The sequence below is a fragment of the Oerskovia jenensis genome (genome assembly GCF_016907235.1).
GTDB lineage: Bacteria > Actinomycetota > Actinomycetes > Actinomycetales > Cellulomonadaceae > Oerskovia > Oerskovia jenensis.
This window is the reverse complement of record NZ_JAFBBO010000001.1, coordinates 3486143-3543555: the sequence shown is the minus strand read 5'-3', so window position 1 is coordinate 3543555 and position 57413 is coordinate 3486143. Positions and strand designations below refer to the sequence as shown.

Sequence of the window (57413 nt, the reverse complement as noted above, 5' to 3'; positions counted from 1 at the left end):
GGTGGTCGGGTGCAGGGTCGGCAGGTGGGTCACGGCGCGTGCGGCGGCGAGCAGCGACCGGGTGTACGGGTCCTCGGGAGCCTCGAGGGCGCGAGCGACGCTCGTGGCCTCGACGACCTTCCCGTGCCGCATGACGACGAGGTCGCGCGTGACGCGGGCGACGACCGGCAGGTCGTGCGACACGAACACCAGGGCGGTCCCGGTGCGCTCGATGAGGTCGTCGAGCAGGTCGAGGATCTCGGCCTGGACGGTCACGTCGAGGGCCGTGGTGGGCTCGTCGGCGATGAGCACGTCGGGCTCGCACGCGAGCGCCATCGCGAGGCACGCGCGCTGGCGCTGTCCGCCCGAGAGCTGCCACGGGTAGGACCCGAGGATGCGCTCGGTGTCGTCGAGGCGCACCAGGCGGCACAGGTCGGCGGCGAGCTCGGCGGCCCGGGCACGCGAGACCTTGCGGTGCAGGCGCAGCGGCCCGGCGATCTGCCGACCGATCGTCATGAGCGGGTCGAGCGCCGTGAAGGGCTCCTGGAAGACCATGGCGATCCGCGCCCCGCGCACGCGGCGCAGGGCCTCCTCGCCGAGGCTCAGCAGGTCGGTCCCGTCGAGCAGGACCTGCCCGGTCGCGGTCATGCCGTCGGGCAGCAGCCCGAGGATCGCGGCCGCGGTGAGCGACTTGCCCGAGCCGGACTCGCCGATCACGCCCAGGCGCTCGCCGGGCGCGACGCGCCAGCTCACACGGTCGAGCAGCACCCGGCCCGACGACGTCCGCACCGTCAGGTCCCGCACCTCGAGCCCGGTGGTGCTCGTCGCGGGGCCGGCGGTGCTCGGCGTGGGAGGGGTCGTGCGGGTCATCGGTCGCCTCGCAGGCTCGGGTCGGTCCGTTCACGGATGCCGTCGCCCAGCAGGTTCAGGCCGAGGACGGTCCACGCGATGAGCAGCCCGGGCAGGATCGCCCCGAGCGGCTGGACCGCGACGGACTTCTGGGCGGCGCTGAGCAGCCGCCCCCAGGACAGGGCGGTCGGCGAGCCGAGCCCCAGGTAGGACAGCGACGCCTCGGCGAGGATCGCGCCGCCCGCGAGCAGCATGAGCTGGACCAGCAGGGTGGGGGCCACGTTGGGCAGCACGTGGCGCAGGATCGTCCCCCACCATCCGGTGCCCGACGCCGTCGCGGCCGTCACGTAGTCCTCGCGCAGCACGCGCGCGGCGTTGACCCGCGTGACGCGCGCGACCACCGCAGCCCCGGAGATGCCGATCGCCACGATCGCCGAGGTCAGCGACGCACCGCGGACCGTCACGATGAGCATGGCCAGCAGCAGGGTCGGGAACGCGATCATCAGGTCGATGACGTTGAGGAGCGCGACGTCGGCCCACCGCGTCGTCGCCGCCGCGACCACGCCGATCGCGAGGCCCAGCACGCCTGCGATGACGACCGAGGCGATCGCCACGGTCATCGCGACCGTGGCCCCGCCCATGAGCTGGCTCAGCAGGTCGCGTCCCAGGCGGTCGGTGCCCGCCCAGAACTGGGCGCTCGGTCCCTCGAGCCGTCCGCCCGTGCCGGCCGCCCCCGCGCTCACGTCGTACGGCGTCCAGAAGACCGCGACGACACCGACCACGGCGACCAACCCGACCATGACCAGACCCGCGACGAACGACGGGCTCACGCTCCGCCGTCGGGCCCGCTTGGGACCACCGCCCCCGGGGGACGGCGCGACCACGCCCTCCTCGCGCGCCGGGACGAGCCGCCCGGATCCTTCGGCGACGGGGATCTCCCCGCCCAGGTCGATGCTCATCGGGCTCCTCCGAGGGCAGAACCGGCGCGCAGCCGGGGGTCGATGCCGCGCTGGGCGAGGTCGACCAGGAAGTTCGTGACGAGGACGACGGCCGTCAGGCCCAGGACGAGGGCCTGCACGACCGGCAGGTCGCGCCCCGCGACAGACGACACCAGGAGCGTGCCGAGGCCCGGGAGCGCGAAGACGTTCTCCACGACCACGGCCCCCAGCAACGACGTCGCGAGCTCGATGCCGAGGATCGCGACGACCGGGACCGCGCCGTTGCGCAGACCGTGGCGCGCCAGGGCGTGCCACCGGCCGTAGCCGAGCGAGCGGGCCGTGCGGACGTAGTCCTGGTCCAGCACGTCGAGCGTCGCCGACCGCACATAGCGCACCATGACCGACGACATCGCGATGGCCACGGTCGCCACCGGCAGGACGAGCGACCGCACGGCCGCCGCGGGGTCCTCCCAGCCCTGGCGCGGGAACCCGCCGGGGGGCAGGACCCCCGCCTCGAGCGCGAACACCCACACCAGGATCACGCCGACCCAGAAGACCGGCACCGCGACGCCCAGCTGCGACACGGCCGAGACCGTGACCCCCACGACGCCGCGGCGCTTGACCGCCGCGACCACCCCGAGCGGCACCGACACGAGCACCGAGACCACGAAGGCCGCGAGGCTCAGCGGCAGCGTGATCGCGAGCTTGCTCGCGATCAGCTCCCCCACGGGCAGGCGCGAGACGAACGACGTCCCCGCACTGCCCGAGAACAGCCCCGCCACCCACTGCCCGTACTGCGTCCACAGGGGCTGGTCGGTGCCGAGGTCGGCACGCAGCTGGTCGAGCTGGTCGCTCGTGGTGCCCACGCCGAGCGACGTGCCCGCGCTGTCGCCCGGCAGGAAACGGAGGACGGCGAAGACCACGACGCTCGCGAGGACCAACGACAGCAGCAGCGTGCCGACGCGCGTCAGGAGGTAGCGGGACATGGGAGCTCGGTCAGCCTTCCCGCACGATGTCGGCGACGTAGAAGCTCTCCGTCACCTGGTTCACCGGGAAGCCCGTGATCTCGGCGCGCGCGACCCGGATCTGCGGGTCGAGGTACAGCCAGGCGCTCGCCGCCTCCTGCCCGATGGTCTCGTTGACCTGGGTCAGCAGGGCCGTCTGCTCGTCGGCCGTGGCCGCCTGGTCGGCGTCCGCGACCCACTGCTGGACGTCCTTGTTGTCGTAGCCCCAGTAGAAGTCGGGGTTCGCGTACCAGACGACGTCGCGCGGGTTCACGTGCCCCATGAGCGTGGTCTGGAAGTCGTGGTCCGTGTAGACCTTCTGGTACCAGGTCGCGTCGTCGATCGGGTGGAGCGTGAGCGTGACGCCCACGGCCTGCAGGTCCGCCTGGAGGAGCTGCGCGATGGTCTCGGACGGGTCGCCCGCGACGTAGTCGACCGCGATGCTCAGGCCGCTCACGCCGGCCTGCGCGAGCAGGTCCTTCGCGGCCTGCGGGTCGTAGGAGTGCACGTCGGCCTGGTCGACGAACCACGGGTCGGTCGGCGGGACCATCGAGCCGATGACCCGGCCGCGTCCGTCCCACACGGCGTCGAGGATCTTCTCGCGGTCGATCGCCGTGTACAGGGCCTGGCGGACGCGGACGTCGTCGAACGGCGCGACGCGGTCGTTGAAGGCCCAGATCTGCTTGGTCGTCGAGGTGCCCTCGGTGATGGTGAACTCGTCGTTGCCCTCGAACTGCACGAGCTGGTCCGGGGAGTCCTCGGCGATGACCAGGTCGAGGTCACCGGTCGCGAGCGCGTTGTTGAGCGCGGTCGTGTCCTGGAAGAAGCGGAACGTGACGCCCGAGTTCTTGGCGGGCTCACCCCAGTAGTCGTCGTTGCGCTCGATCGTGAGGTGGTCGCCCTGCGTCCACTCGACGAAACGGTACGGGCCCGTGCCGTTGTCGCTCGTCAGCTCGGTGTCGCCGTCCCGCACGATCGTGACGGACGCGAGGTAGAACGGCAGCGACTGGCTGCGGCGCGACAGGTCGAGCTGCACCGTGGCGTCGTCGGGGGCCGTGATCGCGGAGATGACCGACAGGTCGTTCTTGCGCGCGCTCTTGGACTCGGGTGCGATGGTCTGCGAGATGCTCCAGACGACGTCCTGCGCGCTCAGCGCGGACCCGTCGTGGAACGTGACGCCCGGCTGCAGGTGGAACGTGTAGACGAGGCCGTCCTCGGACACGTCCCAGTCCTTCGCGAGCGTCGGGACCACCTCGCCGTCGACGTCGACCGAGGTCAGGCCCTCGAAGACGTTGCGCGTCATGGTCTGCGAGACGCCCGAGCTGCCGCCGACGTTGCGGACCAGTCCGGTGGGCTCGTTGGTCGAGCCGATGACGATCTCGGCGTCAGCGCCTGCCGCGGCGCTGCTGCTCGCGCTGCCGGACCCACCCGAGCCGCACGCGGCGAGCAGGAGGGTCGTCGCCAGGACCGCGGCGGCTGCCTTGAAGGTTCTCATGGGGGTTCTTCCGTTCCAGGAGGTGCAGCGGGGCTGCACGGGGACCACCCCGCTCTCGCGACCTGGGTCGCGGGACGAGGTGGTGAGGGGTTCGTGGAGCGCGGTCCTCCGACGGATGGCGGGGGCCGGGTGGCGGAGACCGGGAGGGCTCGGGCGTCACGAGCGCGGCCGACGGTGCGGGGCGCTGCGATCCGCGCAGGGCGCGACTAGGCGTGCGACGGGAAAGCCCGGGGGAAGGATCAGACCTGTGCGTGAGGGGCGGTCACGTCGGGGAGCACCCGCGACGGACGCCGCCTGTCAGCGGCTGTTCAGAGACAGCGACAACAGCGGGCGGAGCTCGTCGAGCCGTGCCGTCCGGTGCTGTGGGTGCGCGTGGGCGCGTTCAGGTCGAAATACATGATGCGACAACTATCTCACCGACCGAGCGGTATGGATACGCACCGACGGTGTGGCGGTGGTCACGTCACCGCAGCCGCTGCTAGGGTCGCCAGGCCGAGCGTGAGCTCGCCCGGGTCGTCGATGGAGCACCAATGCTGCGTGTCACCGTGCCTGTCAGGGTCCTCGTCCGCCGCCTCGCGCTGGCGATCGCCGTCCTGGCCGTCCTGCACCTCCTCGCCAACTTCCTCGAGAAGGGCGCCGACCTCCACGGCGGCGTGATCGAGCCGCTCGTCCACTACTTCAGCATGGACGAGGAGGTCAACGTCCCCACCTGGTTCACCGTGGTCCTGCTGGCCTCGACGGGACTCGTGACGGGGGACCTGCTGCACGTCGAGCCCGTCCCGGCGCGACGGTGGGCCTGGGGGCTCATCGCGTTCGTGCTCCTGTACCTGTCGATCGACGAGATGACGAGCTTCCACGAGCACCTGGGCACCTCGCTCGAGGAGCACTTCCGGAGCATCGCGGACCTGCCGTTCAACGGCTGGATCGCGTTCTACGGCCCGCTCGCGCTCGTCGTGGCCGCGATCGTCGTCCCGCTCCTGTGGGGTCTCCCCCGGCGATTCCTGCGCCCCATGGCCCTGGCCGGGGTCCTCTACGTGATCGGCGCCGTGGGCTTCGAGGCGATCGCGGGGCTGCTCGAGGACCAGGGCTTCGACCGGGCGACGTTCGTCGGGCAGCTCGCGGTGCTGGGCGAGGAGAGCCTGGAGATGATCTCGGTGCTCGTGTTCCTCGTGGCCGTGGTGCGCTACCGCGACGCCCTCGACGGGGACGTCGCCGCCGTCGAGGGGCGCTCGTCCTCGGCGGGGACGCCCGACGACGGGACCACACTTCATCCTTGACCCCCTCCCTCCCGGGCGCCCACGATGCAAGAGCGGCCTCTCGACGGGGCCGCGCACCAGCGGCAGGGGACCTCGATGACGACTCCGGCGGGAACGGGCACCGCCCCGCGCCAGCTCCCCTCCCTGACGGCGATCCGCGCGGTCGCCGCCGCGGCGGTCCTGGTGTTCCACCTGGACTACTGGCAGGTGCTCGACATCCCCGGGGCGTACTACGGCAGCACCGGGGTCGCGCTGTTCTTCGTCCTCTCGGGCTTCATCCTGACGTGGACCGCCAACCCTGCGCTCCCCCGCAGCGGCTTCTACCTGCGCCGCGTCGCACGGATCTACCCCGACCACCTCGTGACGCTGGTCGCGGCTCTGGTCATCGCCCTGGTCCTGGGCAGCCCGCCCGTGACCGGGCGCATCATCGGCGCCAACGTCCTGCTGCTCCAGGCGTGGTCCCTGGACCCGACGGTCGTGTACGGGCTCAACGGCGTCGCGTGGTCGCTGTCGTGCGAGCTCGCGTTCTACCTCGCCTTCCCGTTCCTCCTGCCGCTGCTGCGGCGCTGGTCGGGTCGGACCCGGCTCGTCGTGACCCTCGTGGCGCTCGCGGTCCCGCTCGTCGCGACGGTCGTGGCCCCCACGACGTACCAGGTGCTCTACCACTTCCCTCTCGCCCGGTTCCCGGAGTTCGTGCTGGGCGTCGTCGCCGGCCTCGCGTTCGTCGAGGGCCACCGGTCACGGGTCCCGTGGGCGGGGGTGCTCGGGATCCTCGCCGCGGTGCTCGTCGTGGCCGAGCTCACGCACGCGACCGAGGCCGTGGCCCGGGTCGCGCTCGTCCTGCCGTTCGCGCTGTTCCTCATGCTCTGCGCCGAGCGCGACCTGCGGGGCCGGCGGTCGGTGCTGACGCACCGCGTCCTGATCGTCGCGGGCTCGGCCTCGTACGCGTTCTACCTGGTGCACGAGCTCGTGATCCGGCGCGTGCTCGACACGCCCCTGACGGGCGTGCTCGCCGCGGCCGTGATCACGGTCGCCGCCGCGCTCCTGGCGTACGCGCTCTACCGGTTCGTCGAGGAGCCTGCCCGCCACCTGATCGTGAACCGCTGGGGTCGGCGGCGCGCGCCACTCGGCATGCCCGAGGGCGCGACGCCGGGCGCAGCGGCACCTTCACCCGGCCCGACGGCGCCGCTCACCGACGCGCGCCCGTCGCCCGCGGTGGACCCCGTCTCGGCCCCCACCGCCGCACCGGACGTGACTACCGCTTCGACGTCCCCACCGTCGCCGCCGCGCTGACGTCTCCCGTGATGACCGCGTCGATGAGCTGGCGCGCCCAGGCGAGCACCTCCATGCCTCGCAGCGGGCGGCCTCCGATGCGCGCCGTCGTCGGGAAGGGGACGAGGAACGCGCGGATCGCGGGCTTGAGCATGGTGCCCGGGTAGAGGCGCTTGAGGCGCAGCTCGGCGGACTCCGGGAGGTCGACGGGCGCGAAGCGCACGAACTTGCCCTGCGCCGTGACGTCCGCGAGCCCTGCGCGGCGCGCATGGTTGCGGAAGTCCGCGACGGCGAACAGGGCCTCGACGACCTCCGGGAGCGCGCCGTAGCGGTCGACGAGCTCGGCCCGCACCTCGGCGAGCGCGGGCTCGTCCTGGGCCGCCGCGATCTTGCGGTACGCCTCGAGGCGCAGGCGCTCGTGCGCGATGTAGTCGTGCGGGATGTGCGCGTCCACGGGCAGCTCGATCGAGACCTCGGGGGCTTCCTCCTCGACCTCGCCCTTGAACGACGCTACGGCCTCCCCGACCATGCGCACGTACAGGTCGAACCCGACGCCCGCGATGTGCCCCGACTGCTCGCCGCCCAGCAGGTTGCCCGCGCCGCGGATCTCGAGGTCCTTCATGGCGATCTGCATGCCCGCGCCGAGGTCCGTGTTCGCGGCCATGGTCGCGAGGCGGTCGTGCGCGGTGTCGGTCAGCGGGCGCTCGGGCGGGTACAGGAAGTACGCGTACGCGCGCTCGCGCCCACGACCCACGCGGCCGCGGAGCTGGTGGAGCTGGGACAGGCCCAGCATGTCGGCGCGCTCCAGGATGAGGGTGTTGGCGTTGGAGATGTCGAGGCCGGTCTCGATGATCGTGGTGCAGACCAGGACGTCGAGCTCCTTCTCCCAGAACGCCGTGATCGTCTGGTCGAGCTGGGCCTCGCCCATCTTGCCGTGCGCGACGCCGATGCGGGCCTCGGGGACGAGCTCGCGCAGGCGCTGGGCCGTGCGGTCGATCGTCTCGACCTTGTTGTGCACGTAGAACACCTGGCCCTCGCGCAGCAGCTCGCGGCGGATCGACGCAGAGATCTGCTTCTCCTCGTACGCGCCCACGTACGTGAGCACGGGGTGGCGCTCCTCGGGCGGGGTCGCGAGTGTCGACATCTCGCGGATGCCCGTGACGGCCATCTCGAGCGTGCGCGGGATGGGGGTCGCGCTCATCGCGAGCACGTCGACGTTGGTCCGGAGCTGCTTGAGCGTCTCCTTGTGCTCGACGCCGAACCGCTGCTCCTCGTCGATGATGACCAGGCCCAGGTCCTTGAACTTGATCGACCCCGAGATGATGCGGTGCGTGCCGATCACGACGTCGACCGACCCGTCCTTGAGCCCCTCGACCGTCTCCTTGGACTCGGCCTCGGTCTGGAAGCGCGAGAGCGCCTTGACCGTCACGGGGAACGCAGAGTAGCGGTCCGCGAACGTCTGGAAGTGCTGCTGGACCAGGAGCGTCGTGGGCACGAGGACCGCGACCTGCTTGCCGTCCTGCACGGCCTTGAACGCCGCGCGGACCGCGATCTCGGTCTTGCCGTACCCGACGTCGCCGCACACGAGCCGGTCCATGGGGACCGGCTTCTCCATGTCGGCCTTGACCTCGTCGATCGTGACGAGCTGGTCGGGCGTCTCGACGTACGCGAACGCGTCCTCGAGCTCGCGCTGCCACGGGGTGTCGGGGCCGAACGCATGCCCCTGCGTGGCCATGCGCGCGCTGTAGAGGCGGATGAGCTCGCCCGCGATCTCCTTGACGTGCTTGCGCGCCTGGCTCTTGGTCTTGGCCCAGTCCGAGCCGCCCATCTTGTTCAGGCTGGGCGACTCGCCGCCCGTGTACTTGGTGACCTGGTCGAGCTGGTCGGACGGCACGAACAGGCGGTCGCCCGGCTGGCCGCGCTTGCTGCTCGCGTACTCGATCACGAGGTACTCGCGCGTCGCGGCGTTGCCGCCCGTGCCGAGCGTGCGCTGCACGAGCTCGACGAACTTCCCCACGCCGTGCTGCTCGTGCACCACGTAGTCGCCCGCGCGCAGCGCGAGGGGGTCGACGACGTTGCGCCGCCGCGAGGGCATCTTGCGCATGTCGCGCGTGCTCGACCCCTGGCGTCCCGTGAGGTCCGACTCGCTGAACACCGCGAGCTTCAGGTCGGGCGCGACGAAGCCCGGCCCCACGGGCGCGGGTGTCACGAGCACGACGCCGCCCTCGGGCTCGGTGTCGATCGACGCGACGAGGCGCGCTGCGGTGTCGACCGCGGAGAGCTGCTCGGTCATGCGTCGGGCGGGGCCGTGGCCCTCGGTCGTCAGGACCAGGCGCCAGCCGGCGTGCTGGAGCGAGCGCAGGTCGTCGAGCGCGCGCTCGACGTCCCCCCGGTAGGACTCGACGTTGCGCGCCGGCACGGTGAAGGTGGTCACGCCGTCCGTGCCCATGCCCGACGTCGGACCCTCGCCTCCCGGGAGCGCCTCGCCCGGGTGCGCTTCGCCGTCGGGCCCTGTGCCCTCATCCAGGCCGAACGGGCTGAGCGTCCACCACCCGAGGCCGCGACGCTCGGCGACGTCGTGGACGTCGGCGAACGTCTCGAACGACGCGGCCGAGAGGTTGATCGGGGTCGAGCCGCCTGCGGCCGCACCGGTCCAGGCGGCGGCGAGGAACTCCTCGGTCGTCGCGACGAGGTCGTGCGCGCGGCGGCGCACGCGCTCGGGGTCGTTGACGATCAGCAGGGCGTCGTCGGGGACGAGGTCCAGGACGGGCAGCATGCGGTCGACGAGGACCGGGGCGAGGGACTCCATGCCCTCCACGGCGATGCCGGCGGCGAGCTTGTCGAGCATGTCGGTCGCGCCGGGCAGCGTCTCGATCAGCTCCGCCGCGCGGGCGCGCACCGCGTCCGTCAGGAGGATCTCGCGGCACGGCGGCGCCCACACGCCGTGGTCCGCGATCTCGAGGCTGCGCTGGTCCGCGACCGCGAACCAGCGGATCTCGGTGACCTCGTCACCCCAGAACTCGACGCGCAGCGGGTGGTCCTCGGTCGGGGGGAAGACATCGAGGATGCCGCCGCGCACCGCGAACTCGCCGCGCCGCTCGACCATGTCCACGCGCTGGTAGGCCGCCGCGCTCAGGCGCTCGGCGACGTCCGTGAGGTCGGCCGTCTCGCCCGTGCTGAGCTCGACGGGCTCCAGGTCCCCCAGGCCCTCGACGACCGGCTGGAGCAGCGCGCGCACCGGCATGACGAGGACGCGTACCGGGCCCGACTGGCTGATCTCGCTGGTCGGGTGCGCGAGGCGGCGGAACACCGCGAGCCGCTTGGCGACCGTGTCGCTGCGCGGCGACAGACGCTCGTGCGGCAGCGTCTCCCACGCGGGCAGGACCGCGACCAGGTCACCCAGTTCGTCGGGCAGGTAGGCGCGCACGCTCGCGGCGAGCTCGTCGGCCTCACGACCCGTCGCGGTCACCACGACGAGGGGGCGGGAGCCCTGGGCAGGCTCTCCCTGCGCGGCCCCGGCGGCGTCCCCGGTCGCGGTCGCCCCCGCCATCGCGGCGAGCAACGGCGGACGCACGCCCACCGGCCCGACGACGTCGACCGCGCCCCGCAGGCGCACGTGCTCGACGACCGCGCGCGCGGTCGGGTCGGCCAGGAGGGCGGGCAGGATTCCGGTGAGGTTCATGAGTTCCTTCGAGTCACCGATCGGCAGGCGGGCGTCCACGGGCGCAGGCCCGGGCAGGTGTGGACGTCATTCGACGCGACCCGCAGCGAGGCGCGGGCGCGCCGGAACAGCACGAGCGGCCCGGACCGAGGTCAGACGGTCCGGGCTGAGGGTACGAGCACCAGGCTACGCCGAGGGGGTGACAGGGGGCGCGGTGGTTTCGCGGAGCGCGCACGCCCTGTGCGGTCGCTCCGACGGACGGGCGCCCGGCGCCGCTAGATCCGATCGAGCTCGAGGGTCTCTCGTCTCACCTGGCGGCGGAGCAGGCGCCAGGCGAGCATCCTCGCGAGATGGTCGCCCCTCGTGCCGTCGCTGACCTCCTCAGGCGAGCCCGCCGCGAGCACGAGCTCGCACGACGTGCACTTGTCGCCGGCGAAGGTCAGGACGAGTCGGCTCGGACCGCGCACTGCGGCCACCGCGGTCGCGAGTCGTGCGCGCAGCTCGTCCGGCTTGTCCTCCTCGACGTACGCGAACGTCGGCCCCAGGTAGGGACCGAATACCAGGACGAAGACCTCCCCGCCACGGTGCACCCGCACGCTCGCCGTCCGCTCGGGGTCTCGTGCGGACCACAGAGCGACGCGGAAACCGTCGGAGACGTCGTCAAAGCGCCACAGGATGTCGGGATGCTCCGCCATGATTCCTGGCACGAGCAAGACCAGTGCCGCGTCTGCTGGTTCTGTGTTCACGGCGACCATTGCAGCAGGTCCACCGGGGCCGCGACTACGCACTACGCCGCGAACCGGCGGCCTCAAGGACAAGGGAACTCCTCCCGAAGGTACTCTCGGTACTCGGCCATGCTCATGTTCTTCAGGTCGTCCACCCGGTAGACCCCTTCGGGCAGCCCGTGGACCTCGTCCAGATCATCCACCACAGTTGCCGCCGATCTCTTGGGTCCGCGAAATACGACATCGAACCACTCGAGACCGTCGTAGCTCCCCGTGACACTCGTCCAGTCCGACGGGCTCAGCGCCACTGAGCCGTCAAGGTCGACCACGATCCCCCCTCCCGTCCACGCCTCGGGCAGTGACAACTCTGCGTCGATCGGCGTGACGCTCGCCTCGGTAAAACCCTCTCCGGGGCAGTCCGGGATGATGACCCGGAGAACCCCGCCGTCGATCCGAACCCCGAGGGGAGCCGGGGACGGATGGGAAGCGGGCACGCAACTCGTCAAGACCGTCGAGGACGCGATCGCACCGAACACCAAGCGATTTGACAGCCTTTTCAACAGCACCAACACCCCCCCCGACTTCCGATCTGCATAGATCTCGAACGTCTTCGAGCACCGATTCCGCCCTGCTCTGAATCTTCTTGGCGGAACACCTAGCGGATCCGCCGAGCGGGGCACCGAATCCGCAAGCCTCACCCGACGGGTCAACAATGGCTCTGCACCGTCCCGTCCGGGAGACGCACATGAATGCACCCGTCGCCGGTTCGGTACTCCCCTGCGGCGACCGCCCGAACGATCTGGCGCAGTTCATCGTTGCCGACCCGGATGCTCACGTCAGAGATCAGCACGCGAGCAACCTCACCGCTGGTGACACGTAGAACGTCGATCATTCGCTCGTTCTGGGGGTCGTCGTCGAAGTTGATGGCCAGGGTCTCTTCCTCGCCCTTGACCGAGACCCACACCGACTCCACGCCAGGGAGGAGCGATAGTTCATCCGCAAAGTCCATGCGACTCCTCGCTTCTGCCTCGCTCTCCGTCGCTGCCACCGGCAGCCTACGGCCGCGCGAAGATGCCCAGCAGGTCTCTCCGTACAGAACGCGCTGCACGCAGCGTCGACACCGCCGATGGCGCCCCGCGGGCCGGCGCGGGCGGTGACGTTGCCACCGGGGACGGGGACGATCGACATGACAGCATGACGACTCCACTCACCCGAGCACGACCACTATCTCCGCAGCAGCATCGTCTCGGTAGACGCGCACGTGCGGGGGGCCGTCCTCCTCGACACTCACTCGAGCTCGAATGCTGTCCGAGGCATCCTCGAGCTCAACCACCCCGTAGCCGGCCTCGAAACGACCGTCGAAGACGAGCGACAGGCCGGCCGTCAAGCCGCGCGGAGCCTTCTCCTCGAAGACAAGCACCTTCACCAGCCCGTCGACGGCAACTCTCACAGGCACATACAGAGAGTCGTAGTCAAGGTGAGCAGCTTCCTCCAGCGGATCGAACGTCTCGTGAGCCGCTTCGCTGTCCAGGCTGGCTATCACGAGCAGCCCGTGCTCGAAGGCGGCTTCGAATGCCACCAGAAGCCTCTTTCGGCTGAACGAGGATCCTGAGTCTTTTCTTGGGTTCACCCACGTACCCTTCGTGTTCATCGGAACATGCGAGCCGGACAGATGGCTGCCTGGCCTCATCGGAGCCAGGAACGGATCACCGCCTCACGTCCCGGCTGGATCGGTCTTCTCTCCTCCAGGACACTCGGCCGAGCAAGAGTGTCGAGGCGAAGCTCTACCCCGTCAGCGTCGACAAGATAGATGTAGCTGAACTGCACGGGCAGCACGGGATGGAACTCCGTGCGCGTCATGACCTGACTCCCGGCGCCGAAGAACGTGCTCGACAGAACGTTTCGCACAAGGACTCCCTCCTCACGCCTCCAGGCCCCGGCGAGGCAGACGCGAAGGGTGAAGAGGATCCCGCCTGCCGCGATGATCGATCCGAGAATCACGTCATCAAGGCTGGGGGAAGGTTCTTCGAAGATGATGGCGGCAGCGACGAGGACCCACAGAAGGCCCCCCGTTACGCCGACGAGCGCAAGCCATCCGCGGACCACCGTCGCTGTGAACACCCGCCAGACCTCCTGTGATCCTCAAACGGTCATCGAGCCGTTCCACGAGGAACAGCATGTTCCGCGCTCCTAGAACGCGTAGCCGCCCTCTACGGGCAGGCCCCAACCTGGCTCACAGCATCCTCACAGCCCACGATGGTGGCATGAAGGTAGCACCGAGGTCCCCGAGGCATCCGACGCGCGACCCACGGCCGGCTGACACTTCACCCGTGCCCTCACGCACCCGCTCGTCGGCAGCACCAACGCGCCCCGGGTGCCCCTCAGCCCCGCAGCCCCCGCACCCACCTACGGGCCTGCCCCGCCGCCACGATCGCCGACAGCAGCACCCGCGACGGCCAGCTCCCCACGGCGCACGTGACCGAGACGAGGTCCACGCGGTCGGGGTAGAGCAGCGTCTCGTCGGGGTACCGGCGCGGGTCGATGCAGCTGTCGACCAGAACCGTCCCGGGCATCTCGGCGAGCAGGCGCATCCCGAGCAGCCGCCCCCACGCCCCGGGTGAGTGCGCCGACCAGGCCGGGTCGTAGGCGTCGGAGATCGAGAAGACCACACCGTCGCGTCGGACGCGCACCGCGAGGTACACGGGCGCCACGGGCGGGCCGACCCGCAGCACGTGCGCCTCACCGCGCTCGCGGTACGTCTCGACCAGTCCCGCGAACCACTCCGCAGCGCCGGGCACCACGCGCCGGGCCTCCCCTCCCTTGGCCCGGTCGCCCTTCCAGCCCGCGGCCTCCAGGTCGAGGAACTGGTCGACTATCCCCGGCTCTGCGGTCGCGTCGACGATCCGCAGCTCCTGCCCGAGATCCTCGACGAGGTGTCGCCGCCCGCGCCGGAGGTTCTTGCGCCGCGAGGCGGACAGCTGCGGACCGAGCACGTCGCCCGCCTCTTGGCCCGCCCCTGGCACCGGCGCCAGCACCTGCCCCGGCCCCGGCACGAACGCCCCGCGCGAGATCCGGTCCCACTCGCGCACCGGCATCCCGGCACGGGCGAAGGCGTCCAGCAGCAGCGTCGTCGTCTCCCCGGACGCCCTCAGCAACGGGAGGTCGACCGCCTGGCCGAGCGCTCGCCGTCGGGCATGGAGCGCCGCGACCAGCGACGCGACCGCCAGCCGCGGGCGGGCCGCGTCCACGAGCGGTGCGCGCAGCGCCGCGAACCGTTCGACGAACGGCCCGTCGAGGCTCGCGTGCCGCGCGGGCCACAACCGGTTCCGGCCCACCGTCTCGAACGGGAGGAACGCGAGCCAGCCCGACCCGTCGGCCACGACGAGCGCCCTGACCGCGCGTCCGCCCCCCATCCCGCGCGCGGCCGCGCCCAGGACGGCGGGCTCGAAGTAGGGGTTGGGTTCGAGCGAGGAGTCCGCGAGGCGCTGCCAGGCCGCGAGGTCGTCGGCGCCCAGGTCGGCCACGCGCACGATCCTGCTCGTCACACCAGTCCCCGTCGCCCGGGCCTTGCCCGGGGCACCCGCAAAGGTCGTCATCGGAAGCGCCGCACCACGCGCGCGGCGGCGCGCATGACCCGCATGGTCAGGCGTGCGACGACGCCCCCCGTGACGACGGTCGACGAGACCATCGTGAGCCGGTCGGGGAACAGGTCCGTCGCGTCCTTGTACAGCGAGGGGTTCATCGAGCTGTCGAACACCGCGACGTCCGAGTTCTCGTCGAGCCACGACAACGCCATCATGCGCCCGATCGCGCCCGGTCCGTACCGGGCCCACTCCTCGCTGTACACGTCGAAGTAGCCGAACGCCGTGGACCCCGTGCACACGATCACCGCCATGTGCAGCAGCACCCCTCCGGCGACGAGAGCGAACACGTGCGCCCGCCCGGTCTCGGCGAAGCCCGCGAGCATCTGCGTGAACCACTCCTGCCCGCCACGACGGCTCCTGAACCCCATGCCGCCGCGCGACGCGTCGCCCTTCCACCCCTGCTGCTCGAAGTCGAGGAACGCCTTCGCGATCTCGGGGTCGTCGCCCCGGTCCTCCAGGACCAGCGTCTCGCCCACCGCGCGCTCGAGGCGCCGGCGGCCGCGCGCGAGCGACTTGCCGCGAGGCATGCGCTCGGCCCAGCTCCCGGACTCCCCCTCGTCGAACCGGACCGCTCCGCGGGGGTCGCCACCCCACGTGTGCACGGGGACGCCTCGCTCCCGGCACACCTCTTCGAGCCGCAGGCCGACCCGCCCGTCCTGCACCAGCAGGTGCAGGTCGATCGCCTGCCCGAGCTCGCGGCGTCGCTCGTGGAACGCGTCGACCAGCGCGTCGACGGCCTCGTCGACGCGCGCACCGTCGACCAGCGGCGTGCCCAGCGGGCAGTACAGCGCCAGGAAGTCCGACCCGGTCGAGGCGTGCCGCCACGGCCAGTGCTTGTCGCCCGGGACCATCTCGAACGGGAGCGCGGCCCACCAGCCGCCGGGCTCGGCCCCGCTGACGTCCCCGTCGACGACCAGAAGCCGCAGCTCCGACCCACCGCTCAGCTCCCGCACTGCGGGCACCAGCATCTCGGGCTCGAAGTACGGGTTGGGCTCGGCGGAGCGGGCTGCGAGCGCCCGCCACGCCTCGATCTCCTGATCCGTCAGGTCGATGATGCTCAGCACACGGCTCCGTGCCATGAAGGACCCTCTGTCGTCCGGCGATCGCTTTCCCTGGACCTCGCGAGATCGGTGCCCGGGGCATCTGCAGTACGACGGTAGACACCGAACGACGCCGGGGCCACAGTGGGAGCACTGATTTCACCCGACCGGATTCCCCACAGCGCACCGTCGTCGTCCGACAGTGATCGCGGCTGCCCGCAGGCGCCTCCCAGGGGTCGCCCGACGCACTCCCAGGAAGGCTGCCCGTGACCACGGACGAGCTGCACGACGTCGGCACCCGCCTCGGGCGGTCGGCCCGTGTCCCGCTCCTGCTCGCCGGGGCGATCCTGCTGGGCGCGGTGTTCGCCGCGACGTACGTCGTGACCGTCCGCACGCTCGCGGGGCAGCAGCTCGACAACGGCGCGTTCGTGTCGTGGCAGCAGCTCAACCCGTTCCTCGGGTCGTTCGCGCAGGTCCTGCGACCGGCCCTGCCCGTGGCGCTCGGGGTCGTGTGCGCGGTCCTCGGGGTGCTCGCGCTGCGCGCCCGTCGGTGGCGCGCGGTCGTGCGGGCCGTGGCCGTCGTGGCCGTCACGATCCCGCTCGCCCGCTGGCTCCGCGACGGGGCGCTCGACCGGCCGGACCTCGCCGACCTCGCCTACCCCCAGAACACCCTGCCCTCGGGGCACGTCGCGGTGACGGCCGCGCTGTGCGTCGCGGTCCTGTTCCTGTGGCCGCGCCGCTCGGGGGCTCTCGTGGCGTGGGCCGTGGTCGTGAGCCTCGTGGCGTGCGTCGCCTCGCTGCTCGAGCACGCGCACCGCCCGAGCGACGTCGTCGCGTCCCTCGCGCTCGTGGGGGCGCTCACGTGCCTGGTGCTGGCGTGCACGCAGCGGGGTCGCGGCCTCCACGACGTAGCGGCGCAGGGACCGAGGTAGAGGGCTGCACCCTCGACCCCGGCCCGCAGGCCACTATCTCGGCGTCCGCCGGGCGGACCGCGATCTCAGGACGCGCTCGTAGACGTCGTCGTACCGGTCCACGACGGCCTCCCAGGTGTACCCCTCGACCTCGCGTCGGCCCGCGGCCCCGAGCGCGGCCGCGACGTCGGGCGCGTCGAGCAGCGACCTGATCGCCCCTGCGAGCGCCGCGGCGTCCCGAGGGTCGACGAGCAGGCCGTCGACGCCGTCGGTGAGGAGCGTGCGGGGCCCTCCGAGCACGGTGCCCACCACCGGGCGCCCGGCCCGCCAGGCTTCGAGCACGACGATCGACGCGGCCTCCTTGCGGCTCGGCACGACCACGACCGTGGCCGCCGCGAGCGCCTCGGCGACGGCGTCGGGCCCCAGCATCCCGGGGAAGGACACGCGCTCCTCGACCCCGAGCGCCCGTGCCCGACGCCGCAGCTCCGCGAGCTCCGACCCGTCGCCCACGATCGTGAGCCGGGCCCGGTCCTTGAGGTCCGACGCGGCGAAGGCTTCGAGCAGCAGGTCGAAGCCCTTGACGTGCTCGACGCGGCCGACCGCGAGGAGCACGGGAGGCCCGACGGCGTCGGGCGGGTCCGCGGGTGCGGTGCGGGAAGCCGGGGGCCGCGCCGGGTCCGTGGCCGGCGCCGAGAGCTCGACCCCGTTCGGCACGACGACGGCGCCCCCGTACCCGAAACGCTCGGACAGGTCGTCGGTGACGATGGTCGAGCAGCCCGTCACGGCGTCCGCGCGGGTGAGGGCCGTACCGAACCAGGTGCGCATCCACCAGGACGTGCCGAGCGCGTCGTGGTCGTCGGCGAACGTCTCGCCGTGCGAGCTGACGACGAGCGGCGTGCGGGTGACGCCCCCCAGGGCCGTGGCGTAGACGCCGTTGGGGCCGAAGCACTGCACGTGCAGGACGTCGGGGCGCAGCGAGCGGTACGCGCGGGACCAGCGCCAGGCAGCGGCGGGCCACCGCAGCGCGAAGGACAGGACGCCGCGAGCGCCGCGCGAGGGCTGGGGGGTCGGGAGGTAGCGGACCGTGACGCCGTCGAGCACGCGGGTCCCGAGGTGCTCGCCCTGGTCGACGGCCCACACCTCGACCGTCTCGCCGCGCGCGGCGAGCACGCGCGCGACGTGCTGGACGTGGGTCTCGACGCCGCCCGTGCGGGGCGCGTAGGAGCTGGTGACGAGCGCGGTGCGGGGACTCATTTCGCCCCCTGGAGACCGTGGTCGGGGCGCCGCGCGCCGCTAGAGTGGGGCACTTCCCGTGCCGCGAGAGAACGGACTCCCCGCATGCCGCAGCTGGTGATCGCGACCGTCGCGGTTGAGGTGCCCATGGGCGCGCAAGTTTATCAGGAGGAGGTCGCCACCCGGGCGGCCCGAGCCCTCTCCGCACCGTCCGGAGGCGCGGTTTCACCCACCGCGACACAGGCTCCCGCAGGGGCCGAGGACTGGACCGTGAAGCGCACCGTCGCCCGCTCCCTGCGCTCGCCCCTGCCCGGCACGCTGCGCCTCCCACTGTCCCGCCTCGGCACCGCCTCGCCCGCGCTGCGCCGGGCCGCAGGCCGGGTCGTCTACCCGCGCGGCGCCGTCGTGCACCGCGTCGGGCTCGAGCTGCCCCCGCACCCGACGCGTGACGTCGTGACCATCCAGGACGTCGTGTCCTGGCGGTTCGACGACGAGTCCCGGCCGGTGCGCGCGGCCGCCGAGGAGGCCCGCCGCGCGGCGGCGATCGTCACGGTCTCGGAGTTCAGCGCCGACGAGATCGCCGAGCTGCTCGGCGTCGAGCGCCCGCACGTCGCCTACAACGGGGTCGACGAGCGCTACTTCCGCACCGCGCCGCTCGACGTCGCGGCCCTCGACGCGCTGGGCATCACCGGGCCGTACGTGCTGCACGCGGGCGGCGCCTCGCGGCGCAAGAACCTGGAGAGCCTCGCCGCGGCGTGGCCGCTGATCCACAGCGCGCGCCCGGACCTCACGCTCGTCATGAGCGGTCCGCGGCACTGGCGGCGCGACGAGCTGTTCGGCGCGCTGGCCGGCACGCGCCTCGTGGGCCGCCTGCCCGACGACGTCATGCCGGGTCTGGTCGCGGGCGCGGCCGTCGTCGTGGTCCCCTCGCACTACGAGGGCTTCGGGCTGCCCGCGCTCGAGGGCATGGCCGCGGGGGTGCCCGTGGTCGCGGCGCGCACGAGCTCGCTGCCCGAGGTCGTGGGCGACGGCGGGCTGCTCGTGGACCCGACGCCCGACGAGATCGCCCAGGCGACCCTGTTCGCGCTCTCCGACGACCCGGAGGTCGCGGCCATGGTCGAGCGCGGCCGGGTCCGCTCGGCCGACTTCACGTGGGAGCGCAGCGCGGCGCAGCACGCGGCCGTGTGGCGGGCCGTGGCCGCGCGCTGACGCGGCTCAGGCCCCGGGCCCCCATGCCTGGAGCGCGCTCACGGTCGCGACGTACGCGCTCTCGGTGGTGAGCGGCAGGAACGACGGGTGCAGCCCGCCCACGACGCCCGAGTAGTTCGCCGCGAGCACGGGCACGCCCCGCTCGGTGGTCATGGGCACCGAGACGCGCACCGCGGTGACCTCGACCGGGTCGATCTCGAACACCGCGACCCGGTCGGAGAACTGGTCCTTCTGCTCGGCGACGTCCTGCCACGTGCCGTCGGGCAGCTGGACCGAGACCGTGTAGTCGCGCAGCCCCATGCTGCAGCAGCGGATCCCGGCCGTCGCGACACCGATACGGTCGATCGTCTGCGGCCCGTCGGTCGTCACGGTCACCGACGGGTTCTCGTCGACGACGTCGTCCGCGAGACGCCCGGATCGCCACGGGTCACGGACGTCGAACGTCCCGGACGTCACGACCTGGGCGTCGGCCTCCTCGTGGGTCGAGGTGGCCGTGACGGGCCGCCCGGCAAGGAGGTCGGGGCCGAACGGCCGGATGGCCTCGACCGCGAGCGCCTGGCCCGGCGCACCGACGAGGAAGACGGGCGCTCCCGTGACGGGGAGGTCGGCACCGTCCGGGCCGACCTCGATGCTCGTCTCGGCCCCGTACTGGTCGACCATCCGCAGGGTGCCCGGGCCGCCGTCGGCCGTGACGCGCAGCGTGGTCGACAGGTCGTCGCCCCAGACCGCGAGCAGCTGATCGCCCGCGGGCCCCTCGGCCGAGGCCGCGAACGTGCCGGGCGCGCCCGTCTCGACGAACGTCGGCGACCCGTAGGGCGCGAGCAGGGCCGAGGTCGCGGCGAACGCCGCCCCGGACGGCTTGACGTAGCTGCCGTACTGGACGAGCGACCACGAGTTGCCCGACTCCCCGAAGCCCCCCTCGGAGAAGAAGTACGTCCACTCGTCGATCCCCTCGGACCCGTACCAGAGCAGCTTGCGCGCGACGTCCGAGCCGCCCGCCCAGAAGTTCGCGACACCGTCGGACCACCAGCCCGACTCGGTGTCCCACACGGGCAGGTCCCCGCACGGGGCCACGGCCTCGCGCAGCGCGTCGAGGTCCTCGCCCGGCTGGGAGAAGCCCTGCTCCTCCCACGAGCGGTTGAGGCCCGTGTAGGGGTGGATGCCGACGACGTCCATCGAGGCGCACCCGCCGGCCGCGACGAGCGCGGCCCACCAGTCGGGCACGATGCCCAGGGTGTTCCCGCCGACGATCCGGACCCCCGGGAACGCGGCGCGCGCCCCGACCGCGAAGGGCGCACCGATCTTCTCCTCGTACTGCGCGCCGTCGTCGAAGCCCGTGTTGTTGGGCTCGTTCCACGGCTGCCAGGCCACGATCCCCGGTGCCTCCTGCGTGATCGCCGCGACGATCTCGCGCGACCAGCCCTCCCAGGTGCCCGCGTCGACCGCGGCCCGCTCGGCCTCACCGCCCGACCCGAGCTGGAGGGTCAGCGTGACGCCGCTGCTCTCCGCGAGCGCCGCGGCGGCCTGGAGCTCGGCGAACGGGTCGGTCTCGGCCCCTTCCTCGGGCTCGGGCATGCCGGCGCTCGGGAGCGAGTCCCAGACGAGCCCGTCGGGGCTCGGGGTGCCGGTCGGGTCGGGCACGATCGCCCCGAAGTCGAGCTGCCACCGGAAGCTGCCCACGCCGAGCTGGTCGGCGAGCTGCACCCCGCGCAGGACGGACGCCCCGCCCCAGTCGGCGCCGTCGGCCAGCCCGGCGAGGTCGAGTGGCGCACCGGGAGCACCGACCGTGTAGCGCAGGCACGTCCCCGAGACCGGGTCGCCGCTCTCGCGGTCGACCAGCGCCGCGTCGACCTCGTAGACGCCGGGCCGCGCGGCGGGCAGCGCCACGGGTACGTCCCCGCCGTCGGCGGGGAGGTCGACGACCTGCTCGTCGCCCACGACCGGGTCGACCACCCGCGGGTCGCCCCGCACCTGGAAGCGCAGCTCGTACCGGTCGGCCCAGCGCCCCCACGAGTCGTCGAGGCTCAGGCGGACCGCGGGCTCCTCGCCCGACGGGAAGTAGTTGTAGACCTCGTCGGTCACGAGCCCGGCCCCCGCGCCCATGACCGAGAGGAAGCCGTCGTTGATCGCGTTGTACTTCACGGGCGCGCCGAGCTGGTAGGCCATGCGGTCGGCCGTGACAGCGGTGAGCGCGACGGCCCCCTCGCTCGTCGTCAGCGCGTAGTACGTGCCGTCGTCGAGCACCAGGGGTGAGCCGTCGAGGAGCGTGAAGTCCGCGTCGAGGTCGGCGCGTGCGTCGGGCCACACGCCGCGACGGACGCCGTCCGCGCCCACGTGCTCGAACCCGAGGCCGTCCTCGATCACCACGAGTCCGTCGCCGTCGGGGGCCGGCGCGACGCCGACCACGGAGTCGAACCAGTACTGCGAGGGCTTGGCGAACGCCCACTTGCCGTTCGCGGTCGCCCCGAGATGCAGCTCCTCGGCCCCGTCCTGGTCGAGGACCGTCAGGTCGTCGGTGGCCCCCGCGTCCGACGTCCCCGACGACTCGAGCACCAGCCCGCCGTCCGGGAGCTGCCCCAGCACCTGGCCCGGGACGTCGTCCCGGGTGCCGACGATCTTCCCGTCGGTCCCCACGAGGTGCATGGTCCGCTCGGTCTCGTGCACCCCGACCACGGTCCGCCCGTCGAGGTCGTCCCACATCGCCATGCCGTACAGGTCGAGGACCCCACCCTCGGTCTGGTCGCCCTCGGGCAGGTGCGTCGTCCAGGACCGGGTGCCGTCGGGCTCGAACCGGACCAGGTCGCGGCGCTGCATGAGCGTGTCGAGGAAGTAGATGCCGCCCTCGGCGTCGACCTCGAACTGCTCGGGGCTGAACGCCTCGTTGCCCTCGTCGAGCTGCAGCTCGAAGTCGGTCGTGCCCTTCGCCTCGCCCGTCACGACGTCGTAGCGGGTCACGCGGTAGGCGCTCGACCGGTCCCACTCCAGGACGTACGCGAGCCCGTCGCGGACCCGCATCGAGAGCACGGTGGCGTCGTCCAGGGTCGCGACGTCGTCGACGACGTCGCGCCTCCCGCCGAGGTCGGCCGGGTCGACGCCGTCGTGCGTGATCTTGTCGACCACCGGGAACCCGCACACCGGGGCCGCGCCCGGCTCGCTCACGCTCACCACGGAGGGCATGGGTGCCCCGGACGCCCCCGGGTCCGCCGCCGCCCCGTCACCGACCGCGCGGACGACCAGCACGGCCGCCGTGGCGACCACGACGGTCCCCGCGACACCGACCACCCAGGGTCGGCGCCACCAGGTGGTGGCCCGTCGGGGTGGTGCGTCGTGCGCGGGCGGGTCGGTCACGTCGGTGCTCCCGTCGGGCCCTGGCGAGGTGGGGCCAAGGGTCGATCGTACGTCGATGCCCCCCGGTGGGCGGGGCGACCGGCCACCGATTTCACCCCCACCCCGAGCCCCTGACCGACCGGGGCCATCCCCTACGCTGACCGCATGGACACGGACCCGCGCGACGCCGCCCGTGCCCGGGGCTCGGTCCTCTGGCTCAGCAACGAGACCCCCGACCGCGACGGTCAGGGCGGCCAACGTCGCCAGTACTTCCAGATCCGTGCCCTGGTCCGCGCAGGATGGTCGGTCCACGTCCTGACCCTCGCCGGAGACCAGGACGACACGACCCTGCGGGAGATCGCGACCGTCGAGCGCTTCGCGCCGTTCCTCCACAAGCGCCTCCCCCACCCGACCCGCTACTTCCTGGCGCGCCGTCGTGCGCGCTCGGGCCGGTACGACCACGTGATCGTGGCCCACCTCGAGTCCTGGGCGCTGCTGCGCGGGGCCGGGCGCCGGCTCGGCGTCCCCGTCCTGGTCGACGTCCACAACGTCATGAGCCCCTGGCTGTCCCGGTACGGCAGGACGCGTGAGGCCGCCACGTTCCGCCGGATCGAGGACCGCGTCCTGCGCGACGCGTCGGCCGTCTCGGTCTGCTCGCCCGCCGAGCTCGACCGGCTGCCCGACGGTGGGACCGCGCAGCGGATCGTCGCCCCGCACGGGATCGACGAGTCCGAGTGGCCGCCACCCCCGGCCGCCGTGCCGGGACCCGTCGTCGGGATGTTCGGCAACTGGTCCTGGACCCCGAACACCGCAGGGATCGCGTGGTTCGCCAAGGACGTGTGGCCCCGTGTCCGCGAGGCCGTGCCCGACGCCGAGTGGCACGTCGCGGGGAGCGGCACCCCCGCGCGGTTCGCCGAGATCGAGGGCTTCCGCGGGCTCGGTCGCGTCCCCGCGCTGACCGACCTCACGGCGGTCTCGCGCGTGGTCGGGGTCCCCGTGCGCGCGGGGGTCGGCGCCCCGGTCAAGTTCGGCGAGGCCCTCGCGACAGGGCGCCCCGTGATCGCCACGACCGACGGTGGGAGCGCGCACCCGGGCTCTCCCGCGCGCGTCACGAACGACACCGACGAGTGGGTCGCCTGGCTCGTCGAGCGGCTGGGTCCGGACCCCGCGCTCGCCGACGACGAGGGTCGGCGGACCTACCGCTGGGCGATGGACGAGCTGCCGTGGGAACGTACGACCGCGCCGATCGTCGCCTGGCTGTCCGAGAATTCCACCCGCTCCAGGGCCTGATCCGGCGTCCGCCCGCTGATAGTGTGCCCGTGTCGTAGAAGGCCCGGTTCTCACCGGTCGAGACTCCTCCGACCACCACACGATCCGCATCGCGCGGACACCATGCCGAAGGGGACACCGTGGCGGATCCCGCTGTTGCCGTGAAGGGCCTGGGCAAGTCCTACCGCATCGCGAAGAGCGGCTTCCGGCCGACGACCGCTGCCGAGGCAGTGATCAACCGGGTCAAGCACCCGCTGCACAAGCCCGAGTTCGAGGACTTCGAGGCGCTCAAGGACGTCAGCTTCGAGGTTCCGTGGGGCGAGGCCCTGGGCATCATCGGGCGCAACGGTGCGGGCAAGAGCACGCTCCTCAAGCTCCTGACCCGGATCACCGCACCGTCGGCGGGCCGCATCGAGCTGGGCGGCCGGGTGGGCAGCCTGCTCGAGGTCGGCACCGGCTTCCACCCCGAGCTCACGGGACGGGAGAACGTCTACCTCAACGGCACGCTGCTCGGCATGCGGCGCAAGGAGATCCAGCGCCGGTTCGACGAGATCGTGGACTTCTCGGGGGTCGAGAAGTTCCTCGAGACCCCGGTCAAGCGCTACTCGTCGGGCATGTACGTGCGCCTCGCGTTCGCGGTGGCCGCGCACCTCGAGACCGAGATCCTCGCGATCGACGAGGTCCTCGCGGTCGGCGACGCCGAGTTCCAGGCCAAGTCGCTCGCCAAGATGCGCGACGTCGCGCGCGACGGTCGCACGGTGCTGTACGTGAGCCACCAGGCGCAGACCGTCTCCGCGTTGTGCACCCGGGCGATCTACCTCGACCAGGGCAAGCTCACCTACGCGGGCAACGTCGAGGACGCGCTCGCGGAGTACCGCAACAGCTTCACGAGCTTCCACGTCGCCCAGCAGGACGCGTCCAGGCGTGCCGGCACCGGCGAGCTCCGCTTCACCGAGGCGACGATCGCCGAGGAGACCATGGAGCCCACCGAGGACAAGGTCATCGAGTTCGCGGTCAACGCCAACCCGGACCTCGTCGGCAGCTACTTCGTCTCGTGCCACGTCAACGACATGAACGGCAACATCGTCGTCCAGTGCGACTCGCGCCTCGTCGGCCTGTGGCTCGACCCGACCGTCCCGCAGCGCGGCGCACTGACCATCAAGGACCTGTGGCTCAAGCCCGGCAAGTACACGTACGACCTGTACGTGTGCAAGACCGGCATCCTCGACGCCTGGGAAGGGGCCGGGGCCTTCGAGGTCCTGCCCAACCCGCCGTACCCCGAGGTCACGTCCGACGAGGCGCTGACCCACGGCATGGTCCTGGCCGACTTCCAGTACGAGAGGTGGTGACGATGAGCAAGACCGTGATCACCCCGCCCGGGCGATGGGACCTGCCGTCGGTCAAGGAGCTCTGGGAGGCCCGCGAGGTCCTCGTCAGCTTCGGTCGGCGCGACGTGCTGCTGCGCTACCGGCAGACCGTGATCGGTGTCGGCTGGGTCATCCTGCAGCCGCTCGCCGCGGCCGGGATCTTCGCGATCGTGTTCGGTCAGGTCGCGGACCTGCCGAGCAACGGTGTCCCTTACTTCATCTTCGCCTTCGCGGGCCAGCTCGCGTGGAACGTGTTCAGCGGCGTCGCGAGCCGCTCGTCGTCCTCGCTCGTGGCGAACCAGTCGCTCGTGTCGAAGGTCTTCTTCCCGCGCATGCTCGTGCCGCTCTCGACGATCCTCGCGGTCCTCGTCGACTACGCCGTCGCGTTCGGGCTGTTCGTGATCCTGCTGTTCGTCTACGGGATCAACCCCGGCTGGCCCATCCTGCTCCTGCCGTTCTGGACGCTGCTGGCCGTGCTGCTGGGCGCCGCGATCGGGGTCGCGAGCTCGGCCGTCATGGTCAAGTACCGCGACGTCGGGTACGCCCTGCCCTGGGTCGTCCAGATCCTCATGTACGCGACCCCCGTCGCGTACTCGTTGGAGGCCGTCCCGGCGAACCTGCTGTGGATCTTCAACATCAACCCGCTCACGTGGCTGCTCGAGGGCTTCCGCTGGTCGCTGCTCGGGCAGGCGGCCCCCGAGGCGTGGCAGGTCGTCGCCCTGGTCGTGGTGTCGGGGCTCGCCTTCACGGGTGGCGCACTGATCTTCCAGAAGCTCGAGCGTGGCTTCGCCGACGTGATCTGACCCGGTCAGGAGGGGTCCCGATGAAGCGGTCCGACCAGGCTCTGCCTGCACGCGAGCACGTCCACGTCCTGACCCCCGGCGACCACTACTCCCCGCGGACCGGGAGCGCGGTGCCCACCGTCGTCGACGGTCTGGTGCGGGGGGCGTCCACGAGCTCCGCGCCGTCGTCGGTCGTCGTGGCGCACGGCACCTACCCCGACCGCTACGACGGCGCGCACGTCATCGAGTACCCGCAGGCCTCGGCACGAGGTTGGGAGCGCTACACCGACGCGGCCGCCTCGCGCGTGGGGCTGCCGCGCCACGGCGCCCGCCGCGCGTTCGCCGCGGCCGTCCGGGACCAGTCCGCGTGGACGCCGTCGTACGTGTTCGCGCACAACGCCCCCCAGCTCGTCCCGCTCGTCGACGCCGACCGGCACCTGCCCGTGCTCTACGCGCACAACCAGCTCCTGCGCACATACGGCCACCGCGAGCTGGCCCGCACGCTCGGTCCGGTGCACCGCATCGTGTGCGTGAGCGCGTTCCTGGCCGACGAGACGACGGCGCTGCTCCCGTCCGGTCTCCGGGACCGCGTGGTCGTGGTCCACAACGGGGTCGACGCTCCGTCGGCGAGCAGCGGGGCCCCCTCGACGGGCCGCCCCGCGCGCGGCGACGCGCTGCACGTGGTCTTCGTCGGTCGCGCCATCCCGGACAAGGGGGTGGACGTCGTCGTCGACGCGGTCCGGCGCCTCGCGCGCTCCGACGTGCGGCTCACCGTGGTCGGTGCCGCGGGCTTCGACGCCGCGGACCCCCGGACGCCCTACGAGCGCGACCTGCGCCGACGCGCCGTGGGGACGACCGTACCCACGACGTTCACGGGCTTCCTCCCCCGCGGCGAGGTGCGGGAGGTCCTGCGCACGGCCGACGTCGTCGTGGTCCCCTCACGCTGGGCCGAGCCCTTCGCCCTGACCGCGCTCGAGGGCATGGCCGCGGGAGCCGCCGTCGTGGCCTCGGACATCGGGGGCATCCCCGAAGCCGTCGGGACCGCCGGGATCCTCGTGCCCCCCGGCGACGTCGCCGCCCTCGCCGAGACCCTCGCCGCGCTCGCCGACGACGAGTCCCTGCTCGGCCGCACCCAGGCGGCCGGTCGTTCGCACGCGGCCGAGATGGACTGGTCCCACGCCCGCGCCCGGCTGGACCAGGTCCTCGTGGGCACCCTGGCCCACAGCCCCGGGGGGCCGGCGTGAACCCGGCGGGCGTCGTGAGCACCCGGACGCTGCGCCTGGGGGACGTGACGAGCGCCGAGGCCGAGCGTTGGGCCGACCTCGTGGACCGCGCGCTCGAACCCAACCCGTTCCTGTCCCCGGCCTACCTGCTCACGGCGTCCCGGTGGCTCGCACGGACCGCGGGCGTCGTGCTGCTCGTCGTCGAGCGCGAGGAGCGGATGATCGCGCTCCTGCCCCTGAGCCGCGAGGAGAGCTTTCGCGGGACGCCGCTGCGGTACGCGACGACCGCGGGCGCCTTCCTCAAGGACGACGCACCGCTGTGCGCACCCCTCGTCGACTCCGAGCACGCGGCGACCGCGCTCGACCACCTGCTCGGCTTCCTCGGGGACCGGCGCAACGGCTTCCCCGCCCTCGTCGAGCTCACCCTGCTGCCCGGCGAGGGCGCGTTGAGCGACGCCCTCCACGACGCGTGCCACCGCGCCGGTGTCCCGATGCTCGAACGATCCCGGTTCGAGCGCGCGTTCCTCGACCGCGCGAGCGACGCACCCGCCCCCCGGGACGCCCTGAGCCGCTCCAAGCGCAAGCAGGTCGAGCGCCTGACCCGTCGCCTCGAGGAGTCGACCGGGCGACCGCTCGTCATGGAGGACCGCGGGGCGGACCCGCGAGCCTTCGAGGAGTTCGTCGCGCTCGAGGCGTCGGGCTGGAAGGGCGACGCCGACCAGGACGGCGGGGCGCTCGACGTGACCCCCGGCGCCGTCGAGTGGTTCACCGACGTGACCGACGGCCTGCGCGACCGCAAGAACCTCCACCTGCTCACGCTCGTCGCGGGCGACGACGTCGTGTACATGTCGATGCTCCTGGGCGCTGGCGGGACGCTGTACTCGCTCATGGACACGTACGACGAACGCTTCGCGAAGTTCAGCCCCGGCGTGATCGGGCGCGTCATGGAGCAGGAGTTCGTCCTGGGGAGCACGGCTGCGGACCGGTTCGACCCGTGCCTGCACCCCAAGAACGTCGGCCCGAGCGGCCTCTACCGGGACCGCCGGACACTGGTGGGGGTCGTGCTCGCGACGCGCGGCGTCGTCCCTCGCCTCCTCGTGCGCTCGGTACCGGTCCTGCGTCGCCTGCGCGACCGCGTCGTGGGCACACCGCGCGAGACGGCCGAGAACGCGTCATGATCGGGACGACACCTGGTGGGGGGCGAGCGATGGCATGGAACGACCGCGGCATCCTCGCCGCGACGCTCGGGCACACCGGGCGGGCATGGACCGACGCGTCCTCGGACCCCGCCCCGGCTGCCCCCGTGTACCTGCGTCGCACGACGTATCGCGGCCCCGAGCTCGGCCTCCTGCACCCCGGTGAGGGCCCGCCGTCGGGCCTCCCGACGGTTCGCTGACACCTCCTCTCCACCCCTCCGGGTCGATCGAGGATCTTCTCTCGCCCCCGCCGCTCCCCCGTGCAGCCCGCAAGGGCTCGCTCCGCCGTGCGGCCCCTCGTGCCGCCTCCCTCGAACGGGAACCCATGCCTTCGAACGACTCGCCCCGCCTGTCCGTCCGCCTCGTCGCGGTCTCCACCCTCGGTCCCGAGGACGTCTCCCGCTGGCGGGACCTCGCCGACCACGCCGCAGAGCCCAACGTGTTCTACGGGCCCGACTTCCTGGTCCCGACCGCCGCGCACTTCGACCCGGACCGCACCCTGCGCCTGGTGGTCGTCGAGTCGGACGGCTCGTGGCTCGCGGTCATGCCCTACGAGATGGTCCCGGCGAACCGCCGCTGGCCGCACCGGCACGCGTCGAACGACGGGCCCATCCTCAACCAGTTCACCTCGCTCGGCGTCCCGCTCCTGCGAGCGGACGACACCCGGCGCGCCGCGACCAGCCTCGTGCGGGCGTTCCGACGGTTCTCGCACGAGCTCGGCGGGAGCATCGAGATGGCGTTCGTCTCGGGCGACGAGGCGGGCGGCGCCGCGCTCCAGCGGGCGTTCGCCGACGAGGGTTCGACGCTCCACGTCTGGGGCGGGGACGCACGGGCCGCGGTGCGCTTCGCCGAGGTCGAGGAGCCGGGGAGCTTCGGCTACCTCCCGCGCTCGCGCGCCAAGGCCGTCCGCCGTCGGGCGCGCCGGCTCACGGAGGCCGCGGGGGTCCCGGCCGAGCTCGACACGCTGACGCTCGACGTCGTCGAGGACCCCGCCGAGTTCCTCCGGTTCGAGCTCGAGACCTGGAAGGCCGACCCCGACCGCAACGGTGTCGGCTTCTCCCGGCTGCGCGAGGGACCCGAGTGGTTCGTGGACGTCTTCCGGGCGCACGCCGCCGCGGGCCGCGCGACCCTCCTGGCCCTGCGACCCGCGGGCGAGACCCTCTACATGGCCGCGTTCCTGCGGTCCGGGGGCACGCTGTTCGCCTGGTACGACGAGTACGCCGAGAAGTGGGCGCAGCACGCACCCGGGGTGCTCGGCCGCCTGCTGACCGTCAAGCGGTTCGCCGCCCAGGGCGACCTCGACCTGCTCGACTCGTGCATGCACCCGTCGCTGTACCCCGATCAGAACGAGCTCTACCCCTCGCGGCTTCGCACGGTGTCCTTCACGGCCGCGTTGGGGCACTGGCCGGGACAGCTTCTGCTCCGGGAGATCGTGGCCCTGGGCCACGGCCGCCGGGCGCTCGCGAGCCGGGTGCGCGCGGCCCGGGACGAGCGTCGCTCCCGGGCCGAGCGTCCCCCGACGCGGGACGTCAGGCAGGCGGCGGAGTCTGCGTCCTGAGCGTGGCGACCTCGGCCGCGCTCAGCGCGCGGTCGTAGAGACGCACGCCGTCGACGGCTCCCTTGAGCGGGAGCGTCCCGCCGGGCTGCCCGCCGAGGATCAGCGGGAGCGTGTTGACCCCGACCGACGCGGGGCCCGCGACGTTCCCCTGCTCGACGCCGTCGACGTACAGGCGCATCCGCTGCCCGTCGTAGGTGCCCACGAGGTGCACCCAGGTGGCGCCGTTCGTGGGGTACGTCGAGGTGGCGTTGACGCGGAACGTGTCCCCCGAGGTCGCCTGGTTGAGCCGCAGGAACGCCTTGCCCGCGCTCGACAGCCCGAGCTCGAAGCCGTCGGTCGCGCTCGGCGCGGCCTTCTTGACGACGTACTGCGTCGCGAGCTGCTCGGGCCGGACCCAGGCCGCGACGGTGAGCGCGGTCGAGACGTCGAGCGCGTTGGTGTCGGGGATCGTGACCTTGCCCGCGACACCGTCGAACCGGACGGCCGACCGGCCCCCGGCCGTGACCCACGTCGTCCCGCCCGACAGCGTCCCGGTGCCGGCCCAGCCCGACGAGTCGGCCGCGGCGAGCCCCGTGCCCTCGTCGAGGTCCCACGCGCCGCGCAGGCCGCCCACGGGCGTGACCTGGACCGTCGCGGTCGCGACGTTCGACCAGAGGCCGTTCGCGCCGACCCGGAAGGTGAAGGTCGTCGTCCCGACGAACCCTGCCGCGGGCGTGTACGTGAACGCCCCCGTGGCGGCGTTCGTCACGGTCACCGTGCCCGACGACGGGGCGGCGACCACCTCGAACGTCAGCGCCCCGCCGCTCGGCGAGCTGCCGGTGAGGGTCCCCGTGACCGGTGTCCCGCTCACGGTCGACGCGGCCACGTCCTGCGCGACGGGCGGCTGGGCCGGCTGCTCGACGGACTGGTGCAGTGCCGTGACCTCGGCCGCCGACAGGGCACGGTCGTACAGCCGGACCTGGTCGACGGCGCCCTGGAAGGGGTAGAGGCCGTCGGGCTGCGCACCGATCGTCAGCGGCAGCGTGTTGACCCCGACCGACGCGGGACCGGCGATCGACCCCTGCTCGACCCCGTCCACGTAGATCCGCAGCCGCTGACCGTCGAAGGTCCCGGTCAGGTGCACCCACGTCGTCCCGGTGGTCGGGAGCACCGACGTCGCATTGACGCGGAACGTGTCCCCCGACGTCTTCTGGTTGACCCGCAGGAACGGCTTCCCGGCGCTCGAGATACCCAGCTCGTACCCGTCGGCAGAACCCGACACGGCCTTCTTCACGACGTACTGCGTCGCCGACCGCTCCGGACGCACCCACGCCGAGACGGTCAACGCCGACGACACGTCGACCGCGGCCGAGTCCGGCACGGTCACCTTGCCCGCGCTCCCGTCGAGACGGACCGCCTTGCCGTCGATCCCGGTCACCCAGGTGGCCCCACCGGACAGCGTCCCGGTCTGGCCCCAGCCCGACGAGTCGGCGGTCGTGGTCCCGGTGCCTTCGTCGAGGCCCCACGTCCCCCGCGCGCCGGCGGACGAGAGCACGCGCACGGTCTGCGTCGCGACGTTCGACCACGTGGTCCCCGCCTTGACCCGGAACGTGAAGCTCGTCGTCCCGACGAAGCCCGCGGCGGGCGTGTACGTGAACGCCCCCGTGGCGGCGTTCGTCACGGTCACCGTGCCCGACGACGGCGCGGCGACCACCTCGAACGTCAGCGCCCCGCCGCCCGGCGAGCTGCCGGCGAGCGTGCCCGTGACCGCGGTACCGGCCGTCGTCGTGGACGTGCCGTCGGTCGCGACCGGGGTCGTGGGGGCGGGACCGCCACCCTGGACGAGCTCGGTGACCTGGGCCGCGGTGAGCGCGCGGTCGTAGAGGCGCACGCCGTCGACGGCGCCCTGGAAGGGGTAGAGGCCGTCGGGCTGCGCACCGATCGTCAGCGGCAACGTGTTCACGCCCACCGACGCGGGACCGGCGATCGACCCCTGCTCGACCCCGTCCACGTAGATCCGCAGCCGCTGACCGTCGTAGGTCCCGGTCAGGTGCACCCACGTCGTCCCGGTGGACGGGAGGACCGACGTCGCATTGACGCGGAACGTGTCCCCCGAGGTCTTCTGGTTGACCCGCAGGAACGGCTTGCCGGCGCTCGAGATGCCCAGCTCGTACCCGTCGGCAGAACCCGACACGGCCTTCTTCACGACGTACTGCGTCGCGTGGCGCTCGGGGCGCACCCACGCCGACACCGTCAACGCCGACGACACGTCCAGCCCGTCCGCGTCCGGCACCGAGACGCGGCCCGTCGACCCGTCGAGCCGGACCGCCTGCCCGCTCTTGCCCGCGACCCAGCCCGTCCCCCCGAGGAGCGAGCCCTGGAAGCCCCAGCCCGAGGAGTCCGCCGTGAGCACGCCCGTGCCCTCGTCGAGCTCCCAGGTTCCTCGTGCACCGGCGACGGCCGTGACCCGGACGCTCTGCGTCGCGGTGCTGGACCACGTGGTCCCCGCCCTGACCCGGAACGTGAAGCTCGTGGCCCCCACGAAGCCCGCGGCGGGCGTGTACGTGAACGCCCCCGTGGCGGCGTTCGTCACGGTCACCGTGCCCGACGACGGCGGCGTGACCACCTCGAACGTCAGCGCCCCGCCGGTCGGCGACGAACCCTTGAGCGTGCCGGTCGTGGCGACCCCGACGGACGTCGTCGTGAGGCCCGCCGTCGCGACCGGTCCACCCGGGGCGACCCACGGCAACCGGGCCGTGCCCGCGGTCGAGCTCGAGGCCGCCATGACGAAGGTCGCGCCGGGCACGTTCGCCTTGGCGCCCGTGACGTTGTTGTACGTCCCGTCGAGCACGGTCCTGGCGTTCTGGGCGAAGCTGATCGACGCGAGCGGCGTGACCTTCTCGATGATGTCGTCGAGGACCTCGCTGTGCGTGTAGACGACGCGCAGGAGGCCCGTGACCTCGTCGATCTCGACGATCGGTCGGGTGCCCAGTCGGTCGACCTCGTACAGCGGGTCCCACGTCCCGTTCGGGCGGCGGACGAGCAACCCGATCACGGTCGCGCCCTGGGAGTCGTACGACGTCTTGATCGCCGCGTACACCGTCCCGTCGGAGGCGACCGCGACGTTCATGTGGTCGTCGGCCATGCCGTCGCCGAGGTCCAGGGCCGAGGACTGCGCGGGCTTCTCGTCGGCCGTCCACGTCCCCGGAGCGGCGCCGTCGACGTGTGTGCGGAAGCCGAAACGCTCGGTGCTCTGGTTGGACCAGAGCACCCCGATCTTGCCGCCCGGCAGAGCCGTGACCATGCCGATGTCGTCGTCCAGGACGCCCGAGGCCACCGTGACGGGGGCCGAGAACGACGAGTACGGGGAGTCGGCGTAGCGCGCCTGGATGCTCGTGCTCGTGTCCGAGACCAGCCACAGCCGCCCCGTCGTGTCGACGTCGATCGTGCCCGTCTCGCTGCCCGGCAGCGAGACCGTGGTCGCGCTCGGGCGCTGCGACCACGGCTGGTAGGAGTTCGAGGAGGCGACGTACTCGACCGAGACGAGCGACGTCGTCGGGCCGTGGAGCAGGACGTGCGCGACGTCGCCCACGACCTTGACGTCCGCGCGCACGTCGGTGCGGTCCGAGATCCGTACGACGTTGGTCCAGGTCCCCGCGGCCTGGTCGTAGCGCCAGACCCACGTCCCCGCGGGGGTCGTGCTCGTCGAGGCGAGCGCTGCCCACCACGTGTCGTGCGCGAACCACAGCTTGGACTGGGGCTTCTCCCCCGTGTTGCCGCTCAGCGGGACGGCCGTCGTGGTCAGGGCGGTCTCGGCCGCGAGCGCCTGCGGTCCGGCCGGGGCCTCGACCACAGGGGCCGGCTCCTGCCACGCCAGCGTCACGAGGCCCGGCTCGCCGGCCTTGGTGCCGACCTCGACGAGGTACTCCTGCCCTGCGACCGCGTCGAACATGACCCGGGAGGTGGAGACGTCGCCGTCGTCGTCGTTGGTCGCGACGACGGTCTTCGGCGCGTCCGCGCGACGCACCGCGACCGTCGTGTCGAGCTCGCTGCCGCTCGTCGAGAAGCTCATGGGCCCCGACGCCGGAGCCGTCCACCGCCACCAGAGCGACGTCGCCACGGTCGACGGCGTCTCGGGGCCGGCGCCGTCGGCCGAGAAGTTGGGGGCGACGTCCTGCCCGACGGCCCCGCCGATCGTGCGGCTCTCGGCCCGGCTGTCGCCCTGGACCGCCGTGACCGGGACGGGCGTGGGCGCCGACGCGGAAGCGGGCCCCACGTCCCCCGTCACGACCGAGCCGGCCGTGGCGAGGACGAGTCCGGCGACCACGAGGGGGGCCACGACGCGCGCGACCTTGCGGCGAGCGGTCGTCGGGCGACGGTGAGGACCGTCGAGGCGTGCCGTCATGATCGATCCTGTCCGGAGTCACTGGTGGTGGATCCGTACGCGGCGAGCGACGGCTCGCGACGTACCCCCGGAGCGGCCACCAGGTCCCATCGAACCATCGGCGCGGAATCCTGCGGAAGGTCGACGGCCAAAGTTCACCCGGGCGAGAGCCCGCTCCCAGCGCGTCGCAGCCCGGCGGCGAGCGGGAGGTGTGCGTTACTGTCGCGCCATGAACCGTCCCGGCAGCGACCTCGACCCTGCGCCGACCGAGCGTCCTGCCCGGACCCCCGTCTCCTCGTACGACCCCGCGGACCTGACCTACCGGTGGTCGCACCAGGTCGGCGCGTTCACCCACCAGTACGACCGCGACCTCCAGCTCCTGGTCGTCTGGTCCGGGGGCCGGGCGCACGAGGCCGAGATCCTCGAGCGCGTCGCGGCCGACTTCACGGTCCTCGCGCAGATCGAGGTCCGGTGGAGCGCCGAGAAGATGGTCAACGACTTCGAGCGGCTCTACGGGCAGACGTTGTGGGGCACGTCCCCCAAGCACGAGGAGGTGGGCGACGGCCCGTTCCTCCTGCTGATCCTGGAGGACCACGCCCCGGCCTACTCCTACCGCCAGAACGTCACGGGCTACGTCGAGCTCACCAACGTCAACGTCGCGCGCGTCAAGGCAGCGGCCCGCGCGCTCACGGGTGGGTACCGCATCCACTCGAGCAACAACATCCGCGAGTTCTTCCGCGACGCGACACTGATCCTGGGCCCCGAGCGCCTGGGCGAGATCATCGCGCAGGAGGGTCCGGCCGAGGGCACCTCGGTGCTCGCGCAGGACGTCGTGGGCAGCCACGGCTGGGACAGCCTGGACCAGGTGTTCCGCACCCTGCGCTGGACCTCCCGCTACGTCGTGCTGCGCAACTTCGACGACCTCCCCGGCGCTCTCGAGGACGACCACGAGATCGACGTGCTGTGCGACGACCAGACGGACCTCGCCGCCGTCCTCAACGCGACAGAGGTGTACCCCGGCCCCGAGGGCGCACAGTTCCGCACCCTGGTGGGCGGCGAGGAGGTCTTCTTCGACACCCGGTACGTGGGCGACGGCTACCTCGACACCGAGTGGCAGCGCGAGATCCTCGCGCGCCGCGAGTGGCGCGAGGGTCCGGTCGCGGTGCCACGCCACGACGACCATCTCTTCTCGCTGCTCTACCACGCCACGGTGCAGAAGCCGGCCGTCAAGCCCGCCTACGTCGGGCGGCTCACGCAGCTCGCCCTGGACGTCGGACTGCCCGAGCACATCGCCCGCACCCTGACGGAGGACGCCGTCGCGGCCTCCCAGCTCGACGGGTACCTCGCGGGGCACGGGTTCACGGTGCCGCTGCCGGTCGATCCCGCGGTGCACCGCAACGACGCCTTCCTCACGCTCTTCCGGCTCACGCCCCTCGCGGACCCGCCGCTCAAGGTCGCGACGGCCGAGCTGTGGCAGTCCGCGAAGCGCAGCCCCGTGGCCCGGGCCCTGGGCAGGTCCCGCGTGGTGCGGGGCGCGTACCACCGGCTGCGTTCGGTCGTCCACGCGCTCACGGACCGCAGGGCCTGAGGGACGTCGCGGGCGCCCGCGACAGGCGTCGTACGCCCCCCGCACGGCCCGGCCGACACCGGTGCACCCCTCGCGCGCGCCGATTTCGCCCGCTCGATCGGCGCCCGCGCATGGACCGGCCGACACGGTCACCGCTACCGTTGCCGGATCGATCGTGGGGGTCCGCGACCGCACCGGCCAGTCGAGGAGTCGTCATGAGCATGCCTGCCGTCCAGGCGGAGGGCCCGCCGCGCTCGCTCGTCCACCGGGTCGTGGACCGCGCGCGGATGGTCTACATCTTCGGCAGCCCTGTCGGGGCGACCTTCGTCAAGGCCACCGACCGGTCGGTGACCGTGTACACCAGCACCCGCGGACGCCCGACGGTCTCGAAGTACTTCGCGCGCACGCGCATCGGCAGGGACGCGTTCCTCGCGGAGAAGGCCACGGGAGACCTCTTCGGCGACCGGCCGTGGCGCATGCCCGTGGTCCGGTGGCACCGTCGCGGATTCACGGTCCCGCGCCTGCCGGACGCGTCCCGGCTCGACGTCGCCGGGCAGCAGCTCTCGCGCGAGGAACGCGTCGAGATGGGTGCGTGGACCCTGGACGTCCTGCTCGAGATCTACCTCACGGGCAACCTGCACGGCGACCTGCAGCCGCACAACATCTGGCTGCTCGACGGCAGGCCCGTCGTGACCGACTTCGAGACCTTCGGCCCGCGCACCCCGGGCATTCCCTTCCTCGACTCGGGCGACATCACCGGCAACGACCCGCGTCCCCGCGACCGGAGCCTGGACCCCGCGTTCGACCCCGAGGACGACTGGTCGTTCCACCACATGCTCGGCGTGAGCCTCCAGGACGCCCTCGACGTGCTCCGTCCCCGGCTCGTCGCCGCGAGCGCCGACGACCTGGACGCGTTCGCGAGGCTCGAGGCCCTCGACGGGGTCCGCACCTGACGCCGGACGGCGCGCGCGCCCGTCCCGAGCCCCCCGTAGCATCTGCACCACCTCGCCCGGACCGCCGGGCGCGGTCCACGCCCCGGACGACCAGAGAGGATCAGCCGATGTCCGACTCTCGGCCCGGCTCCCGCACCGCAGCCCGTCGTCCTCCTCGGGGGATCGTGGTCCGCCGACGCGACATCGAGAGCAAGCCGGCGCCCGCAGGGGGTCGCTTCGCCGAGGTGGCGTACACGAGGCTCCCGCTCCCCCGCGCCCTGACGCGCGCGCTGGGTACGTTCTGCGTCAACACCTCGGACCGGGTCGTCGCGATCACGTACGACGACGGCCCCCACCCCGAGCACACACCGCGCCTCCTCGACCTGCTCGCCGAGCGCGGCGCGACCGCCACGTTCTTCGCGCTCTCGCGCCAGGTGCGGGCGCACCCCGAGGTCGCGCGGCGCATCGTCGCCGAGGGGCACGAGCTCGCGCTCCACGGGCAGGACCACCGTTCGTTGCTGACCATGGGCGACGGCGAGGCCGTGCGGTACGTGCGGGACGCGAAGGACGAGGTCGAGTCGATCGTCTCGGCACCGCTCGCCTCGTTCCGCCCTCCCTACGGTGCGCACACCGTGCGCCAGGCCCACGGCATCGCGGGCCTGGGGATGGACGTGCTCATCTGGTCGGGCGACGCGTTCGACTGGGTCGACGACGAGGAGGAGCGGATCGCCGAGCGCGCACTGTCGACGATCTTCCCCGGGAGCATGCTGCTGCTCCACGACGACCGGGGCGACCCCGAGACCCTCGCCGCCGACGAGGTGTTCCCGGCCTTCGACCGCGCCCGGGTCCTGGACCTGCTGCTCGGCCGCCTGACGTCCGACGGCTACCGCGCCGTGACGGCCCACGACCTGGTGACCACGTACCAGCCGGTCATGAGCATGGCCCGCGAGAGGATGCGTCAGCCATGAGCACACCCGCGGGTGCACAGGCCCGCCCCGAGCTCTCGGTGATCATCCCGGCGTACGACGCGGAGGCGACCCTCGGGGTCCAGCTCGGCGCGCTGCTCGCGCAGCGCCCCGCGTGGCCCTGGGAGGTCATCGTGAGCGACAACGGATCGAGCGACGGGACCCGCCGGCTCGTCCAGGAGTGGACCGGCCGCATGCCCGAGCTGCGCCTCGTCGACGCCTCGGCCCGTCGTGGGCCCAGTGCGGCCCGGAACATCGCGGTCGCGCAGGCACGGTCGGTGGCGCTCGCCTTCTGCGACGCCGACGACATGGTCGCGGACGGCTGGGTCGAGGCGATGCACCGCGCCCTGTCCGAGCACGAGTTCGTCGCGGGACCGTTCGAGGGGGCTCGGCTCAACGCCGACCTGACGTCGTCGGTGACCTGGACGGCCCAGACGGACCGGCTCACGGTCAAGCCCGGGCTCGAGCAGTTCGTCACGGCGGGCTCGGGCAACATGGGCGTGCGCACGGCGGTCTTCGACGAGGTCGGGGGCTTCTACGAGGGGGCCCGGACCGCGGAGGACGACGACTTCTGCATCCGGGTCCAGCTCGCGGGGCACGACCTGGTGTTCGACCCGGACATCGTGCTGCACGTCCGCCGACGCGACGGGCTGCGGAACATCGCCCGGCAGTCCTTCGCGTACGGCGCGGGCGAGCGCTGGCTGAGCCACCGGTACGAGCTGCTGTACGCGCAGTCGCCCTCCACGACGGGCGACGACGAGCCGACGGGCGGGCGGGCGGACTCCGCACCGGTGGAGGACGTGCAGCCCGCGGGCGTCGCGGGCCGCCTCACCGGGCTCGCGCGGCGCGGCCGGGCGATCGCCGTCCGCGGCGGTTCGTTCGTCCGGAAGGCGCTGCGCAAGGCGTCCACGATCCGGCGCCCGGGGGACCTCTCCGACCTGGTGTGGAGGCTGAGCTGGAGCGCCGGGTGGACGTTCGGGCGGGTCCCGGCGGCTCCCCCGATCGTCCCGCCGCCGAGCTGGCGCCAGAAGCAGCCCTAGCCGGGGCGGGCTCCGGTTCCGCAGGCGGCCTCGTCGTCACGAGGGGCCGTCCGGGGCGGGCCGTCCCGTCCTCGGTCGGTCGTCGGACGCTAGGCGTTCGTCCGCGAGAGGGCCCGCCGCCCGCGCTCGCGCACCCAGTCGAGCGGCGCGAGCGGTGCGAACCGCGCGGCCCAGGCGACGTGGCCCAGCGCGGCGCGGACCCGACGTCCGGACAGGTCGGCGCGCGCGGCCCGGGCGGCGCTCCACGCGGCGAAGCGGTCGTTGGCGCGCAGCCGGTCGCGGTAGGCGGCATCGAGCCCCGCGCCGCCGGTGGAACCAGCGGCGCGGGCCTGCGAGCGCCGCTCGCGCAGGATCACCCGGAGGCCCGCGGCGAGGTCGCGGTAGGCCCGCGTCGTGTTGCCGGGGTGGTACCGGTAGTCGACGAGGGCCTCGTCGACGAAGACGAAGGGCCCGAGCGTCGCGGCCGCGAGGACCAGGTCGAGGTCCTCGCCCTGCCGGTACGCGGGGTCGAACCCGCCCACGGCGTCGAAGGCACCGCGGCGGATCACGAGGTTGGGCAGCATGATCCCCGTCAGGCCGCGGACCACGTCCCGGGCGTCGCGGGCAGGGCGCTGGTCGGCGGCCACGAGCTGGTCGCCCGCGCCGTCGACCGTGCGCATCCCGCAGTAGCCGATCACGGCCTCGGGCCGCGGGACCAGCGCCTCGACCACCCGGCGCAGCCGGTCGGGGTGCCACCGGTCGTCGTCGTCGAGGAAGGCGAGCAGCTCGCCGCGGGTGTGCCGGACACCCGTGTTGCGCGCGGTGGAGACCCCCGAGGGAGCGAGGCGCAGGACGGTCCCGACGCCCGCGTGCTCGACGAGGTCGCGGATCACGGCCGGGTCGGGCGAGCCGTCGTCGACCACGACGAGCTCGACCTGCGGGTACGTCTGGGCCGCGACTGATGCCAGCGCCTCGGCCAGGAACGGCCCGCCCCGGTTGGTCGCGACGACGACGCTCACGAGCGGTTCGGCGACGGTCGCGCCCGCGGCGTCGGGACCTCGGTCGGACACGGTGCTCCTCGGTGCGGTCGGGGTGAATTCGGTGAGATCGCAGGGGAAGGAACCCCTCGCTGGTGGACAATCTCCCACATGAGGATCCTCCGCGTCTCGCACAGCGCCGTGGTCGACGCGTGGCGTGAGCGGGAGCGGGAGCTGCGGGTCGCGGGGGTCGACGTCCGGCTGCTGTCCGCGCGGGCCTGGGACGAGGGCGGCACCACGGTCCCGCTGCGCGCACGGGCCGGTGAGCCCGTCGAGGGCGTCCGGACCTTCGGCTCGCACCCTGCGCTGTTCGTCTACTCGCCGGGCCCGCTCTGGCGTGCGCTGGGCCAGGACTGGGACGTGCTGGACCTGCACGAGGAGCCCTTCGCCCTGGCGACCGCCGAGATCCTCGCGCTGCGCCGCCTCCGCGCCCTCCTGCCCGGCCGCGCTCGTCGTCCGGCGCCGCCCTACGTCCTGTACTCGGCGCAGAACATCGCCAAGCGCTACCCCTGGCCGTTCCGCACGCTCGAGGCCGCGGCCCTGCGCGGCGCGGCCGCGGTGTCGGTCTGCAACGTGGCCGCGGCGCGCATCGTCCAGGCCAAGGGGGCACGGGGGCTCGTGGAGGTGGTCCCGCTGGGGGTGGACCTCTCGGTCTTCTCCCCGGGGAAGGGCGTCGCTCCCGGTCCGTCCGCCCTCCCGCCCGACGGCGTCGCGCCCGCCCCCGGTCCGGGGCGCCCGGAGGCCGGGCCGGCACGGGGGGCGGTGCACGTCGGCTACGCGGGTCGCCTCGCCCCGCACAAGGGCGTGGACGTCCTGCTGGACGCCGTCCGGGACGACGAGCGGCTGCGGCTGACGCTCGCGGGCGACGGGCCGTCGGCCCGGGCGCTGCGGGACCGGGCGCGCCCGCTCGGCGACCGCGTGCGTTTCGTCGGTCCGCTCGCAGGCGACGACCTGGTCGCGTTCTACCGCTCGCTCGACGTCCTGGCCGTCCCGTCGCTCGACACCTCCGGCTGGGTCGAGCAGTTCGGTCGGGTCGCGGTCGAGGCCATGGCGTGCGGCACGCCCGTGGTGGCGAGCGACTCGGGCGCCCTGCCCGACGTGGTGGGCGGCGCGGGCCTGCTCGTCCCGCCCGGCGACGCCCGGGCGCTGCGCGAGGCGCTCGTGCGGGTCGTCGACGAACCCGGCCTGGCGGAGACCCTCCGCGCGCAGGGGGCCGACCGGGCCGCGTCGTGCGCGTGGCCCGAGGTCGCGCGCCGGTACCTCGCGCTCTACGAGCACGCGACCGCGCACGCCGCGCACGGCGGTACCCCTCGGCCCCCCGCCCCCGCGGTCGGCGACGCCACCCCGCGGGGCCACGCTCCGCCGTCGGGCAAGGAGCCCCACCGGTCGCCCGAGGTCGTCCTCGTCGCGTACGGCTCCCCCGACCTGGTGCGCGACGCGCTGGCACCGCTCGTCGGGAAGCTGCCGCTCACGGTCGTGGACAACTCGTCGCTCCCGGAGATCCGGGAGGTCGCCGAGCTCGCCGGGGCGCGGTACCTCGACCCGGGGCGCAACGGCGGGTTCGCCGCCGGCGTCAACCACGCGCTGCGCCACCGGCAGACCCCCGGGTCGGACGTCCTGCTGCTCAACCCGGACGCGGTCGTGAGCCCCGAGGACGTCCTGACGCTCCAGGCCCGGCTCCACGAGGCACCCGAGCTCGCGAGCGTGGGTCCGGCGCAGGTCGACGAGGACGGCGAGGCAGCGCGCGTCGTGTGGCCCTACCCGTCGCCCACCGGGACGTGGATCGAGGCCGTGGGCCTCGGCGCCCTGCGACGCACCCCGCCGGACCGGTCCTTCGTCATCGGTTCCGTGCTGCTGCTGCGGGCCGACGCGCTCGAGCTGGTCGGGCCGTTCGACGAGAGCTTCTTCCTCTACGCCGAGGAGACCGACTGGGCCTACCGTGCGACGCGGCTGGGCAAGCGTCACCGGGCGGTCACCGAGGTCCGCGCCCTGCACCTGGGCGGCGCGACGAGCAGCGACCCGACCCGCCGCGAGACGCACTTCCACGCCTCGCAGGAACGGTACCTGCGCAAGCACTTCGGCACGGCGGGCTGGCAGGCCGCCCGTGCCGGGGTCCTCGCCGGCTCCGCGGCACGGGCCGTCGCGCTCCGGGGCCCCGGACGCGACCTGGCCCTCCTCCGGCTCCGGCTGTACGCGCGTGGTCCCCTCGCCGCAGAGCGCGACCTCCTCACGGCGACGGACGCCCCGACGTGATCCGCCGGTCCCTCGCCTGGGTGGCCGGCTCGGTCGCGGTCGCCGTGGTCCTGGTCGGGATCGGCTTCCTCGTGCCCGGGTACACCGCGATCTCGGTCGCGGTGGCGGCCCTGGTCCTCGTCGTCGGCATGACGATCTACGAGCCTGCCGCGATGCCCATCCTCGCGATGCCCGCGATGGTGATCGTCCAGCGCGTCGGCGGGGACGCCGTCAACCTCTCGCTCAGCGACTTCGCGCTCTTCGGGGCGTTCTGGTTCGCGCTCTTCTTCACCCAGCGCCCCCTGTCACGCCCCATGCGCTCGCTCCTGTGGCTCTCGGCGTTCTACCAGGTCGCCACGCTCTTCACGGTCATCGCCAACCCGTACACCGCCAACACCGTCGAGTGGTTCCACGCCTGGCTCTCGGTCGGGGGCGCGCTGCTCGTCGGGTGGGCCGTGGGCCGGGCGGGACGCGCGCGGCTCGGGCTGACGCTGTTCATGGTCCCGTGCCTCGTCATCGCGGTCCTCACGTGCGTCACGGCTCTGCAGCAGCTCGCCGCGGGCAACACGGGACCGGTGTACCTCCAGATCCCGTTCCCGATGCACAAGAACTTCGTCGGGTGCGTCCTCGGGAGCGCGGCCCTGCTCGCCTATGCCCGCCCGTGGTGGGTCGGCTGGCCCAAGGCGTTCACCTACCCGGCGTTCTGGCTGTTCGGCCTCGCGATCCTCGCGTCGCAGTCGCGCCAGGCCCTGATCGGCCTCGCGATCGGCGTCGTCCTCATCACGCTGCGCGCCGACCCGGACCGCAAGCGGTCCAAGCTCATCCTGCTCGCCGCGATCCCTGCCGTGTACTTCGTGTGGGCCGCCGTCCAGGAACAGCTCGCGACCAACGACCAGTTCAACTCCGCCTACCAGCGGCTCACCTGGTACGAGCAGGCCATCGACGTCTGGGAACGCAGCCCCTGGGTGGGCGTCGGGCTGCGCTGGTGGGTCGCGAACCGCACCGAGTACACCTTCCAGCCGCCCAACGCCGAGCTCGAGGTCCTCACGTCGGCGGGCATCGTCGGGCTCGTCGCGTTCCTCGTGCTGTTCTTCGGCTCGCTCGCCGTGCTGTGGCGCGTCAACCCCCGCTTCGGGACGCTCGCGTTCTCGGTGCTGCTCATGCGTTTCATCCAGGGGCAGTTCGACCTCTTCTGGGTCTCGGTGCAGGTCTCCGTGCCGTTCCTCATCGTGGGGGTCTGCGTGGGCGCCGACGCCTACGCGGAGTCCCGGCGCGCGGCACGCGAGAAGACCGAGGACGCGCTCCCGCTCGACGACCTCCGCTCGGTCGAGGAGATGATCGACAACGTGGGACCGTCGAGGCACCTGGTGCTCACCCCGGCCACGATCCCCCTGCCCGAGCCCATCGCCCGCCACCGGAAGGACCCGACCACGTGAGAGTGCTCCACGTCGTGCACTCCGACGCCTTCGCGGGGGTCGAACGGCACGTCGCCCGACTGGCACGCGCGCAGTCGTCCCACGGGGACCAGGTCGTCGTCGTCGGCGGCGACGTGCCCCGCATGCGGGCCACGGTCGACGACCCGACCGTGCGGGTCCTGCCCGCGGGCTCGCTCGCCCAGGTCGTGCGCACGATCCGCGCGACCGCCCCGGGGGCCGACGTCGTGCACGCCCACATGACGTCGGCCGAGATCGCTGCCTCGCTCGCCGGAGCGACCGTCCGGGGCCTGCCCCCCGTGGTCGCCACGCGCCACTTCGCGCGGCCCCGGGGCAGTGGCCCCGCGGCGGGCCTGACCGCCGCGGTCGCGCGCCGCCCCGTGCGCGCACAGATCTCCATCAGCCGGTACGTCGCCGACCACGTCGACGGGGACAGCGTCGTCGTCCATCCCGGGATCGACGACCGACCCGCCGCGCCGGACGCAGCGGCCCGCGAACGCAGCGTCCTGCTCGTCCAGCGGCTCGAACCCGAGAAGCGCACCGACCTGGGCGTGCTCGCCTTCGCCGCGTCCCGCCTGCACGACGACGGCTGGCGGCTCCTCGTCGCGGGCGACGGGTCGCAGCGCGCCGACCTCGAGGCCCTCGCCGCCCGCGAAGGGCTCACGCGGCACGTGCAGTTCCTCGGCGCCCGGTCCGACGTCGACGACCTCATGCGGCGTGCGGCCGTCCTCCTGGCCCCGTGCCCCGTCGAGGGCCTCGGTCTCAGCGTCCTGGAAGCCATGTCGAACGCACTGCCCGTCGTCGCCGCCGAGGCCGGCGGGCACCTCGAGACCCTCGCCGGGCTCGACCCGCTCGCCCTCTACCCGTCGACCGACGTCGCCCGGGCCGGCGAGCACCTCGCGCGGCTCGCGAGGTCGCCCGAGCGGCGCGACGCCTACGGCGAGGCCGCACGGACGGTCCAGCGCACCCGCTTCACGCCCGCGGCCCAGGTCGAGGGGACGGCAGCCGTGTACCGCGACGTCGTCCGGCCGGGACGCCCACCGCACGACGAGCGACGGAGCCCCACGACGTGAGCGACCTCTCCCCACCCGTGGTGCACGAGCTCGTCGTCGTCTCGCTCGAGTCGTGGGACCTCGTGTGGCGCCGCAACCAGTACCTCGTGACCGAGCTCCTGCGGGCCGACCCGGCACTCGTGGTGCTGTTCGTCGAGCCTGCGGCGGACCCGCTGCACGAGGCCCGCCGCGGCTTCCGGCCCCGCGCCGGCCACGGGCTCCGGCGTGCGGACCCGGTCGAGGGCGTCGGGCCCGACCAGCTCTGGCTCTACCAGCCGACCAAGATCCTGCCCCGCCGCGTCGACCCCCGGGTCGACGCCCGCCTCGCCTCGCTCGTGCGCCGGGCCGCACGCCGCGTCGGACTCACGCGCCCCGTGCTGTGGGTCAACGATCCCGCGGCAGCGACCCTGGTCGAGGACACCGGCTGGCCGTCGCTGTACGACGTGACCGACGACTGGGTCGCGGCCGACCGCCCGCCCGAGATCCGCCGTCGGCTGCTCGCCGACGAGGCGCTCCTGCTGCGGGCGTGCGAGGAGGTGACCGTGTGCTCGCCCCACCTCGCCGCGAGCAAGGGCGCCGAGCGCGCCGTCACCCTCGTCACCAACGGTGTCGACGTCGACCGCTACCGGCTGCCCCGCGACCGCCCCGCCGACCTGCCCGTCGGGCCCGTCGCCCTCTACCTGGGCACCGTCCACCGCGACCGCTTCGACCTCGACCTCGTCGCCCGGACCGCCGCGACGACGGCCGGGACCGGGACCGTCGTGGTCGTCGGGCCCGTGCTCGACCTGACGAGCCAGGAGTACGACGACCTCACGGCCGCCGGGGTGCGGCTGCTCGGTGCGCGCCCCTGGACCGAGGTGCCCGCCTACCTCCAGCACGCGACCGCGCTCCTGGTCCCCCACCTCGTCGACGACTTCACGGACAGCCTCGACCCGCTCAAGCTCTACGAGTACCGGGCCGTGGGGCGACCGGTCGTCGCGACCCCGGTCGCGGGCTTCCGCGACGCGCGCGACCCGCGGGTCACGGTTGCCGCGCCCGCCGACTACCCGCAGGCCGTGCGCGTCGCGCTCACCGCGCCCGCGGCGACCGACACCCACCAGGACGACGACATCCCCACGTGGGACGTCCAGGGGCGCGCCATGCGCGACGTCATCGAGCGCGCCCGGCGACGCGGCGCCACACCTCGCTGACGACCTCCGCGGTCCGTGCCGCGGCGAAACGGTCCTGCGCGACGCGTGCCGCGCGGCGGGCCCTGGCCGCCGACCCCTCCGGGTCGGCGAGCACGGCCGAGATGCCCCGGGCCAACGACTCGACGTCCCCCGGCTCGACGAGCTCGCCCAACGGCGCGGAGTCGTCCGGCGTCCCGGCCAGGACCTCCACGACGCCCCCCGCACGGGTCGCGACGACCGGTACCTCGCGGACCATCGCCTCGACCACGACCTGCCCGAACGGTTCGGGGACGGGGGACGCGTGCACGCACACGTCGAACCCGTCGAGCTCGACCGACGGGTCTGCCACGAAACCCGTCCAGACGACGCGCTCGGCCACGCCGAGACGGTCCGCCTCGGCGCGCACCTGCGCGGCGTAGCCCTCGGCGCCGAAGCTCGGTTCCCCCACGATGCGGAACGACGTGCCGGGGTGCTCGTCGAGCACCCTGCGGGCCGCGCGCACGAGCTCGAGCTGCCCCTTCGTCGGGCTGATCCTGCCGACCATGCCCACGACCGGCTGCCGGACCCGACGTCGGGCAGGGGCTGCGGCGGCGGCTCCTGACCGACCTCCGGTCCGGGCAGCGGGCGGGCGCACCTGCGCGGCCGCGAAACCCGGGTAGGCGACCGTCGTCGGGCCGGGGAGCGTCGACGCGGTGGCCTGCGAGTTCACGACCACCTCCGCGGGGAACCGGGTCGAGGCCCAGCGGAAGACGCTCGCGACCCGCACCGGGAGGTAGTCGTCGGCGATCCGGTCGTGGACGTGCCAGACGAGCGCGGCCCGCGCCCACCGTGCGGGCAGCACGCCCAGCACGTCGGACTTGAGCGAGGTCGTGTGGACGACGTCCGGGCGCAGTGCACGGACCCGGCGCGCGAGCCGCCACGTGAACGGGACGAGGCGCGCCAGCGAGACGAGCTGACCGAGGCCGGCGCGCCCCACGGCGTCCCGGGAGGCGGTCGCCGTCGCGGGGTCGAGCGGCAGGACCTCGACGACCGCACCCGCTGCGCGCAGGCGGTCGACCAGGGGGCCGCCCGAGAACAGCAGCACGCGCACGTCGACGTCCGGGCCGAGCTCCTCGACGAGCCTGACCAGTGCGAGCTCGGCGCCGCCGAGCTCTCCCGTGTGGTCGAGGACGAGGACGCGCACCGGCCGGTCGGGTGGCGGCCCCCCAGCGCGCCGCGTCGTCACCAACGGAACGGCAGCTTGCGCCCTGCGCTGCTACCCCCCTGCTCCGGCTCGTCGCTCTTGCGCGCCGTGGCCGCACGGGGACGCGCCTCGCCCTGCCCTCCGGGCACGGTCGAGATCTTGCCCCACTCGGGCGACAGCAGCGGTCCCTGTCGGCCCCCGGCGTCCCGACGGGACGGCGTGGTCGCCGAGGGCGCGGCCGTCGTCGCCGCGGACCGGGCCTCCGCCGCCGCGGACGGGGCGTCGGTGACGACGGCGGCGGCCCGCTCGCGGGCCGCGCGCCGGGGCTCGTCGACCTGCTCGACGCCGGTCGTCCCCGAGCCGCCCGTGTCCGGACGTTCGGCCGCGAGCGCGGGCGCCTGCGCGACGGCCTCGCCCCCCGCCGACCTGCTGAGCTGTCCGTCCTCCTGCCGGTCCGGGTCGCCGTACGTCGAGGCGTAGAGCATGCGCCGGTCGCTCTTGACGCCCGCGAGCGCGATGCCCACGAGAGGCACGTTGTTGATGCGCAGCCGTTCGGAGGCCTCCGCGAGGACGGCCCGGTCGGTCTTGCCCGCGGACGCGATGAGCACGACACCCGTGGCGTAGCGTCCGAGGATGGTCGCGTCGGCGGCTGCCAGGACGGGCGGGGCATCGATCACGACCACCTCGGCGTCGTCGCTCAGGTCCGCGATGAGCTTGCCCGCACGGGTCGTCGCGAGGAAGTCCGCCGGGTCCATCTCCTCCTCGGGGACGGGGAAGACGCCCAGGTTGGGGATGCTCGTGGGGCGCAGCGTGTGCGGGTCCCCCGACCAGCCCTCGGGCGGGGGCAGGACCCGGTCGAGCTGCGGGCGGCGCAGGTCGCCGGAGACGGCGATCGTGCGGCGACCGCTCAGCGCGAACGACGCCGCGAGGTTGGCGGCGATGAACGTGCGGGGCGCGTGCGGGTCTGCTGCCGTGACCACCACGACGACCTTGTCGGCCTCCGCGAGCGAGACCTGGACGGCCGTCCTGAGCTCACGGATCGACTCGGTGAAGGGGGTCGCGAGCTTGCGGGAGACGGGGAGCGTGTGCGAGTGGCTGTAGTCGCGGTCCGACGTGCGCACGCCGTAGAGCTCGGCCAGGACGGGGGTCTGCGCGAGGCGGGCCGCGTCGGCCGCGCCACGCACCCGGACGTCCAGGCCGCGGCGGGCGAAGGCCAGCCCGATGCCCGCGACGAGCCCGGCCAGGGCCGCGAGCGCGAGGACCGTGCTGCGCCCGGGGCCCAGCGCCTCGGCGCCGGTCGCGGGCGTCTCGACCTCACCGGGCACGGTGATCGCCCGGAGCGTGTTCGCCTGGACCGTCAGGGTCGTGTAGTCCGTGACGATGGTCTCCTTCTCGGCGAGCGCGAGCGGGTCGTCCGAGGCGACCGAGAGGCGGGCCGTGACCCCGGCGAGCTGTTCGGCGAGCGCCTGCCTCCTCGCGTCGAGCGACGCGATCTGCGCGTCGCGCAGGACCGTGAGCTGGGCGACGTACGCGTCGGCGAACGCGTTGGCCACGTCCTGGGACTCCTGCGGGTCGAGGGTCTTGGCGCTGATGGCGATGACCTTCTGGCTCTCGCCGGGGTACTCCGCCGAGACCTGGGCGGCGAGTGTCGCGGGGTTGCCCGTGTAGCCGAGCGTGGTCGCCGCGGCCTGGACGACCGGGTCGGACGTGACGTCGGCCAGGTCGGTGTCGACCGTGACCTCGACGACCTGCTCACCGCCCTGCGCCGACTGCACCCCGACGAGCCGCACCGTCGCGGTCGCCTTGTACACGGTCTCCTGCTGGTTGAGGTAGACGAACGCCGCGGTCACCACCACGAGCACCGCTGCCAGCACGTAGTACTTGCCGGCCCATACCGTTCGGACGAACTCCCGTACTGTCATGAGTCCCTCTCCCCTGAGGTGCCGGCACCTGCGTGCACGAGGCCACGTTGCTCTTCGACGACCTCGCGGAGCCGGGCGACGAAGCGCGGGAGCGCGAAGGTCTCGACGTGCGAGGTCAGGACGTCATCCTCCCACGGGACGACCGACGCGTCCTGGACTGCCCGCGCCACGAGACCGGGCTCGGGGGCGTCGAAGAAGGCACCGGTCACGCCCTCGACCACGGTGTCGAGGTACCCGCCGTCCCGCAGGACCACCGAGGGTCGCCCGAAGGCGCCGGCCTCGAGCGGGGACAGCCCGTAGTCCTCGTACGAGGCGGCCACGAGCATCGAGCAGCTCCTGTAGAGCCAGCGCAGCTCGGGGTCGTCGACCCGGCCCAGCAGCGTCGTCCCGCCGCCCCCGGTGCCCGACGGCGTGCCGAACCTCCCGGAGACGGGTCGTCCGCGCGCGGCGAGGCCCTCGAGACGTGCCCGGTCCGGCCCGTCTCCCACGATCACCAGGTGCCGTCCCGCGAGGCGGGCCGCCTCGATCAGGACGTCGACGTTCTTGTACGGCAGGAGCCGTGCGACGCACAGCAGGAACCCCGGTGCGATCCCGGGGACCGGACGCTCCGGGCCCGCGGGCAGCATCGCGGGGGGCGGGGGCAGGATCTCGGCCTCGATGCCGTAGACCTCGCGGATCGCTCGCTGGGTCACGGTCGAGTTGGCGAGGTACACGTCGGCGCGCCCGGCGGCGCGTCGGTCCCAGCCGCGCAGGGCCGGGCTCAGCGCGGTGAGCGCGGCGGACGCGACGCCGCTGCGGAGCCGGTCGCCGGTGCTCGCTCCGTCCGCACCCCCCAGGTAGCGCTCGCGCTGGTAGAGCCACCGGGCGGGCGCGTGGCAGTAGACGACCGTCCGGCCGGCGCCACGGTATCCGTGGGCCCAGCCCGTGGAGCTCGCGAGCAGGACGTCGGCGTCGACCCGCTGCGACGAGACCGCGGGTGCGAGCAGGGGCAGCGCGAGCCGGTGGTGGCGGCGCAGCGCGCCGACCCGGTCGAGCGCGGACGTCCGCAGCTCGAGCCGGGAGAACTCGGGGAACGTACCCGCCGGGTCGTAGAGGGTCGTGTACATCGGCGAGCCGGGGAACGCCTCGGCCAGCCACAGGGCCACCCGTTCGGCGCCTCCGCGCTGTGTCGCGTAGTCGTGCGCGAGCGCCACACCCTCGGTCATCGTGCCTCCGTCGTGGGGCAGGAGACGGCCGCCCGCCCAGGTTGGATATCGATCCAGCGTAGGGCGCGCGAACAGGGCACGACGGACGAAGGGGACACATCACCCGGGTGAAGTCCGGCCGCGTCGACGCCTGCCGCCGGGCCGTCCGGGACCGCCCGACGTCAGGCCCTGGTGTGGAACTTCCCCTGGGCCGCGAGGAGCCCCTCGGTGAGGACCATCTCGACGGCGTCCGCGGCGTCGTCGAGCAGGAACGGCAGCTCCTTGGCCTCCGCGCCCGAGAAGTTCTTGAGCACGTAGTCCGCGGTGTCCATGCGGCCCGGGGGGCGTCCGACGCCCGCGCGGACGCGCACGTAGTCACGGGTCCCGAGCGCCTTGGTGATGTCGCGCAGGCCGTTGTGACCGCCCTCGCCGCCACCGGACTTGAGCTTGATGTCCCCGAACGGGATGTCCACCTCGTCGTGGACGACGATCACGTGGTCGGGGTCGATCCCGAAGTACTGGGCGAGGCCCGCGACCGGACCGCCCGACGTGTTCATGTACGTCGACGGCTTGGCCAGGAGGACCCGGGGGCCCGGGGCCCCGCCCGGGAGCACGCCGAGGCGCGCCTCGGCCACCGCGGCTCGCGCCTTGTGCGCGCTGAAGGTCGCGCCGGCGCGACCGGCCAGGACGTCGAGCACCATGTGGCCGACGTTGTGACGGTTGCCCGCGTAGGTGGGTCCGGGATTCCCGAGCCCGACGACGAGCCACGGCTGGTCGGTCATGTCACCTGGTCCTTGATCGACTTCTGGGGGGAAACGGTCGAGGCGCCCGGCGCCGTACGGCACCGGACGCCTCGAACGTACGTGTCCTGCGTTCCTGCGGACCGGACCCGGCGGAGCGGGGACCGACCCTCAGGAGGGTGAGGCTCAGCCCTCGGCGGGAGCCTCTGCGCCCTCGGCGGCCTCGGCCTCGGCCTCGGCAGCGACCTCGCTGCGCGGCTCGGTGATCGCGACGACCGTGAGCTCGGGGTCACCGTTGAAGACGGAGCCCTTGGGCAGCGTGATCTCGCCCGCGCGGACCAGGTGACCGGCCTCGAGACCGTCGATCGAGACCTCGACGGACTCCGGCAGGTGCGTGGCCTCTGCCTCGAGGAGCAGCGTCTGGGACTCGACGACGTGGATCGTGCCGGGGGCGGACTCGCCGACGACGTGCACGTTGACCTCGACCTCGACCTTCTCGCCCTTCTTCACGATGAGGAGGTCGATGTGCTCGATGACGTCCTTGACCGGGTCGCGCTGGATGTCCTTGGCCAGGGCCAGGACGGCCTTGCCGTCGAGCTCGATCGAGAACAGGGCGTTGGCCTGCTTGAGCGAGAGCGTCGTCACGTGCGCGGGGAGCGCGATGTGGACGGGGTCCGTGCCGTGCCCGTACAGGACGGCGGGGATCTGGTTGTTACGGCGGGTACGGCGGGCGGCACCCTTGCCGAACTCGGTGCGGGCCTCTGCGACAAGCTTGATCTCGGACACGTGAACTCCTGAAGAACGGTTGCGGGCCGACCACCAGTGGGAAGCGATCGGCTGTCCGGCCGGCTGGTTGGCACCGGAGGACGGGGCGGCTGCGTCGGCGCGGGACACATGACGGGCGCACGAGGACGACCGCCCAGTCGATTACGGGGACCCATCAGGATCCTGCTGACCTTCCGGTGACTCACCGGCCGTCAGACGTCCCTCGCCGAGGCAACCGAACTACTGTACCCGGGCGCGCCACGTCAAGGGAAACCCGCGAGTGTCGCGCCCTGTCCCCACCCGCCGAGCGCGGAGGGTCAGGACTGGGCGCCGGCGATGATCACCGTCGTCGTCAGGGCCGCGGTCGTGGCCGCCGTGATCTCCTCGACGTAGCGTCGGGTCGCTCCCGCGGCCCAGCTCCCCTCGGCGATCCCCTTGGCGCGGTGGTCGATCTCGCGCCGCTCGGTCGTCGTGAGCTCCTCACCGGCGGACATGACGCGGCCCGCCTGCTTCGTGGCGGCGAGGATCGCGACGAGCGCACCCGTCCGCTCGTCGGGCGCGCCGCCGTCGCGCAGCACACGCGTGAGCGTGCGCCGCACCTCGCCCTCGTGGCGCGAGTCCGCGGCGGGCCAGCGCGTCGTCGGGAAGATGCCCAGGATGCGGCCCTCCTCGCGGCGCAGCAGACCGCGCGCGACGAGACCGTCGAGCGCGGAGTCCGCGGGCTTGGACCGCGAGAGCACCTCGACCAGGCTCTTGGGCTTCGAGCCCTCCTTCGCCTTGATCGTCGACAGCGCGTCGTCGAGGAGCGCGTTCCCGGTCGGCGACTGGTCGCGCACCACGACGCGTCCCGACCGCCACCCCGAGGCGTCCCCCGCCAGGTCGACGCGTCCCGTCAGCGCGAGCTCGACGAGCAGCGCACCGGCCGCGACCTGCTGGAGGTACGAGGCGTCACCGACGGGCTTGCCCGTGACGTCGTCCAGCACGAGCAGCAGGTAGTCCTCGATGATGAGCATGCATCCAACCTAGTGGCGCGAAGGTGCCGGGCCCCCTGAGAAATGTCACGATCCTGTGGGGATCAGTCCGCCCACGCCCAGCGCACGGTCACGCTCGCGTCGACCTGCTCGCTCCCCGGGTCGATCGCCATCGCGTCGAACGACCCGGCCTTGGCCGACATCATGCGGGGCATCGGCGCGAACCCGCCGCCCTGCTCGCTGACCTCGACGACGGGCCCCAGAGCGCGCCCCGCGAGCGCCGCGTACTGCTCGGCCCGGGCTCGGGCGTCCGCGAACGCCCCGTCGCGAGCCGCGACCGCGAGCGGCCCGGGCTCGCTCACCGCGAAGCGCATCGAGTCGAGCCGGGCGACGGGTCCCGCCGCCCCGAGCGCGGCCCGCACGAGCTCGCCCGACGCCAGGACGTCGCGCACGGTGACCCTCAGCGTCAGGCGAGCGGTGACCGAGAGGGTCGTGGCGCCGTCGGGCTGCTGGGACTGCTGCGTCCAGGTGGACGTCTGCGCGGTGCGCAGGTCCTCGGGCGCGACCCCGCCGGCCAGCAACGACTCGCGCGCCGCACGCACCCCCGCGTTCGCGGCGTCGAGGGCCACCTGGACGTCGGCGCCGGACGCCTCGGCGCCCAGCTCGACGACCACGACGTCGGGCACCGCGGACGCGGCCCCCCGTCCGGTCGTGGTCACGCCGGTGGGAGAGGTCTCGGTCAGCAGGTTCGTCACCGTCACACGGCACATGCTGCCAGCCCGACGGCGCCGCCGCCCAGGGGCCACGCGTCCGGGGCTCCGCGCCTCGCCCGCGCGAGACCCCGGGAACGACGACGGCCCGCCCCGGCCGACCAGGTCGGTGGGGCGGGCCGTCGTGCGGCGCGGGCGAAGGCTCAGCTGTTGCCGTCGAAGAGCGACGTGACCGAGCCGTCGTCGAAGACCTCGCGGATCGCGCGCGCCAGGAGCGGCGCGATCGACAGGACCGTGAGCTGCGGGAAGTGCTTCTCCGCCGAGATCGGCAGGGTGTCGGTCACGACGACCTCGCTCGCGCCGCACTCGGACAGGCGCTGGGCCGCCGGGTCGGAGAGCACCCCGTGGGTCGCGGCGACGATGACCGACTTGGCGCCCGCCGCGAGGCAGACCTTGACGGCCTCGGCGATGGTGCCGCCCGTGTCGATCAGGTCGTCGACCAGGACGCAGTCGCGCCCCTCGACGTCACCCACGACGCGGTTCGCGACGGCCTGGTTGGGGCGCGTGATGTCACGCGTCTTGTGGACGAACGCGAGCGGCCCGCCGCCGAGCTTCGCGGCCCACTGCTCGGCCACGCGGATACGGCCCGCGTCGGGCGAGACGACCGTGACGTTCGACGTGTCGACGCGCGAGCGGACGTAGTCCGTGAGGATCGGCATGGCCCACAGGTGGTCCACGGGGCCGTCGAAGAAGCCCTGGGTCTGCGCGGCGTGCAGGTCGACGCTCATGAGACGGTCGGCGCCCGCGGTGCGGAACAGGTCCGCGATGAGGCGGGCCGAGATCGGCTCGCGACCACGGTGCTTCTTGTCCTGCCGCCCGTAGCCGTAGAAGGGCTGGACGACCGTGATGGTCTTGGCCGAGGCGCGCTTGGCCGCGTCGACCATGAGCAGCTGCTCCATGATCCACTGGTTGATCGGCGCCGTGTGGCTCTGCAGGAGGAAGATGTCCGCGCCGCGGACGCTCTCCCCGAAACGGACGTAGATCTCGCCGTTGGCGAAGTCGTACGCGGTCGTGGGGAGCAGGTCGATGCCCAGCTCCCGCGCGACGTCCTTGGCGAGCTCGGGGTGCGCCCGGCCGGACGCGAGGACGAGGGACTTGTCCCCGTTGCCGGCGATCGTGCTGCTCATCGTGGGGAAGACCCTTCGTTCGTGCTGCTGGTCGTGGTGCTGGGTCCGTCGGGGACCGTGGGGACACCCGGGCTCGCAGGCACCGGGGTCGGTCGGGGGGCCGGGGTCGCCGTGGAGGCCTCGGCGAGCTGCGCCTGGGCCTGGGCTCCCAGCGGAGAAGGCGTCTCGTCGTCGTTCTCGTGCGCGCGTGCTGCGGCCTCCGCGGCGGCGGTGCCGGGTCGACGGCGGGCCACCCAGCCGTCGACGTTGCGCTGCGGGGCACCGCTCACGCCGAGCGCGCCCGCGGGCACGTCGCGACGGATCACGGAACCTGCCGCGGTGTACGCGCCGTCGCCCACCGTGACGGGGGCGACGAACATGTTGTCCGCACCGGTCCGGGCGTGCGACCCGATCACGGTGCGGTGCTTGGAGACGCCGTCGTAGTTGACCGTGACGCTCGCGGCGCCGATGTTGGTGTGCTCGCCGATCGTCGCGTCGCCCACGTAGGACAGGTGCGGGACCTTGGAGCCGGTCCCGATCGTCGCGTTCTTCGTCTCGACGAACGTGCCGATCTTGCCGTTCTCCCCCAGGACCGTGCCCGGGCGCAGGTAGGCGAAGGGCCCGACGCTCGCACCGTCGCCGACGACCGACAGGCTGCCGTGCGTGCGGGTCACGGTCGCGCCCGCGCCGACCTCCATGTCGGTCAGCGTCGTGTCGGGGCCGATGGTCGAGCCCGGGCCGATCGTGGTCGCGCCGTGGAGCTGGGTCCCGGGGAGCAGCGTCACGTCGTGACCGAGGTCCACGTCGACGTCGACCCAGGTGGTCGCGGGGTCGATCACGGTCACGCCCTCGAGCATCCAGCGCGTGAGGATGCGGCGGTTGAGCTCGGCGCGCAGCGTCGCGAGCTGGGCGCGGTCGTTGGCCCCCTCGACGAGCAGGGGGTCGCCGACCGTGAGGGCACCCACGCGGCCGCCGCCCTCGCGGGCGATCTGGAGGACGTCGGTCAGGTAGACCTCGCCCTGCGAGTTCTCCTGGGTGACCTGCCGGAGCGCACCGCGCAGGACCGCGGCGTCGAAGACGTAGACCGAGGAGTTGATCTCGCGGATCGCACGCTGCTCGTCCGTGGCGTCCTTGTGCTCGACGATGCTCAGGACTGCGCCGGCGTCGTCGCGGACGATCCGTCCGTAGCCCGTCGCGTCGTCGACCTCGGTCGTCAGCACGGTCACGGCGTTGCCGTCCGCGCGGTGCGTGTCGAGCAGCCGGGTGAGCGTCGCGGCGTCCAGGAGCGGGATGTCGCCCGCGAGGACCACGATCGACCCCTCGAGCCCCTCGACCGGGCCGCGACCCTCGTGCCCGAGAGGAACGCCGTGCGCGGCCGCCTCGGCCTGCGCCCGCACGTCGAGCGCCTCGACCGCGCACTGCACGGCCCGCCCGGTGCCGGGCACCTCGTCCTGGTCGACCACGAGGGCCGACGGCACGACCTCGAGGGCCGCGGCCGCGACGAGGTCCCGCTCGTGCCGGACCACGACCGCGATCCGCTGCGGCGCCAGACCACGGGCCGCGACCATCGCGTGACCGAGCAGGCTGCGCCCGGCGAGAGGGTGGAGGACCTTGGGGGTCGCGGACTTCATGCGCGTCCCTGCGCCTGCGGCGAGGACGATGACTGCGGCTGGCGGTGAGTCGGGCACAGCGTCGGTCACTGGGGCTTCCCATCTGGTTGGTGGCACGAGCTCCGCCCCCAGGACTCGAACCTGGACTAAAGGCACCAAAAACCCTTGTGCTGCCGATTACACCAAGGCGGAACGGACTGGACACGGCACGCGAGCCGGGGGTGAACCCGTGATCGCGCGCGCCATCGCTCGTCCGGAGAACAGTCTGCCAGGTCTCGCGCCGTGCTCGGGGCGCGAACGGGGTCCGAACGTGGAGAAAGCGTGTGAGGAGAGAGTCACACGGCGTACCCGTCGGGGTCGCGTGCGGCTCGTGCGCCGGGCAGCCCGGGGGCCGTGCGCCGTCTCATCCCGACCCCCGCGACGACGGGGCACGGCATGATGGTGCCGTGCCCGCAGACTCCAGACGTCCCCCCAGATCCCGTATGACCGCGAGCCAGCGCCGTGAACAGCTCCTCGCGGTGAGCCGCGTCCTGTTCGCCGAGAAGGGCTTCGAGGGGACGAGCGTCGAGGAGATCGCGGCGCGCGCCGAGGTGTCCAAGCCCGTGGTGTACGAGCACTTCGGGGGCAAGGAGGGCATCTACGCCGTCATCGTCGACCGCGAGATCCAGGGCCTGACGAGCGCCCTCACGGGCGCGCTCTCCTCGGGCGGTCACCCCAAGGTGCTGCTCGAGCGCACGGCCCTCGCCCTGCTGACCTACATCGAGACCTCGGAGGACGGCTTCCGGATCCTCGTGCGCGACTCCCCCGTGGCCCAGGCGACGGGGACGTTCTCGAGCCTCATCGGGGACGTCGCGACCCAGGTCGAGCACCTGCTCGCGGACCAGTTCAAGCGGCGCGGCCTGGACCCACGGGTCTCGCCCATCTACGCGCAGATGCTCGTCGGCATGGTCGCGCTCACGGGGCAGTACTGGCTCGACGTCCGCAGCCCCAAGAAGGCCGACGTCGCGGCGCACCTGGTCAACCTCGCGTGGAACGGCCTGTCCGGCATGGAGAAGAAGCCGTCGCTCACGACCAAGGACCGCACGGACGGCTGAGAGGACCGGCGCCCCGGGGCTGGTGCGGAGCTGCACCGCCTCGCGAACCCATGACATCCCGCCCGTGACGGCGGGCGCCGCACATGGTTTCGTTGAGCCATGGCGACTCTCGAGATCGACAGGCTGAACAAGACGTACGGCACGGTGCGTGCGCTGCGCGACATGTCGTTCACGGTCGGCGCGGGCGAGATCTTCGGCTTCGTCGGCTCGAACGGGGCGGGCAAGACCACGACCATGCGCATCGCGCTCGGGGTCCTCGCGCCCGACTCGGGCGAGGTCCGGTGGGACGGCCGACCGCTCGACCTGGCCATGCGCCGTCGGATCGGCTACATGCCCGAGGAGCGCGGCCTGTACCCCCGGA

At 73.1% G+C, this 57413-nt stretch carries 46 protein-coding genes and 1 tRNA gene (2 of these 47 running past the window's edge); 21 read left to right on the top strand and 26 right to left on the bottom strand.

Annotated features, from left to right (window positions below; all coding sequences use genetic code 11):
* The 4 genes in view from JOD49_RS15985 to JOD49_RS15970 are tightly spaced (at most 10 nt apart) and all read right to left on the bottom strand, a layout consistent with a single transcriptional unit that may run on beyond the window.
* Positions 1-849: the 5' portion of an ATP-binding cassette domain-containing protein gene (locus tag JOD49_RS15985; protein WP_205308048.1), read on the bottom strand. 30 nt of this gene lie to the left of the window's left edge; only the first 849 of its 879 coding nucleotides appear in the window; it begins with the start codon at positions 847-849; its stop codon lies off the left edge, out of view.
* Positions 846-1787 carry an ABC transporter permease gene (locus JOD49_RS15980; RefSeq protein WP_205308047.1) on the bottom strand — a complete coding sequence of 314 codons (942 nt, stop codon included), beginning with the start codon at positions 1785-1787 and terminating at the stop codon, positions 846-848. The genes JOD49_RS15985 and JOD49_RS15980 overlap by 4 nt, the downstream gene beginning before the upstream one ends.
* Complete coding sequence (locus JOD49_RS15975) at positions 1784-2752, bottom strand: ABC transporter permease (protein ID WP_205308046.1); 969 nt, start codon at positions 2750-2752, stop codon at positions 1784-1786. The genes JOD49_RS15980 and JOD49_RS15975 overlap by 4 nt, the downstream gene beginning before the upstream one ends.
* A 10-nt stretch (positions 2753-2762) precedes the next feature.
* Positions 2763-4265 carry an ABC transporter substrate-binding protein gene (locus tag JOD49_RS15970; protein ID WP_205308045.1) on the bottom strand — a complete coding sequence of 501 codons (1503 nt, stop codon included), beginning with the start codon at positions 4263-4265 and terminating at the stop codon, positions 2763-2765.
* A gap of 530 nt (positions 4266-4795) precedes the next feature.
* Between JOD49_RS15970 and JOD49_RS15965 the strand changes: the two genes are divergently transcribed.
* Positions 4796-5542, top strand: a complete 747-nt coding sequence (locus tag JOD49_RS15965; protein WP_205308044.1) for a DUF8692 domain-containing protein — start codon at positions 4796-4798, stop codon at positions 5540-5542.
* Between the two features lie 75 nt (positions 5543-5617).
* A complete protein-coding gene (locus JOD49_RS15960; protein ID WP_205308043.1) occupies positions 5618-6814 on the top strand; it encodes an acyltransferase family protein in 1197 nt (398 codons plus the stop codon).
* Here the strand turns inward: JOD49_RS15960 and mfd are convergent.
* The 8 genes from mfd to JOD49_RS15920 all read right to left on the bottom strand — a co-directional run bounded on the left by mfd (position 6777) and on the right by JOD49_RS15920 (position 15902).
* The gene (mfd, locus tag JOD49_RS15955; protein ID WP_205308042.1) at positions 6777-10475 is read right to left on the bottom strand and encodes a transcription-repair coupling factor; all 3699 of its coding nucleotides are present in this window, start codon (positions 10473-10475) and stop codon (positions 6777-6779) included. The two genes, JOD49_RS15960 and mfd, sit on opposite strands and share 38 nt — an antisense overlap.
* Positions 10476-10729: 254 nt before the next feature.
* Positions 10730-11149, bottom strand: coding sequence for a hypothetical protein (locus JOD49_RS15950; RefSeq protein WP_205308041.1), 420 nt, complete (start codon positions 11147-11149; stop codon positions 10730-10732).
* Positions 11150-11262: 113 nt separating this feature from the next.
* Complete coding sequence (locus JOD49_RS15945) at positions 11263-11715, bottom strand: hypothetical protein (protein ID WP_205308040.1); 453 nt, start codon at positions 11713-11715, stop codon at positions 11263-11265.
* A 170-nt stretch (positions 11716-11885) separates the two neighbouring features.
* Positions 11886-12188, bottom strand: coding sequence for a hypothetical protein (locus JOD49_RS15940; RefSeq protein WP_205308039.1), 303 nt, complete (start codon positions 12186-12188; stop codon positions 11886-11888).
* Between the two features lie 198 nt (positions 12189-12386).
* Positions 12387-12830, bottom strand: a complete 444-nt coding sequence (locus JOD49_RS15935; RefSeq protein WP_205308038.1) for a hypothetical protein — start codon at positions 12828-12830, stop codon at positions 12387-12389.
* 35 nt (positions 12831-12865) lie between these two features.
* Entirely contained in the window at positions 12866-13300 is a 435-nt protein-coding gene (locus JOD49_RS15930; RefSeq protein ID WP_205308037.1) for a hypothetical protein, read from the bottom strand.
* 260 nt (positions 13301-13560) lie between these two features.
* A complete protein-coding gene (locus JOD49_RS15925; protein WP_205308036.1) occupies positions 13561-14775 on the bottom strand; it encodes a GNAT family N-acetyltransferase in 1215 nt (404 codons plus the stop codon).
* Positions 14772-15902, bottom strand: coding sequence for a GNAT family N-acetyltransferase (locus JOD49_RS15920; protein WP_205308035.1), 1131 nt, complete (start codon positions 15900-15902; stop codon positions 14772-14774). Before JOD49_RS15920 ends, JOD49_RS15925 begins: the two co-directional genes overlap by 4 nt.
* A 227-nt stretch (positions 15903-16129) precedes the next feature.
* On the opposite strand from JOD49_RS15920, the gene JOD49_RS20830 reads away from it, so the two are divergent.
* On the top strand, positions 16130-16795 hold the full coding sequence (locus tag JOD49_RS20830; protein ID WP_205308034.1) for a phosphatase PAP2 family protein: 666 nt from the start codon (positions 16130-16132) through the stop codon (positions 16793-16795).
* A 33-nt stretch (positions 16796-16828) separates the two neighbouring features.
* On the opposite strand, the gene JOD49_RS15910 is transcribed toward JOD49_RS20830, so the two are convergent.
* Complete coding sequence (locus tag JOD49_RS15910; RefSeq protein WP_205308033.1) at positions 16829-18028, bottom strand: glycosyltransferase family 4 protein; 1200 nt, start codon at positions 18026-18028, stop codon at positions 16829-16831.
* A gap of 84 nt (positions 18029-18112) precedes the next feature.
* On the opposite strand from JOD49_RS15910, the gene JOD49_RS15905 reads away from it, so the two are divergent.
* Complete coding sequence (locus JOD49_RS15905) at positions 18113-19216, top strand: glycosyltransferase family 4 protein (protein WP_205308032.1); 1104 nt, start codon at positions 18113-18115, stop codon at positions 19214-19216.
* Positions 19217-19222: 6 nt separating this feature from the next.
* Here JOD49_RS15905 and JOD49_RS15900 read toward each other — a convergent pair whose 3' ends face one another.
* Positions 19223-22564: a hypothetical protein gene (locus tag JOD49_RS15900; protein ID WP_205308031.1), complete on the bottom strand. Its 3342-nt coding sequence runs from the start codon at positions 22562-22564 to the stop codon at positions 19223-19225.
* 144 nt (positions 22565-22708) lie between these two features.
* Here JOD49_RS15900 and JOD49_RS15895 point away from each other — a divergent pair, with 144 nt between their 5' ends.
* The 7 genes from JOD49_RS15895 to JOD49_RS15865 all read left to right on the top strand — a co-directional run bounded on the left by JOD49_RS15895 (position 22709) and on the right by JOD49_RS15865 (position 29938).
* Positions 22709-23833: a glycosyltransferase family 4 protein gene (locus tag JOD49_RS15895; protein WP_205308030.1), complete on the top strand. Its 1125-nt coding sequence runs from the start codon at positions 22709-22711 to the stop codon at positions 23831-23833.
* Positions 23834-23952: 119 nt separating this feature from the next.
* Positions 23953-25161: an ABC transporter ATP-binding protein gene (locus JOD49_RS15890; RefSeq protein WP_205308029.1), complete on the top strand. Its 1209-nt coding sequence runs from the start codon at positions 23953-23955 to the stop codon at positions 25159-25161.
* A gap of 2 nt (positions 25162-25163) precedes the next feature.
* Entirely contained in the window at positions 25164-25982 is an 819-nt protein-coding gene (locus JOD49_RS15885) for an ABC transporter permease (protein ID WP_205308028.1), read from the top strand.
* 20 nt (positions 25983-26002) lie between these two features.
* Positions 26003-27205 (top strand): glycosyltransferase family 4 protein, encoded by a 1203-nt coding sequence (locus tag JOD49_RS15880; RefSeq protein WP_205308027.1) that lies wholly within the window; start codon positions 26003-26005, stop codon positions 27203-27205.
* 14 nt (positions 27206-27219) lie between these two features.
* A complete protein-coding gene (locus tag JOD49_RS20825) occupies positions 27220-28362 on the top strand; it encodes a GNAT family N-acetyltransferase (RefSeq protein ID WP_205308026.1) in 1143 nt (380 codons plus the stop codon).
* A gap of 29 nt (positions 28363-28391) precedes the next feature.
* Positions 28392-28580 carry a hypothetical protein gene (locus JOD49_RS15870; protein ID WP_205308025.1) on the top strand — a complete coding sequence of 63 codons (189 nt, stop codon included), beginning with the start codon at positions 28392-28394 and terminating at the stop codon, positions 28578-28580.
* 125 nt (positions 28581-28705) lie between these two features.
* Complete coding sequence (locus JOD49_RS15865; protein WP_205308024.1) at positions 28706-29938, top strand: GNAT family N-acetyltransferase; 1233 nt, start codon at positions 28706-28708, stop codon at positions 29936-29938.
* Here the strand turns inward: JOD49_RS15865 and JOD49_RS15860 are convergent.
* Complete coding sequence (locus JOD49_RS15860) at positions 29910-34322, bottom strand: LamG-like jellyroll fold domain-containing protein (protein ID WP_205308023.1); 4413 nt, start codon at positions 34320-34322, stop codon at positions 29910-29912. The two genes, JOD49_RS15865 and JOD49_RS15860, sit on opposite strands and share 29 nt — an antisense overlap.
* A 208-nt stretch (positions 34323-34530) precedes the next feature.
* On the opposite strand from JOD49_RS15860, the gene JOD49_RS15855 reads away from it, so the two are divergent.
* The 4 genes from JOD49_RS15855 to JOD49_RS15840 all read left to right on the top strand — a co-directional run bounded on the left by JOD49_RS15855 (position 34531) and on the right by JOD49_RS15840 (position 38805).
* Positions 34531-35889 carry a hypothetical protein gene (locus JOD49_RS15855; protein ID WP_205308022.1) on the top strand — a complete coding sequence of 453 codons (1359 nt, stop codon included), beginning with the start codon at positions 34531-34533 and terminating at the stop codon, positions 35887-35889.
* A gap of 194 nt (positions 35890-36083) precedes the next feature.
* Positions 36084-36821 (top strand): hypothetical protein, encoded by a 738-nt coding sequence (locus tag JOD49_RS15850; protein WP_205308021.1) that lies wholly within the window; start codon positions 36084-36086, stop codon positions 36819-36821.
* 107 nt (positions 36822-36928) lie between these two features.
* Entirely contained in the window at positions 36929-37768 is an 840-nt protein-coding gene (locus tag JOD49_RS15845; protein WP_205308020.1) for a polysaccharide deacetylase family protein, read from the top strand.
* Positions 37765-38805, top strand: coding sequence for a glycosyltransferase family 2 protein (locus tag JOD49_RS15840; protein ID WP_205308019.1), 1041 nt, complete (start codon positions 37765-37767; stop codon positions 38803-38805). The genes JOD49_RS15845 and JOD49_RS15840 overlap by 4 nt, the downstream gene beginning before the upstream one ends.
* A gap of 89 nt (positions 38806-38894) precedes the next feature.
* Here JOD49_RS15840 and JOD49_RS15835 read toward each other — a convergent pair whose 3' ends face one another.
* Positions 38895-39854, bottom strand: a complete 960-nt coding sequence (locus tag JOD49_RS15835) for a glycosyltransferase family 2 protein (RefSeq protein WP_205308018.1) — start codon at positions 39852-39854, stop codon at positions 38895-38897.
* A 78-nt stretch (positions 39855-39932) separates the two neighbouring features.
* On the opposite strand from JOD49_RS15835, the gene JOD49_RS15830 reads away from it, so the two are divergent.
* The 4 genes from JOD49_RS15830 to JOD49_RS20815 are packed head-to-tail and all read left to right on the top strand — an operon-like array spanning position 39933 to position 45728.
* A complete protein-coding gene (locus JOD49_RS15830; protein ID WP_205308017.1) occupies positions 39933-42074 on the top strand; it encodes a glycosyltransferase in 2142 nt (713 codons plus the stop codon).
* The gene (locus JOD49_RS20820; RefSeq protein WP_205308016.1) at positions 42071-43489 is read left to right on the top strand and encodes an O-antigen ligase family protein; all 1419 of its coding nucleotides are present in this window, start codon (positions 42071-42073) and stop codon (positions 43487-43489) included. The genes JOD49_RS15830 and JOD49_RS20820 overlap by 4 nt, the downstream gene beginning before the upstream one ends.
* Positions 43486-44559 (top strand): glycosyltransferase family 4 protein, encoded by a 1074-nt coding sequence (locus JOD49_RS15820; RefSeq protein ID WP_205308015.1) that lies wholly within the window; start codon positions 43486-43488, stop codon positions 44557-44559. The genes JOD49_RS20820 and JOD49_RS15820 overlap by 4 nt, the downstream gene beginning before the upstream one ends.
* Complete coding sequence (locus JOD49_RS20815) at positions 44556-45728, top strand: glycosyltransferase (RefSeq protein ID WP_307822583.1); 1173 nt, start codon at positions 44556-44558, stop codon at positions 45726-45728. The genes JOD49_RS15820 and JOD49_RS20815 overlap by 4 nt, the downstream gene beginning before the upstream one ends.
* Here JOD49_RS20815 and JOD49_RS15810 read toward each other — a convergent pair.
* The 10 genes from JOD49_RS15810 to JOD49_RS15765 form a co-directional block, all read right to left on the bottom strand.
* Positions 45688-46890 (bottom strand): glycosyltransferase, encoded by a 1203-nt coding sequence (locus tag JOD49_RS15810; RefSeq protein WP_205308014.1) that lies wholly within the window; start codon positions 46888-46890, stop codon positions 45688-45690. The two genes, JOD49_RS20815 and JOD49_RS15810, sit on opposite strands and share 41 nt — an antisense overlap.
* 38 nt (positions 46891-46928) lie before the next feature.
* Positions 46929-48812, bottom strand: coding sequence for a polysaccharide biosynthesis tyrosine autokinase (locus tag JOD49_RS15805; protein ID WP_205308013.1), 1884 nt, complete (start codon positions 48810-48812; stop codon positions 46929-46931).
* Entirely contained in the window at positions 48809-50017 is a 1209-nt protein-coding gene (locus JOD49_RS15800) for a glycosyltransferase (protein WP_205308012.1), read from the bottom strand. Before JOD49_RS15800 ends, JOD49_RS15805 begins: the two co-directional genes overlap by 4 nt.
* Before the next feature lie 161 nt (positions 50018-50178).
* Positions 50179-50778: an aminoacyl-tRNA hydrolase gene (gene pth / locus JOD49_RS15795; protein ID WP_205308011.1), complete on the bottom strand. Its 600-nt coding sequence runs from the start codon at positions 50776-50778 to the stop codon at positions 50179-50181.
* Between the two features lie 144 nt (positions 50779-50922).
* On the bottom strand, positions 50923-51522 hold the full coding sequence (locus JOD49_RS15790) for a 50S ribosomal protein L25/general stress protein Ctc (RefSeq protein WP_205308010.1): 600 nt from the start codon (positions 51520-51522) through the stop codon (positions 50923-50925).
* A gap of 296 nt (positions 51523-51818) precedes the next feature.
* Positions 51819-52514 (bottom strand): GOLPH3/VPS74 family protein, encoded by a 696-nt coding sequence (locus tag JOD49_RS15785; protein WP_205308009.1) that lies wholly within the window; start codon positions 52512-52514, stop codon positions 51819-51821.
* Between the two features lie 62 nt (positions 52515-52576).
* Positions 52577-53233, bottom strand: coding sequence for an SIMPL domain-containing protein (locus JOD49_RS15780; protein ID WP_205308008.1), 657 nt, complete (start codon positions 53231-53233; stop codon positions 52577-52579).
* A 152-nt stretch (positions 53234-53385) separates the two neighbouring features.
* Positions 53386-54369 carry a ribose-phosphate diphosphokinase gene (locus JOD49_RS15775; protein ID WP_138823089.1) on the bottom strand — a complete coding sequence of 328 codons (984 nt, stop codon included), beginning with the start codon at positions 54367-54369 and terminating at the stop codon, positions 53386-53388.
* Positions 54366-56036, bottom strand: coding sequence for a bifunctional UDP-N-acetylglucosamine diphosphorylase/glucosamine-1-phosphate N-acetyltransferase GlmU (gene glmU / locus JOD49_RS15770; RefSeq protein WP_205309036.1), 1671 nt, complete (start codon positions 56034-56036; stop codon positions 54366-54368). Before glmU ends, JOD49_RS15775 begins: the two co-directional genes overlap by 4 nt.
* 42 nt (positions 56037-56078) lie before the next feature.
* Positions 56079-56150, bottom strand: a tRNA-Gln gene (locus JOD49_RS15765).
* A gap of 290 nt (positions 56151-56440) precedes the next feature.
* Here JOD49_RS15765 and JOD49_RS15760 point away from each other — a divergent pair.
* Complete coding sequence (locus JOD49_RS15760) at positions 56441-57052, top strand: TetR/AcrR family transcriptional regulator (protein ID WP_205308007.1); 612 nt, start codon at positions 56441-56443, stop codon at positions 57050-57052.
* Between the two features lie 99 nt (positions 57053-57151).
* Positions 57152-57413, top strand: the start of a protein-coding gene (locus JOD49_RS15755) for an ABC transporter ATP-binding protein (protein ID WP_205308006.1). The gene runs 713 nt beyond the window's last position; only the first 262 of its 975 coding nucleotides appear in the window; it begins with the start codon at positions 57152-57154; its stop codon lies off the right edge, out of view.

What these genes read in the sequence shown, in the direction of transcription:
- JOD49_RS15950 (WP_205308041.1), bottom strand. Translation starts at nt 11,149, where the DNA reads ATGGCGGAGCATCCCGACATCCTGTGGCGCTTTGACGACGTCTCCGAC.
- JOD49_RS15885 (WP_205308028.1), top strand. Translation starts at nt 25,164, where the DNA reads ATGAGCAAGACCGTGATCACCCCGCCCGGGCGATGGGACCTGCCGTCG.
- JOD49_RS15940 (WP_205308039.1), bottom strand. Translation starts at nt 12,188, where the DNA reads ATGGACTTTGCGGATGAACTATCGCTCCTCCCTGGCGTGGAGTCGGTG.
- JOD49_RS15935 (WP_205308038.1), bottom strand. Translation starts at nt 12,830, where the DNA reads ATGAACACGAAGGGTACGTGGGTGAACCCAAGAAAAGACTCAGGATCC.
- JOD49_RS15800 (WP_205308012.1), bottom strand. Translation starts at nt 50,017, where the DNA reads ATGACCGAGGGTGTGGCGCTCGCGCACGACTACGCGACACAGCGCGGA.
- JOD49_RS15840 (WP_205308019.1), top strand. Translation starts at nt 37,765, where the DNA reads ATGAGCACACCCGCGGGTGCACAGGCCCGCCCCGAGCTCTCGGTGATC.
- JOD49_RS15775 (WP_138823089.1), bottom strand. Translation starts at nt 54,369, where the DNA reads ATGAGCAGCACGATCGCCGGCAACGGGGACAAGTCCCTCGTCCTCGCG.
- JOD49_RS15905 (WP_205308032.1), top strand. Translation starts at nt 18,113, where the DNA reads ATGCCGCAGCTGGTGATCGCGACCGTCGCGGTTGAGGTGCCCATGGGC.
- JOD49_RS15975 (WP_205308046.1), bottom strand. Translation starts at nt 2,752, where the DNA reads ATGTCCCGCTACCTCCTGACGCGCGTCGGCACGCTGCTGCTGTCGTTG.
- JOD49_RS15855 (WP_205308022.1), top strand. Translation starts at nt 34,531, where the DNA reads ATGAACCGTCCCGGCAGCGACCTCGACCCTGCGCCGACCGAGCGTCCT.
- JOD49_RS15870 (WP_205308025.1), top strand. Translation starts at nt 28,392, where the DNA reads ATGGCATGGAACGACCGCGGCATCCTCGCCGCGACGCTCGGGCACACC.
- JOD49_RS15880 (WP_205308027.1), top strand. Translation starts at nt 26,003, where the DNA reads ATGAAGCGGTCCGACCAGGCTCTGCCTGCACGCGAGCACGTCCACGTC.
- JOD49_RS15970 (WP_205308045.1), bottom strand. Translation starts at nt 4,265, where the DNA reads ATGAGAACCTTCAAGGCAGCCGCCGCGGTCCTGGCGACGACCCTCCTG.
- JOD49_RS15860 (WP_205308023.1), bottom strand. Translation starts at nt 34,322, where the DNA reads ATGACGGCACGCCTCGACGGTCCTCACCGTCGCCCGACGACCGCTCGC.
- JOD49_RS15805 (WP_205308013.1), bottom strand. Translation starts at nt 48,812, where the DNA reads ATGACAGTACGGGAGTTCGTCCGAACGGTATGGGCCGGCAAGTACTAC.
- JOD49_RS15845 (WP_205308020.1), top strand. Translation starts at nt 36,929, where the DNA reads ATGTCCGACTCTCGGCCCGGCTCCCGCACCGCAGCCCGTCGTCCTCCT.
- JOD49_RS15925 (WP_205308036.1), bottom strand. Translation starts at nt 14,775, where the DNA reads ATGACGACCTTTGCGGGTGCCCCGGGCAAGGCCCGGGCGACGGGGACT.
- JOD49_RS15960 (WP_205308043.1), top strand. Translation starts at nt 5,618, where the DNA reads ATGACGACTCCGGCGGGAACGGGCACCGCCCCGCGCCAGCTCCCCTCC.
- JOD49_RS15850 (WP_205308021.1), top strand. Translation starts at nt 36,084, where the DNA reads ATGAGCATGCCTGCCGTCCAGGCGGAGGGCCCGCCGCGCTCGCTCGTC.
- JOD49_RS15865 (WP_205308024.1), top strand. Translation starts at nt 28,706, where the DNA reads ATGCCTTCGAACGACTCGCCCCGCCTGTCCGTCCGCCTCGTCGCGGTC.
- JOD49_RS15895 (WP_205308030.1), top strand. Translation starts at nt 22,709, where the DNA reads ATGGACACGGACCCGCGCGACGCCGCCCGTGCCCGGGGCTCGGTCCTC.
- JOD49_RS15830 (WP_205308017.1), top strand. Translation starts at nt 39,933, where the DNA reads ATGAGGATCCTCCGCGTCTCGCACAGCGCCGTGGTCGACGCGTGGCGT.
- JOD49_RS15965 (WP_205308044.1), top strand. Translation starts at nt 4,796, where the DNA reads ATGCTGCGTGTCACCGTGCCTGTCAGGGTCCTCGTCCGCCGCCTCGCG.
- pth (WP_205308011.1), bottom strand. Translation starts at nt 50,778, where the DNA reads ATGACCGACCAGCCGTGGCTCGTCGTCGGGCTCGGGAATCCCGGACCC.
- JOD49_RS15785 (WP_205308009.1), bottom strand. Translation starts at nt 52,514, where the DNA reads ATGCTCATCATCGAGGACTACCTGCTGCTCGTGCTGGACGACGTCACG.
- JOD49_RS15760 (WP_205308007.1), top strand. Translation starts at nt 56,441, where the DNA reads ATGACCGCGAGCCAGCGCCGTGAACAGCTCCTCGCGGTGAGCCGCGTC.
- JOD49_RS15910 (WP_205308033.1), bottom strand. Translation starts at nt 18,028, where the DNA reads ATGAGTCCCCGCACCGCGCTCGTCACCAGCTCCTACGCGCCCCGCACG.
- JOD49_RS15920 (WP_205308035.1), bottom strand. Translation starts at nt 15,902, where the DNA reads ATGGCACGGAGCCGTGTGCTGAGCATCATCGACCTGACGGATCAGGAG.
- mfd (WP_205308042.1), bottom strand. Translation starts at nt 10,475, where the DNA reads ATGAACCTCACCGGAATCCTGCCCGCCCTCCTGGCCGACCCGACCGCG.
- JOD49_RS15980 (WP_205308047.1), bottom strand. Translation starts at nt 1,787, where the DNA reads ATGAGCATCGACCTGGGCGGGGAGATCCCCGTCGCCGAAGGATCCGGG.